Source organism: Arthrobacter sp. ISL-72 (assembly GCF_018613755.1).
Classification (GTDB): Bacteria; Actinomycetota; Actinomycetes; order Actinomycetales; family Micrococcaceae; genus Arthrobacter.
On sequence record NZ_JAGGPP010000006.1, the window covers coordinates 1 to 53,708 of the forward strand.

Consider the following 53,708-nt stretch of genomic DNA (forward strand, 5'->3'; position numbering starts at 1 on the left):
TCCTACTCGGGGGCCCAACCAAATCTTAAGTGCAACGACGTGGAGCCTCTGCTAAAGCAGGTCGGCAAGAAGGTCGTGAAAGTTGACGTTACAAGGTGTCAAGTACCTCAAGTGCAACAAAGGCTAAGCAGTAAGTAGACGCTGAAGGGTCCCGCCAAAAGGTTGGCGGGGCCCTTCTGTCCGTCTGACACTTTCCCGGATTTGTCGCCGACTCTTCAATGTCGAGTGGGGGAACCTTGAAGAGTCCGCCGACAATGTAACGCGGTTGTGCACTACCGGATTTATCCGCCGTGCGCAGCGGCCCGACGTCCGCCCGGTAGCCTATGGGCGTTTGACTTTACAAGGGGGAAAGCATTGTCCAAGAAGCTCAGCCGTAATCCGTTCAAGCGCCGTCCGGTGTCGAAGATGCTGCCGGCTATCGGACTTTCCGTTCTGGCTGTTGCTACCGCAGCCGTCGTTGCGGTTGCTGTCATGCCCAGCCCAGGCGAACGTGGGGCGGCGGCCTATGTGACCCCGAGCAGTCAGTCCGCATCCAAGGCTGCCACGCCCACCACTACGCCCACCCCGGCCCCGTTGAAGATCAAGCTGCCCGCTAACCCGAGTGTGCTGATCGTGGGTGACTCATACACCGAAGGTGTAGGCGCTGACAGCACCGATCAAGGCTGGGCTCATGTCGCGGGCACAGAGCTGAACCTGAACCCCGTCATTGATGGAGTCAGGGGGACCGGTTTCGCTTGGGGCGGCGGGGCTGACAACAGTGAAGGCCGTCAGTACTCCGTGCGCCTTCGTGAGATTGCCGACGCGCAGACCATCACGCCTGACGTGCTGGTCCTCCAGGGCGGGCAAAACGACACCCTGTTGAAGAACAATCCCGAAGTGACCAAGGCCGTGACTTCCACAGTCAGCGAGGCCAAGAAACTGTGGCCCAACGTGCAGATCGTCATCATGGGACCGTCCGCGCCGGAGCCTTTGGCTGCCACGATCTCTGGAGCCAGTGACACCGTCCGCGACGGTGCGAACACCGCTCAGGTGCCCTACATCGACGCGGCCGGCGAGCACTGGTTCACCGGGCAGAACAGCCAGAGCTTCTACGCGGACGGTTCCCACGTGAACAACGAGGGTCACCATCTTATTGCTGACAAGTTCGCCGCGCACTGGCGGGAACTCACGAAGCCTTAGCGCGGGCTGATCGCGGAGACGATCGAGTCGGCCATGAGTGAGTGGCCCTTGTTGCTCGGGTGACCGTCACCGACTGCCTGCCCGTAGGTGTTGAGCTTCGCGGACTCGATCCGGGTGTGCAGGTCAATGACCGCCGCCCCGTTGTCCAGTGCTGCCTGCCGGGTGATGTCCACGAACGTCTGCCACGTATCGGTGTATGTGCCGATGTCCTCATAGTCGAGGATCAGCGCGCGATGGACGGGGCTATGGTCGCGGAGTTCTTCACGTACCAGATCACATCCCGGAGCCGGGCGTCGAACGTCGCAGGGGCCACGTTGGTCGTCCACTCGTTGATGCCCAGCTCGATCGTGACAAGGTCGGGTGCGATGTTCCACAGTGCCCCGCATGTCCCCGCCGCCGGCCGCCACCGTCAGGTTGTCCTTGAAGTCCGAGGCTTTCCAGCCGTGGTGTGCGGCGTCAAAGACCTGGATGCCTGCCGCCTCGTCGCCGTTGTAGACGATAATTCCAGTCACGTAGGAGGCGGCACCAGCGGTGGAGCAAGCACTACATCCTGCCCTCGTTCAGGAACAAAACCTTGGACAGTATCCACCGCACGGATGTGCAGGAGGCTGTGGGGGAGTGGTCCGAGTCTTTGGCGCCGTCCACGGTGAAGGTCACCTATGGGTACTTGGCGTCGATGTTCAAAGCTGCTGTCCTTGACGGGGTTGTGGCCGCGAGTCCGTGCGTCGGGATCAGGCTGCCCACGGTCGAGGACGTGGCTGTCGTTCCGCTGCGGACTGAGAAGGTCCAGGAGTTGGCGGACAGGATCTGGCGCCCGTACCGGCCCATGGTGGTCTTCTGCGCAGCTACCGGCCTCCGCTCCTCTGAGTTGCGGGGTCTGACGTGGGACCGCGTCGACTTCGACACGTCCATGATCAGCATTGACCGGCAGCTCATCGGGTACAACTCGTCGGATCCGGAGTGGGGGCCGCTCAAGACGAAGGCGAGCCGGCGCCGGATCCACATTGGGGACCAGTCGATGCAGCTCCTCAAGGACTTGCGGGAGGGTCCGGTGGGTGCGGGTGACGTGATCTTCCATTCGTCGGGCAGGGCTGTCACCAGGGGGGCGGCCGGGGAGGCGTGGAGGGACGTCCGGAAGAAGGTGAAACGTCTGGGGGATGGGTGGCACGAGCTGCGCCACTACCACGCCTCGCAGCTGATTTCCGGGGGCATGTCCGTGGTGGCGGTTGCCCACCGGCTCGGGCACAAGGACGCGACCGAGACGCTCATAACCTACGCCCACCTGTGGCCCTCGGACGACACCCGGGCGGCTGCCCTGACGGATGGGCTGGTAACCCTCGTTGCCCATGAGTTGCCCATGACCGGGCCCGGATCCCAGTAGTAGCAAGGGATTAGTCAGAACCCGGCGTATTGGTCAACCCATCCACCATCTCCTTGCCTTTCCTCCCGGGAAGCGTCATGTGAGTGACTTCACGCTCTTGGAGGCGGTGGAGGCCCCGCCGCCGCCCTAGAATGGATATTGAACGTAGAAGTTCTGCCGCCGGGTCTGCGTTCGCAGCCGGCGGTTTTCTTTGCGCTTCTCCAAGGTGTCCGGGGTGGACCGAATCCCCGCCGATGCCTGTGCCCCGGAATACCCCCGGTGGCCGACATCCGCATACGAGGACGTATGTGGTTGACCCAAGGAAGGTAGTTCTGTGAGCCAGACGTCAGATTCTTGTCTTGATACGTGGATGGGCCGTGAGGCACTCGCCGAGGCCATGATCCCGGTGATCGGCCGGCTGTACCGCGAAAACAACGTGGTGACCTCCATCCACGGCCGCAGCCTGATCAACAAATCCACCATGAACATCCTGAAAGCGCACCGGTTCGCGCGCAGGATGAGCAAAGACGAGCTGCTCCTGGAAGAGACGGCGCCGCTGCTGGATGCCCTGGCCGGGCTGGACCTGGGTGCCGCGGCCATCGATATCGCCCGCCTGAACCAGAAGTTCAAGACCGAGGCCAACGGCGCGAGCCTGGATGAATTCCTGCGTGCCGAGCTCGCGGAAATCGTCGGGAAGCGGGGCGGCGATGACCGCACCAGCACCGACGTCGTGCTTTACGGCTTCGGCCGCATCGGCCGCCTGCTGGCGCGCCTCCTGATCGAAAAGGCCGGTGGCGGCCACGGCCTCCGGCTCCGCGCCATCGTGGTTCGGCGCGGCTCGGACAACGACCTTCTGAAGCGGGCCAGCCTCCTGCGCCGGGACTCCGTCCACGGCTCCTTCGAGGGCACCATCAAGGTGGACACCGGGAACAACACCATCACGGCCAACGGCGTGCAGGTCCAGGTGATCTACTCGGACAACCCTTCCACCGTGGACTACACCGCCTACGGCATCAAGAATGCACTCGTGGTGGACAACACGGGACGCTGGCGCGACGCCGAGGGCCTGTCCCAGCACCTCCTGAGCAAGGGCGTTTCGCGCGTACTGCTCACCGCACCGGGCAAGGGCGAGCTGAAGAACATCGTCCACGGCATCAACCACGGCACCATCCTGGATTCGGACAAGATCGTCACCGCGGCGTCGTGCACCACCAACGCCATTACGCCGGTCCTGAAGGCCATCAACGACAAGTTCGGCGTGGTCCACGGACACGTCGAGACGGTGCACTCCTTCACCAATGACCAGAACCTGATCGACAATTTCCACAAGGGCGACCGCCGCGGTCGTTCCGCTGCGCTGAACATGGTGATCACCGAGACGGGTGCCGCCAAGGCTGTGGCCAAGGCTCTGCCCGAACTGCTGGGCAAGCTCACCGGAAGCTCCATCCGCGTCCCCACCCCGGACGTATCCCTGGCCATCCTCAACCTGAGCCTGGAACGCGGCGCTACCAAGGACGAGGTCAACGACTACCTGCGGCAGATGTCCCTGCACTCGGACCTGCGCAAGCAGATCGACTACATCGATTCCCCCGAAGTGGTTTCCACCGACTTCGTCGGCTCGCGCCGCGCTGGCATTGTTGACGGACTGGCCACCATCTCCAACGACAAGAACCTGGTCCTCTACGTCTGGTACGACAACGAGTTCGGCTACAGCTGCCAGGTGGTCCGCGTGATGGAGGAAATGGCCGGCGTCAACCCGCCGTCGTTCCCCGTCAAGGAGCCGGCTGCAGCGCTGGCAGCGACCGCCGCGGTCTAACAGCCGGATCTGAGGTTTCCCGGCCGGTGCTCTGGCATCGGCCGGGAAACGGACCCAGAATGGACTCATGGAACAGGAATCGACTCTCGAACATGAAACCACACTGGAACGCGCCTTGGATCTGGCGCGGAAGAACCATAAGGAAGCCACCCGGCTCCTTGAACAGGCCAAGGTGGCGCATGCCGCGGGAGAGATTCCGGAGAGCAGGGTCAAACAGCTCGAAGACCTGCTGGATCTCGCCGCCGTTGACCTCAAGCGTGTGATAAAGGAACAGTAACCGCTCCTCCACACTGTGGATATCGGCCACATTGTCCGTGGCCTGGCCTAGGCTCGTCGGGTGCAGAGGAAACACCGCCCGGCCGGGCAGCCATGACCGTCAGCTGGACGGCGTACCGCCGTGCCCGGCGCCGTTCCCGCCAGGCCTGGACGGTACTGGTTGTGCTGGCCGTGGGTCTCGTGTCAGCCGTTTGCTGGTTTTTCACTGCAGGCCAGTTTGCCGTTGCGGAGCCGGCCGTCACCGGTCCCAGCGAAGCTCCCGTGCTTGACCCGGCGTGGATGAAGGCAGTGCCCGCGGTCCGGCCCGTGCCGGCGGGCCGCGCGGCCGATGCGCTCGAAACCCTCGAAGTGAAGGGCCGGGCGGCCAGCGACACCTACGAGCGGACGGCCTTCGGCCAGGCCTGGCTCGATGTGGACCGCAACGGCTGCGATACGCGCAACGACATCCTGCGGCGCGACCTGCACGGAGCACAGTTCACGGAGGGATCCCGCTGCCGCGTGGCGGCCGGTGAATTCCACGAGCCCTACACCGGGGCAGTGGTGACGTTCACTAGGGGTGCGGAGAGCAGCAAAGCGGTGCAGGTGGACCACGTCGTCGCACTCGGCGATGCCTGGCAGAAGGGCGCCCAGCAGCTGACGCCGCAACAGCGCCAAAGCTTCGCCAATGATCCCGTTAACCTCATAGCCGCAGACGGTCCGGCAAACCAGGAGAAAAGCGCTTCAGACGCCGCGGGCTGGCTGCCGAAGAACAAGGCGTTCAGGTGTCATTACGTGGCCCGGCAAATTTCGGTGAAGGCGGCCTACGAACTGTGGGTGACGCAGGCGGAAAAGGATGCCATGAAAGGCGTCCTGGCATCCTGCCCGGAGCAGCAGACCGTCATTCCGCGGCAGGACACAGGGTAGGACGCGGGGAACGGGCAGCATTCCGGCTGCGCTAGTGGCCGAACGGATCCGGGTCGACGCCGGGCATCCACGTCAGTCCGGGAACTCCCCAACCGCTTCGCTTGGCCTGCTTCATCGCCTTCCTTGCGTAGCGGTCCATCAGCCGGTTCACATAGAGTTTGCCATCCAAGTGGTCGTACTCATGCTGGATGATCCGGGCGAACCAGTCCGTGGCCTCGAAGTCCACCGGGTTCCCGTCGCCGTCGAAACCCTGCACCCGGGCCCACTCGGCACGCTTGAGCGGATACTGGCCGCCGGGGAAGGAAAGGCAGCCCTCCACTTCCTCATCAGGATCCGGAACGGCGCCGGACACCTTGGACAAGGTAAGGACGGGATTCACCAGGACGCCAGCGGGGGGTGCGCCGTCGTCATTGGCATATTTATAGACAAAGATCCGCTTGCCCACTCCCACCTGGGGAGCGGCAAGGCCCACTCCGTTGGCGGCGTCGTTCGTCTCGAACATGTCAGCGATGAGCGCGCGGAGTCCGTCGTCGAAGACTTCCACTTCGGCGGCCCGGCGGTGGAGAACCGGCTCGCCCCAGATAGTGATCGGCAGAACGGTCATGTCAGGTGGTTCCTTTTGGTGCTGTGCGATGAAACACGTAAAGGCCGCACCGGATAACCGGTGCGGCCTTTACGTCAGGGCGGAAAATCCTGCCCCGCATGAGGGTGAGCGACGGGGGTTGAACCCGCGACCTCCTGGACCACAACCAGGCGCTCTGCCAACTGAGCTACGCCCACCATGCGCCTCACTCGACTGTCCGGTTATCCGGCTGTCTTGGAAGGCAACGTCATATAGCTTACCTGCTCCGCGGAGGTGTTTTGGCCACTTTTGCCTGTTTTGGAGAAATTTCCCCCAAACGTGGTGCAGATTACTTTTCGACGGAGCCGGCGGGGGTGCCGGCGGAGCCCATCACGGCTTTCGAAATCCGCTGCGCAGTGGCGCTGTCCGGTCCCGGCGCGGGGACAAAGATGGCCTCGCGGTAATACCGCAGCTCATCAATGGAATCCTTGATGTCGCCAAGGGCGCGGTGGCCGCCGTGCTTTGCCGGAGCCTGGAAGTAGGCCCGCGCGAACCAGCGCCGAGACAGTTCCTTGATGGTGCTGACGTCGATGACCCGGTAGTGCAGGTGCTCCACCACTGCGGGCATGTCCCGGGCAAGGAAGACCCGGTCCGTGCCCACGGAGTTGCCGCCCAGCGGCGCCTTGCGCGGATCCGGAACCCACTTCTCGATGTACTCCATGATCACGGACTCGGCCTCGGCCATGGTTTTGCCGTGCGGAAGTTCTTCCAGCAGTCCGGAGCGGGTGTGCATGTCCCGGACGAAGTCGTTCATCTGGGCAAGAGCGGCATCAGCGGGGCGGATGACGACGTCGACGCCGTCCCCGAGGATGTTGAGTTCAGAGTCCGTCACCAGGGCGGCAACCTCTATGAGGGCGTCGTTCTTGGGGTCCAGGCCGGTCATCTCGCAGTCAATCCAGACAATGCGTTCGCTAGTTATAGGCACGTGCCCAGCCTACCGTTTCACTGCTGCAGAGCTGTCCGATGCTAGGATTTCGGGTACGTGGCGGTGCCCCTTTCTATGCTGCCGCCGCCCCCGCTTCCGCCGGCCTGACCGGTTACCGCCGGGTGAAAATATGCCCCACAACGGATTGGACCACCCTGAGATGACGGCGCGTGTACCTGCGGCGGGAAATGTGGCTGCCGGTACGTTACCGGAGCCGGCTGCGGCCGAAGTGGACAACGCCCTCTCGCCCCTTCTCGCCGGGTTCGCCGGCTCGATGTTCATGGCCATCGGTTCACTGGGCGTCGGGTGGCTGGCACCCGTTTCCGAACTTCGCCGCCTGCCGCTGTTCATCTGGATGCGCACCGAAGCCGTCGGGGTGGCACTGTCCATCGTGCTGTTGGCTGTCGGCGGCATGCTCCTGGTCCGGGCCTGGCTTCGCCTCGGCCAGCGCGTCCGGGTGTGGGGTGCGGGTGCCCGCAAGGCAACCCTGCAGGCGGTGGTGCTGTGGGGGCTGCCCATGATGTTCTCCGTGCCGCTCTTCAGCCGGGACGTCTATGCCTACATCGGGCAGGGCCGGTTGATGGTTGAGGGCTTCAACCCGTACGAAAACGGTATCTCGGCGCTGTCCAACTATTTCCAGCTCGGTGCCGACAAAATGTGGACCGAAGCGCCGGTTCCCTACGGCCAGCTGTTCCTTTGGATCGAGCAACTGGTGGTCTGGTCCACAAACGTGCAGCCGGAGGCGAGCGTCATGCTGTTCCGCGTCGCCGCACTTGTGGGCGTGGTCCTGTGCATGGTGTACGTGCCCAAACTCGCGGAGCTGCACGGTGTTAATCCGCACCGCGCACTGTGGCTGACCGCGGCAAACCCGCTGTTCCTCACCAACTTCATCGCCAGTGTCCACAACGATGCGCTCATGATCGGGCTTGCGCTGGCGGGGCTTTACTACTGCGCCACGAGGCGCGTGGTGTTCGGCCTGGTCCTGGTGACGCTGTCCATCTCCGTCAAGCCGATCACCATCGTGTTCCTGCCTTTCATCGGACTCCTGTGGGCCGGGAAGAACGCCGGCTGGCCCCGCAAGTTCGTTTTCTGGGGACTCACCGCAGGGATCAGCCTGGCCCTGCTGTACGCCATGAGCCTGGTGAACGGCTTCGGCTTCGGCTGGGTGAACGGGCTGTCCGCTCCCGGCAGCATCTGGATCTGGTACGCACCGGTTGGCCTGCTGGGGCTCGTGGTCGCCTCCATCTCCAACGCCTTCGGGCTGGACGGCTGGGGACTCGCCAAATGGGTTTACGACGCCGGGAAGCTGCTCGCCGTCGGAATCATCGGCTGGCAGATCTTCCGCGGCGATCACGACCGCCTGATGCGCCGGCTCACCCTGGGGTTCGCGGCGGTGGTCCTGCTCGCCCCGATGATCCAGTCCTGGTACGTGGTGTGGCTGATCCCGCTGTTTGCCGTCACCGGCATCCGGGACGACTGGCAGGTGAAGGCCCTGTACTTCATCGTGTCCTTCTTTATGGTCTACGCCATCTCCGACCAGCTGGAAGTTTTCCCCTACCTGCAGACGGAGGACCTGGGCCTTCCGCTGGCCCTGGCGCGCAACGCGGCGGCGATCATCGCGCTCATGTTCGCGCTGTACCTGATCTTCCTGGATCCCAAAACCAAGCAGCTCTTCAGCAAGCCGGATGAGCCGGTGACCACCCGCCCGGTCATCTGACCATCACCCTGCGGTCTCCGCTTCGGCGGGCCGGAGGGCCTGGTCCTGCTGCGGAAGGTTCCGGAGGGCCTCCCGGCGCGAAAGCGGGCTGAGGGCCGCTTCGTGCCGCTCCACAAGCTGCGTGACCCACACCGGATCGGTCTTCGAGTATTCGCGCAGCGCCCAGCCGATGGCCTTGCGGATAAAAAACTCCCGGTCTGCAAGATTGGGCTCAATGACGGCGGCGAGCAGTTCCGGATCGGTGGCGGTCTTTGCCCCTAGCTGCGCAATGATGGCCGATCTGCGGATCCACAGGTCGGGGTCTTCGCTCCAGCTGCGGAGAATGCGTTCGAGCTCAGGACGGTGCGTCCGGAGCAGGTCGCAGATCCGGTGCGCCACTCCGTCAACGAGATCCCACCAGGAGCCGCTCCGGATGATTTCCTCGTACACCGGAAGCATCTCAAGCCGTCCCTTGGCCAGCCGAGACCCCGTCAGGTCGATGGCGGCATAGCGCTCCTCGCGGAATGATGCCGAACGCCAGAGACTTAGAACCGTGGCGCGAAGCTCCTCAACGGAGCCGCAGGGCCACCTTTCGGCGGAGGCCTTGGTGATTTTCCGGACCTCCGGCACCCTGACTCCCAGTGCCGGCATGTCCGACTTCAGGTAGGCCTGGGCGCCGGCGGCCCGTGCCGGGTCGGCGGCGCCCTGCAGCTGCCGGCGGATTCCAGCAATCAGCTCCTCGTTCACCATGCTGGCAACACTACTCACCACAGAAACAGTTGTCATGCACTAGAATAGTGAGCGCTAACACGGCCGCCTTTTCGCTCTCAGGATGCATATGACTGCCACCGAACACCACCTCAGTTTCGGCCCCTACACGGCCATCGCCACCTCCCGCGGAGGGGCGTTGCGCGAGCTGCGGCACGACGGCCGCGATCTGGTGATCAGCTTCGGCGCAGACGGTGCCATCCCTGACTACCGGGGCGTGATCTGCGCCCCGTGGCCCAACCGGCTCGCTGACGGCCGCTACAGCTTCGACGGCCGGGACTTCCAGGCCGAGGTCAACGAGGTGGAGCGGGGGACTGCCCTGCACGGCCTGGTGTTCGGAGCGGTGTGGGAACTGCAGGAGCGGACCGCTTCGTCCGTCCGCCTTGGAACCCGCATTGAGCCAGGCGAGGGGTATCCGGGCCGGCTTGATGTTTCGGTGGAATACGAGTTGCGGGCCGACGGACTGCGCAGCACCGTCCGCGCCAGGAACATTGGCGCGGACGCGGCGCCCTACGGAGTCTGCCCCCACCCGTACCTGCTGGCCGGGGCTGCCCCGCTGGACGAGTGGGCGGTACAGATCCCGGCTGCCGAATTCATGGAGGTCTCCGCCGACCGGCTGCTGCCCAAGGGCATGGCCGGCGTCGAAGGCCACCCCTTTGACTTCCGCACGGAAAAGGTCCTCGGTGCCATTGAAATCGACCACGCCTTCACCGGCCTGATTCCCGACGAGGACGGACTCGCTGCGGTCCGGGTATACGACCCCTCCGGATCCGGAGTGGAACTGGAGTGGGACATGCGGTGGCCGTGGCTGCAGATCCATACCGCAGACAAGCCGGCGGGTCCGTCCCGGCTCGGCTTCGCCGTGGAGCCGATGACCTGCCCGCCTGATGCCTTCAACGGCAGCGACCACGTGATCCGGCTCGCTCCGGGCGGGTTCCACGAAGCCAGCTGGACGATCCGCGCTCTCAGCCGTTGAGGGCGCCTACTCGTTGAGGTAAGTCCTGGCATACCGCCGGTACTGTTCCAGCACCCCGGGCGCGCCGCCGTCGGGTGCTGTCACTTCCTTGCGGACTGACTTCCATCCCGGCCACTTGCCGGTGAGGACGGCAGCCGCCTGCCGCGCGGCGCCGTCGGCCACGTATTCGCCGGGTTCAGGCACCACCACGGGAAGGCCGAAAACGGAGGCCGCAATCTGCTGCACGGCGGCGGACTGCGCCCCGCCCCCCACGAGGATGATCCGGACCGCCGTGACCCCCTGCGCCTGCAGGGCGGCCAGCCCGTCAGCAAGGGAACAGACCACGCCTTCGATGGCAGCCCGGGCAAGGTTGGCGCGCGTGTAACTGGCAAGGGTGGCGCCGTGGAGGGACCCTGTCGCATTGGGAAGGTTGGGCGTGCGCTCGCCTTCGAAATACGGCACAAGCGTGAGGCCGCCGGAACCCGCGGGGGCGGCAAGGGCCAGATTCGTCAGGCCGGCCAGGGTGACACCGAGCAGTTCTGCGGTTGCGTCGAAGATCCGCGTGGCATTGAGCGTGCAGGCCAGCGGCAGGAAATTACCGGTGGCGTCGGCGAAGCCTGCCACCAGGCCGGTCGGATCGGCGGCCGGGGTTTCAGAGACGGCAAAAACAGTCCCCGACGTTCCCAGCGAGACCACCACGTCGCCGGGCCGTGCGCCGACGCCGAGCGCTGCCGCCGCGTTATCGCCCGCGCCGGGGCCGATGAGTGCCCCGGCAGGGGTCTCGCCTGCCGCTTCCAATGAACCGACGACGGCGGGAAGCACCGGGACGTGCCCCAGCACCTTTTCGAGCACTCCGGGCAGGTAGTTTCCTGATGCGGTGGAGAAGTACCCCGTGCCGGAGGCGTCGGACCGGTCCGTGCGGAGCAACTGCAGGGAGGAGGGACCCGTACCCGGGCCGTGGCCGGCAAGGCGCCAGCCCAGCCAGTCGTGCGGGAGGCAGACGGCGGCAACGCGACGCGCATTTTCAGGTTCGTGACAGGCCAGCCAGCGGAGCTTCGTGATGGTTAGGGACGCCACCGGAACCGTTCCTGTTGACTCGGCCCAGAAGGCGGCGCCGGCCTCCGCGTTGCCCTCCCCTGCCTCGGCGATAAGCTGCTTCGCGTCGTCGGCCGAGCGCGTGTCGTTCCACAGCAGCGCCGGGCGGACCACTCCGCCAGCGGAGTCCAGGCACACCATGCCGTGCTGCTGGCCGCCCACCGAAACGGCCGCGACGTCGCCAAGGCCGCCGGCCTCCTGCGCGGCTTCCTGCAGGGCGGTCCACCAGTGTTCCGGGTCGACCTCACTGCCGTCGGGGTGGGCGGCGCGGCCCTGCCGGACCAGGGCGCCGGTCTCCGCATCCCGGATCACCACTTTGCATGACTGCGTGGAACTGTCGATTCCTGCTACCAGGGGCATGGGGTTCTTTCTGCAAGGATGCCGCCGGACCCGGCAGTCCGGATCCGGCGGCATAAGTGGGCTGGTTGTGGGAAGCGGGCCTAGCGGGCGCCGAGCAGGTGCTCGATGGCCAGCTGGTTGAGGCGGACGAACGCGAAGGACCGCCGGGCGGCGGCGTCGGCGTCGAACTCCGCGAAGGCGGAGGCATCCGCCAGCAGTTCGGCGGCGCTCTCACCGGCGGCGAGCGTGGGTTCGCCGAGTTCGAAGACGCCGGAGGCCGCCAATGCTTCCTGGACCTGCGGATCGGCGCGGAATGCCACGGCGCGTTCTTTCAGGAGGAGATACATGGCCATGTTGGCCTTGGCGGATTCCCAGACGCCGTCGTAGCCGTCGGTGCGGGAGGGCTTGTAGTCGAAGTGCCGCGGGCCGTCATACGTGGGGCCGCCGTTGGGGAAGCCGTTCTCGAGCAGGTCCACGGTAAAGAAGGCGCTGGTGAGGTCACCGTGGCCGAAGACGAGGTCCTGGTCGTACTTGATGCCGCGCTGGCCGTTGAGGTCGATGTGGAAAAGCTTGCCTGCCCACAGGGCCTGGGCGATGCCGTGTGTGAAGTTCAGTCCGGCCATCTGCTCGTGGCCGGTCTCCGGGTTCAGGCCCACGATGTCGCCGTGTTCGAGCTGGGCGATGAAGGCCAGGCCGTGTCCGACGGTGGGGAGGAAGATGTCGCCCCGGGGCTCGTTGGGTTTGGGTTCGAGGGCGATCCGCAGGCCGTAGCCCTTTTCCTTGATGTAGGCCGCGGCCGTGTCCACGCCTTCCTTCATGCGGTCCAGGGCGGCGGACAGGTCCTTCGATCCGTCGTATTCGCTGCCTTCGCGTCCGCCCCACATCACGAAGGTCTCGGCGCCCAGCTCGGCTGCCAGGTCGATGTTCTGCAGGACCTTGCTCAGGGCAAAGCGGCGGACGGAACGGTCGTTGGAGGTGAAGCCCCCGTCTTTGAAGACCGGGTGGCTGAACAGGTTGGTGGTCACCATGGGGGTCTTCAGGCCGGTCTCAGCCAGGGCCGCCGTGAAGTTCTTCAGGATCAGCTCACGCTCGGAGGCCGTTGCGTCGAAGGGGACCAGGTCGTTGTCGTGGAAGGTGATGCCGTAGGCACCCAATTCGCTGAGCTTGTGCACGGCCTCGACCGGGTCCAGGGCCGGGCGGGTGGCGACGCCGAAGGGGTCGGCCCCGGTCCAGCCGACGGTCCAAAGGCCAAAGGTGAAGCGGTCTGCAGGGGTGGGCTGAAGAGTCATGAAGCGTCCTTGGTTCGGAGTGTGAGGGCTGAGGCTTGCGCCTTAGCCGCTAATTAGTTTTCAATCTGAACTATATGCACCATGATTGACTTAGGTCAATGATTAAGGCGGCGGACATGTCACTGGAAAAAAGCGCCGAGGGCGGTACGGGACGGCCCGCGCCCGGCCGCGTCGAGGATGTGCGGCGTGGAAACCTGATACGGATCCTGGCGTCCATGGCGGAGGCGCGCACTGATCCTGACACCCGCCCTACGCGGGCTGACCTCGCGACCCGGACCGGCCTGACCAAGGCCTCCGTCTCCAGCCTTGTCGCGGAGCTGTTGGACGCGGGGCTGCTGGCGGAATCCGGCACCACCCGGGACGGGGAACGAGGCCGCCCGGGAGTGGGCCTGGAGCTGAGCACCAGCCGCGGCGTGGTGGGCATGGAAATCAACGTGGACTATATCGCGGCCGGGCTCCTGGACCTCGGTGGGACGCTTCGGATCCACAGGACCTTGGAAAGTAGTAACCGCGGCCAGTCGCCCCCATCCGTCATGGCCCTGCTGGGCGGCCTTGTGCGCGATATTGCAGCCGAGGCATCCGCAGCCGGAATCGAGATTCTGGGTGGCGGGCTTGCCGTTCCGGGGCTGGTGGATTCTGCGTCGGGCACTGTCGCCAGTGCCCCCAACCTGCAGTGGCGCGGCGTTGGCTTGCAGCTTGAGCAACTGCTTCCGTCCGCGCCGTTCGGCTTGGCGCTGTACAACGAAGCCAACTGCGCTGCGTTGGCAGAGCTTTGGTACGGGCATGGACTGGATTTCCGCGACTACCTCTTTATCTCGGGCGAGGTGGGCGTAGGCGGTGGGCTGGTGATCGGCTCCGAGCTGTTTGCAGGTCCCCGCGGGCAGGCCGGGGAGGTGGGCCATGTGGTGGTTGAACCGTCCGGCCCCGACTGCTCGTGCGGCGGCCACGGCTGCCTGGAAGCGTTTGCCGGACAGGAGGCCGTTTTCTCCGAAGCCGGCATTGCGCCGGGCGCCGCGTCCGTACGGCTGGCCCGGCTCGGCGAACAGCTCGCCGCCGGAGACGCGGCCGCCGTGGCGGCAGTTTCCAGGGCAGGCCACTACCTCGGCATCGCGGCAGCCTCCACGGCGCGGTTGATGAACCTGTCCGCCGTGGTGCTGGGCGGCCACTTCACCCCGATGGGGCGCTGGATCCGACCGGCCCTGCAACGAAGCCTCGCGGAATACGCGCCGGGGCTCATCAGCGATGCCCGGGTGGAAATCTCGGAACTCGGGCAATCCGCCGCGCTCCTGGGGGCAGCCGGAAGCTCCCTCCGGGCCGTCCTTGCTGCGCCGTTCACCCTGACGCCGGCGGGCCGGTAGCCGGCTGGAACCCCGGTTGTCAGGCCCGCACCGCGAGCCGGACCACTGCCCGGCCCGGCACCGCATCGCTGACCAGTTCGAAGCCGGCGGCCAGGAACAGCTTCAGCGTTCCCTGGTAGAGGTCGACCGGGCCGGCCTTCGGCCGCAACTCCGGAACCACCGGGTAGCCCTCCACGATGCCGGCTCCGTGAGTAGCGGCGTGGCCGACGGCGGCGCGAAGGAGCGCTGCCGCCACACCGCTGCGGCGGTGGCCCGGCGCGACGACAAAGCAGCTCACCGACCAAACGGGCTCCCCAAACCCGTCCCCGGGAGGGCCAAGGACAGCAGGACCTGCCGCCTTCACGACCTGTGAACGCAGGATGCGCGGGTAGCAGTCCCGGGGTTCGACTGCGCACCAGCCCACCGGCTGTCCGCCCCGGAAGGCGAGGACTCCGGGTGCCGGCGCGCCGTCGTCGAACTTTTCCCGCAGTTGGTTTTTGCGGTCCCCGGGAGTGGAGTCCTTCCACTCCGCGCCGGTGAGGGCAAAGAACCTGCACCAGCAGCGCGAGGGTTCCCCGCGGATTCCGAAGAGGCGTTCGACGTCGGGCCAGTCGGCCGGCGCCGTGGTCAGGGGGCCCGGGACGCCGGATTGCTCGGCATTCATGGAAACAGGCTAAACCTTGTGGGAGCCTTCCGGGCGGGCCGGGTCGGGACGGCGCTGAGGCCGGCCGGCCTTCCGGGACGGCCGGTCAGGGGGTCCACTCGGTGCTTCGGCGCAGTGTTACCTGGCCTGTGACGACAGGACCGCCGTCGTGGTGTCCGTCCTCTCCGCCGGATCCGGAACCCAAGGTGCTCAAGGTGGCCAGGCGGCCGATTTCCTCGAGCGGCAGGCGGACGGTGGAGAGGCCGGGGCGGAAGTCCCGGAGGGTTTCGATGTCGTCGAACCCCGCGATCAGGGCGTCGCGGGGAACCTTGAATCCCTGCGAGCGCAGCGCGGCGGCCGCGCCGATGGCCATGACATCGTTCGCGGCAAAGATGCACAGGTTTGGCTTTGCGCCTCCGCGCGCCGCTTCGCCTGTCCGGGCGTTCCGGATCCGTTGAGCCAGTTGGAGCCCCGCCTCGTAGCCGCCGGCGCGGTTGAAAGATGCGCGGAGGACTTCGGCAGCGGGCCTCCCGGCGGCTGCCAGGCCGGACTGGAAACCGCGGATGCGGTCGTCGGAAGTGATCAGGCCCTCCGGTCCGCCGATGATGACGAAGTCACCCGAATGGCTCGCTGCCAGCTTGCCGGCAAGGGCCGCTGCCAACTGCTCGTTCGGCACCTCCACCAGGTGATAGCCTTCCAGCGCGCCGGCTCCCACGACGGGCTGCCCAACCACGCCGACATGTCCGCCGTTGCGGCAGTAGCGGTCCAGTTCGGCGGCAAGTTCAGCATTGCCGTTGGCATCCTCCGGCCGGCTTGAGCGTGAGCCGGCAATGACAATGGCGTCGGCACGCCTGGCCGCGAATGCAGCTACTGCTTCCTTCTCATCGGCCGGGGTTCCGCCCGTGGTGGCCAGCAGCACCATCTTGTGCTGTTCGCGTGCCACTTCCTGAACCCCCCGGGCGATGGCCGAGAAGTAGGGGTCCGCGATGTCGTGCACAATCAGGCCCACAAGGCCGGAGCTGGACTTGGCAAGGGCCTGCGCCTGGGCATTGGGAATGTAGCCCAGGGTCGCGGCGGCCTGCCGGACCCGCTCGGAAACGCCGGGACCCGGTTTTCGGGCAGACCCGTTGAGGACGCGTGATGCAGTAGCCGGCGAAACACCGGCCAGTCGTGCCACCTCGGTGAGGGTACTTGCAGCCACGGGTATCTCCTGTTCAACCAACATGCTCGTAGTGCTCATTATGGCAGTTGCGGCGACTTTCGGGAAAGCGCTTGCCATCCCCGGCGCGAGGATGCATGATGAATGCAGTGGGAATGCGCTTTCCCAACGAGCACTACGAGCTTACGATCAATGGAGGACACATGGGCTTCGAAACAAAGACGATCCGTATCGCCATGAACGGCATTACCGGCCGGATGGGCTACCGCCAGCACCTGCTGCGCTCCATCCTCCCGATCCGCGATGCCGGGGGTTTTACGCTGGAGGACGGCACCAAAGTGCAGGTGGAGCCCATCCTGGTGGGACGCAATGAAGCGAAGATCCGGGAGCTGGCCGAGCTGCACAAGGTTTCGGAGTGGAGCACCGACCTGGACGCCGTGATCAAGGACCCCACGGTCGATGTCGTCTTCGATGCGTCGATGACCAGCCTCCGCGCCGCCACGCTGAAGAAGGCCATGTCCGCCGGAAAGCACATCTTCACCGAGAAGCCCACCGCGGAGACCCTGGAAGAGGCCATCGAACTGGCCCGCATCGGCAAGGAAGCCGGAGTCACGGCGGGCGTGGTCCACGACAAGCTGTACCTGCCCGGCCTGGTCAAGCTGCGCCGCCTCGTGGACGAAGGTTTCTTCGGCCGCATCCTGTCCATCCGCGGCGAATTTGGATATTGGGTGTTTGAAGGCGACGTCCAGGCAGCCCAGCGCCCGTCCTGGAACTACCGCAAGGAAGACGGCGGCGGCATGACCACGGACATGTTCTGCCACTGGAACTACGTCCTGGAAGGCATCATCGGCAAGGTCAAGAGCGTCAACGCCAAGACCGCAACGCACATCCCGGCCCGCTGGGACGAAGCCGGCATGGAATACAAGGCCACGGCAGATGACGCCTCCTACGGCATCTTCGAGCTCGAAACCCCGGGCGGCGACCAGGTCATCGGCCAGATCAACTCCTCCTGGGCCGTGCGCGTCTACCGCGACGAACTGGTGGAGTTCCAGATCGACGGAACCCACGGTTCCGCCGTCGCCGGCCTGAACAAGTGCGTCGCCCAGCAGCGCGCGCACACGCCCAAGCCGGTCTGGAACCCGGACCTGCCCGTCACCGAGTCCTTCCGCAGCCAGTGGCAGGAAGTGCCGGCCAACGCCGACCTGGACAACGGCTTCAAGCTGCAGTGGGAAGAATTCCTGCGTGACGTCGTCGCCGGCCGCGAACACCGCTTCGGCCTGCTCTCCGCCGCCCGCGGCGTCCAGCTGGCCGAGCTGGGCCTGCAGTCCAACGACGAGCGCCGCACCATCGACATCCCGGAGATCACGCTCTGATGACCTCGCTGATCCTTCCCACGCACGACGGCGGAACCCGCGAGTACCGGCTTCAGCAGGCCACCGCCTGGTCCCGGCCCTCGGCGCCCATCACGTCACGGCATGCTTACGCCGCCGCCCACGTCATCCCGGAAGTCACCGCCGATAACACTCCCGGCGCTCCGGCCCGGCTCGACTGGGACGCCACCCTGGCCTACCGGCACGAGCTGTGGTCCTACGGCCTGGGCGTGGCGGATGCCATGGACACCGCCCAGCGCGGCATGGGGCTCGACTGGGCCGCCACCGGGCAGCTGATCAAGCGCACCGGCGCCGAGGCGGCTTCGGTTGTCGCGGCCGGTGGCGGCGCCACTGCCGGTAAGTCCGTCCGCGACCTCGTCTCCTGCGGCGCCGGGACTGACCAGCTGGATCCCGCTGCCCTGCCATCAGGGGCCGCCGGCATCAAGGCCGTGCTGGACGCGTACCGCGAGCAGGTCGCCGTCGTGTCCGAGGCCGGGCCGAAGGTCATCATCATGGCCTCGCGGGCCCTGGCCCAGGTGGCCAGCGGTCCCGAGGATTACCTGAAGGTGTACTCCACCCTGCTGCAGGAGGCGGAGAAGCCGGTGATCCTGCACTGGCTCGGAACCATGTTCGATCCGGCCCTGGCCGGATACTGGGGTTCTGACGACGTCGCCACGGCCACTGAAACGTTCCTGTCCCTGATCCGCGAGCATGCGGACAAGGTCGACGGCGTCAAGGTCTCGCTCCTGGACGCTGCACACGAAGTTGCGCTGCGTGGGGCGCTTCCCGAAGGCGTCCGGCTCTACACCGGCGACGACTTCAACTACCCCGAACTGATCGACGGCGACGGCACGCACCACTCGGACGCCCTCCTGGGCATCTTCGCCGCCATCTACCCGGCAGCCTCGGCGGCGCTGCAGAGCTATGACGCCGGCGACGCCGGAAAGGCCCGCGCCATCCTGGACTCCACCCGGGAACTGGGCAAGCACATCTTCAGCGCCCCCACGTTCTACTACAAGACAGGCATTGCGTTTATGTCTTGGCTCAACGGCAAACAGCCGGGCTTCCAGATGGTGGGCGGGCTGCACTCGGGCCGCTCGGTGGTCCACCTCGCGAAGACCTTCGAACTGGCCGACCAGGCAGGGCTGCTGAAGGACCCGGCCCTGGCCGCGTTCCGGATGTCGGACTACCTGCGCATCAACGGAGTAGGAGTATGACATTGAATTCAGGACCGTCCCCTTTTTCCAGGCTTTCCCTGAACAGCGCCACCACCAAGAAGTGGACACTGGCCGAGGCTGTGGACGGCTGTGCCCGTGCTGGGATCCCCGCCATCGGCCCCTGGCGCGACCGGGTGCACGAAGCCGGCGTGGACAATGCGGCCAAGCTCATCAAGGATGCCGGCCTGCGCGTGTCGTCGCTGTGCCGCGGCGGCTTCCTGACCGCGGCCGACGCCGAGGGGCAGGCCGCCGCGCTGGCGGACAACCGCGCCGCCATCCTTGAGGCGGTGGCACTGGACACCCGGGAGCTGTTCCTGGTGGTCGGCGGGCTCGCGCCGGGGGAGAAGGACGTGGTTGCCGCCCGCCAGCGCGTCGCCGACCGCCTCGCTGACCTGGTGCCGTTCGCCGTGGAGAACGGCGTCCGGCTGGTGCTTGAACCGCTGCACCCGATGTACGCCGCGGACCGTGCGCTGATTTCCACCCTGGGCCAGGCCCTGGACCTTGCGGCGCCGTACGGCGCGACGGCGGTGGGCGTCGCCGTCGACACCTTCCACGTGTGGTGGGACCCGGAGCTGAAGGCACAGATCGAACGGGCCGGGCGGGAGGACCGGATTGCCTCCTACCAGGTTTGCGACTTCAACCTGCCCATCGCCGCCGACGCACTGCTGTCCCGAGGCATGATGGGCGACGGCGTGATCGATTTCGCGACCATCGGCACCTGGGTCCGCGACGCCGGATATACGGGCGACATTGAAGTGGAAATTTTCAACCAGGAAATCTGGGACGCCGACGCGGACGCCGTCCTGGCGACCATGAAGGAGCGCTACGCGGAACTCGTCCTGCCGTACGCCTGAGCGGCCGGCTAACCGGCCGCACCCAGGTCCTGCCGGCCCGGTGCCGCGCATCGCGGTACCGGGCCGTCTCGGCTGTCCCTTAACACGGCGGTCAGTGGCGCGTATCGTCGTGGCAGGAGGAATTCACATGACCGATCAGATCAAGGACGCGGAAGCGTCCGTGCTCGTGGAAGCTCCCCGGAACCGGGTCTGGAAGGCCCTCACCGATCCGGGAATCGTCAAGCAATATTTCCTCGGCACGAATCTCACCACCACCTGGCGGGAAGGCGACCCCGTGACTTTTGCGGGTGAGTGGAAAGGCAGGAGTTACGAGGACAAGGGCGTGGTGCTGGAAAACAGGCACGAAGAACTGCTGCGCATCAGCCACTACAGTCCGCTGACAGGGCTTCCGGATGTACCGGAGAATTATCACACGGTGGAGTACCGGCTGGATGAGAAACCAGCGGGTACGCAGGTGACCATCACGCAGGGAAACAACAAGAGTAATTCCGAGGCCGAGGAGTCCGCCAAGCTCTGGGAAATGGTGCTCGGGAACCTGAAGGAACTGTTGGAGCGCTGACTAATGACAGAGATTCCCGACGAAGACGGCAGCGCCCGAGGGGACGACGGTATGTCCCGGCCGATGGAGGAAGCCGCGCGCGACTCGGTGGCGGGCGACCTCGCCGCAACGATCGAGCCGGAAATCGCCGGGCTGGATGACACCCCGGAAGGACATCCCGGGGGCGCCGACCCCGGCGGCGCCGACCACGGATAATTAGTGTCGGTTCTGCAAGTTCCTACCCGGACCGTTCGGTCAGCACTCTCCTCCGGTGCGCCGCGGCGCGGAGCTGAATAATTCTGGCTGCTCCTGCAAGTGCCACCAGAACGCCGCCGCCCACCGCCGCGATGAAGAGCGCGACGCCAAGCGACACGGCTCCTTCGAGGCCGAAAAATCTCACCTGCACGTAATCCTGGTTCTGCAGGATAAAAACGATGAGCAGGACCATGAGCACCAGGGCTGTGGCTACGGCTGCCCAGACCATGCCCGCACGCGTCACGCGCCGGTCCTCGGCAGCAGGCTCCGTATTGCGGGGGACGGCCGGGGCAGTGGGATCGTATGTCGGTAGGCCGGTACCAACTTCCCGCCCTGGTTCCGTCCCTGGTCCGGATCGTCCGGTTTCGCCCGGGTCGCTGCGGCCTACTCCGGGGCTGGGCGGCGGTGCTGCCGGGGCAACTTCATTCGGATCTTCTTCATACGAGTGCTCAGTCATTCGATCCATCCTCTCCGGTCCATCCTCTCCGAGGCTACCGCCGCGGCGGCAGGTGCGGCGCCGGCGCCACATCGGTTGAGCCGGCGCCACACTGAAATCATAAGCATGCTTAGCGTGAAACGGCGGCAATGTACTCGGAAGACGAAAAGCGGGCCTTCGCCTGCGTTGCCGCAAGACGAAAGCCCGCTTCCATTTTGTGCCCCAGGAGGGAATCGAACCCCCGACCGGCGGATTACAAGGTTGGCGATTCAGATGAAGAAGAATCATCGAATGTCATACCGTTCACCCCACATCGCTGGCAGCCCGCTGGTGACCAGCCGCTAAGGAAGACAGCGTGAACCCGGCAATGGCGCCGGCCGCTGTCGGAACCATCATCCAGTATGCCGAGGACCTAGCCGAGCTTCCCCTCCTGTCCGTCATCATGGCAGACCCGGGAGGGCAAGACCCCCGGGAAGAAGAGCGACGCCTCGTCCTGCAGCGGCGGGCGGACTTCGGTTCAGAGCCTGCCTGGTATGCGGCCAAGGGGGTCGGCGTCTCCGCCGTCGGACCTGACGGCGTCGAGGACCGAACCCACTACGGGCCGTTCCTGGTCATCTGGCTGCCGCCCGCCGTCGAGGTCGCCGCGTGAGCGCCATCCAGTTCGCCCCAATGCCGGCCCCAGAGCCGGACAGCGAACCCCTGACGTCCTTCCGTGAGTGGCGCCGCGCCGTCGATGCCGCCGCCGCCCTCCGGGACGCCATGAAAGGCCGGCGCGTCCGCTTCGTCGGCATGTTCCGCAACGCTTCCCATCAGCCCACCGGCCGGATCAAGGACGTCACGTCCGCCGGCTTCAAGATCCTCTGGGACGGCTCGACCGTCGCTGAGTGGATCGACCCCGACAGCGTGGTGTTCATCTAACCCAGCGCGCATAAAAGCCGGTCCAGGATGTTCGAGCATCCCGACCGGCGTGGCAACCAGCTCCCGGCTACGGAACTCTGATCGCGGCACAAGTCTATCTACTGCCGCGCCCAATTTCCATACCCTCAGCTGTGCTGCCCGAAAACATATCGAGGCGGTACGGCTACCCCGCCTGGCAGCACAGCCACACAACACGCTAAGCCTGATTTCATGGGCTGTTTACTGGGTCAGAGCCAGTTCCTTTTCGAGCGCACGGGCAGGGTCCATAAAGCGAGCCTGAAGGCCGCACATGCGAAGGAGTGCCAAGACCGACCGTGAACCAGATTCACCAGATCCGTGCGCACATGCCGCCACTGCCCAGGAGTAATGCCCTGGGCCTTGCTAGCTGCTCTCCAGCAGCCAACCGACGACAACCGACCGACCGACGCGGTGTCTCACCAGCTTGCCTTGAACGAACATCAGAATCTTTTTTCCCGTTGTTCCGACAAGGCAGGCCCCTGCCCTCCTCGCCCCTCCCTCCCTCTGCGGTGATGGCAACGAAAAAGAAAAGGGCCTGCATAGCAGGCCCTCAAAGGAGGTCAAACCTTCCAGAATATCGACCTCCAAACAAGGTCAATTCGGTGTAAAAACGTAGCGAAAACACACACTAATACGGGGGCAATAAATGAACACGGAAGACACGCTGAAGTACTGGATTGCTTGCATGAAAGCAGCCGACCTGACACCGAAGACGATCCGCGAGCGCGTGATCTTCATCCGCCAGCTGGCTCGGGACGCGGACCTGTACACAGTGACCAGGCGGGAGCTGATCATCTGGACGGCTGCTCAGAACTGGTCCAACTCGACGCGCGTCCATCGCCGTTCCGGCCTCCATACGTTCTTCGCCTGGATGCAGGACGAAGAGCTGCGCTTGGACAACCCGGCCTACCGGCTGCCGAGGGTCGCAACCAGGAAGCGTGAGCCCAACCCCTTCAGCGTCGACGAGATCAACGCCCTGCTCAACGGCGGGATCTACCGGAAGACCCGGGTCATGGTCGCCCTGCACTATTACCTCGGATTGCGGGTCTCCGAGATAGCGGCCGTCAACGGCGATGACATCGACTGGGACGCCCGGACCCTATCCACGGTGGGCAAGGGCCGGAAGGCGGCCACCCTGCCCGTACCGGCGGCTCTCTGGCCCCTTTTCCTCCAGATGCCACGGAATGGCTACTGGTTCCCCAACCGGACAGCGAACAAACTGCACGCCGCCGGGGAGGGCCACATCATGGGCAACTCCGTCTCCGGCCTGATCGGGGACGCGATCAAGCGGGCCGGCCTCAAGCACCGGCCCCATGACTTGCGGGCTTCCCTGGCCACTGAGATGCACGACGCCGGAGTGAGTTCCTTCGTGATCCAGAAGGGCATGAGGCATTCGAACATGGACACCACCACGATCTACCTGCGGCTGAGGCCGGAGCAGCTCCGGCACGGCTTCGACCAGCTGCCCGCCGTCACCATTCCCGAACGCTCCGGCCGTCAGAAGGCCGTACAGCTCGCGGCCTGACATGCCAAAGGGTCCGGACACATCGTGTCCGGACCCTTTTTCGCGCGTGCCCCAGGAGGGAATCGAACCCCCGACCGGAGGATTAGAAAGCCTCTGCTCTATCCCCTGAGCTACTGGGGCCGGGCGGCATTAATCGTAGCAGTTACTATTTGCTTGGGCCGTCGTCGCGCCCTTTCGACATATAGGGGGATTTCTAACATGAATGCCAACACCCAGCAGAAGTTCGATATTGCCGTTCCAGGCACAGTGGATAGCGTCTACGCCACTGTCTTGAAGGTTGTCTCCGAGGGCGCCTACAAGAAGGTGGAGCCCGCGGAATTTACCAAGATGGTCTCATTCCGGACGGGAGCGTCGCTGATGACGTGGGGCCAGCGCTGGATCGTTCAGGTAGCCACCGGGGTGGACGGCCTTCCGCACGTCATCGCCACCATCACCCCGCGCAACGGAGGCCAGCAGTTGGATGCTGCCAGGATTGCCAAGCTTTCAAACGAGTTCTACCAGAAGATTTCCGCCGCCGCCCAGGTCAGCTAGGCAGCGCCCGCCAGGAACGCCGCCACGGTGTGATTCGCGTGCCGGTCCAGGTTGTGCCGGCCGCGGTCATACCTCGCCGTGATCCTCGGGTCAGAGTGCCGGGCGGCGATCTGGACATCGCGGAGCGGGGCGCCGGCATCCAGGCATGCCGTGACGAACGAGTGCCGGAGCCCGTGCGGAGTGATGTGCTTATCGATCCCGGCCTTCCGGCACAGCCGTGCTACAACACCGGCCGCGGCCTTGCGGTTCATTGGCTGGCCGTTGGACTTCCGGAGCAGCAGCGGGCCGGACACCCTTTCACCGGCTGCGGCGTCCAGGGCGCGGATGACTTGGACGGGCAGCGGGACCGTGGCCGGCTTCCCACCCTTGCCGACCAGCTTCAGCACGCGGTGGCCGCGTTCCTCGTGCCGGTAGTCCTCCACCCGGACGGCGCACGCTTCGGAGACGCGGAGCCCAAGCATGCCCATGAGGACGATCAGCGCACCGTCAGTCGGGTGGGATGCCTTCGCCGTCTGAATCAGCGCGCCCAGCTCCATCCGCTCCAGCCCCAGGGTGGAGGATTCGTCCATGTACAGCCGCGGGGTCCGGAGGTGCTCGGCTGGCGACTTCACGATGTAGTCATCGATGGCCGCGAAGCGGTAGAAACCCTTCACGACCGAGGCGTGATGGGCGATCGAGGCCGGCTTGTTGTGGCGATCCTCCTCGAGGTAGCGGAGGAAGATCTCCAGGTGATGGCGTTTGACGTCGGTCAGCAGGTCCAGCCCGTTGCCCTTGCACCAGCGCCACAGGACCCGGAGCGTGTGCTCGTAGGTCTTCCGGGTGGTGCCCGCGTAGCGGGCGAGGTACCCCGCCACGGCCAGATCGGTGCTGGTCAGGTTCCTGTTTGAAGGCAGGCCAATGAGAGTAGTGTTATCCACGTCGTCATCCATTCGTGCTTAGGGGTGCAAATGGTGACGGCATAAAGGCCCGTTCAGTCTGCCAAGGACTGGGCGGGTCGCCGTCGTTTTGGGAAAGATCCCAGAGTACGCCGAAAGGCCCCTCCCGGGCAATAGCCGAGAGGGGCCAATCAGTTATTCGAGCTGGTGCATAACCGGATTTATGTGCCGGGTATCAGAATACCGAAGCGACGGCCTGCCGAGCGGTCAGATACTGGATCTCATCCTTGCTCAGACCAGCTTTCGCGGACAGATCCGTCACCCGCTGGAGTCGTTCGCGGTACATCGCGGACCTCCAGTCCTCACCGTGCATCCGCTCCGCCTGTGCAACCTGCTTGGCATAGAACTTGATCATCCGGGCGAAACCGAACGTCTCCACATGGGCTCCTGGCTGTTAATGTTGGGTCATGACTGTTGGGGGACTGATTCGGCGGGCGTTGAATAGCGCCAAGTACAAGGGCGATCTGTGCCGTGGCGCCCGCCTGCGGCTCTGGATCAGGGCGTGGGGCGGGACCTGCGGCAAGGGCCTTGCGGTCGCCAAGGGCGTTCGCCTGATGCGCCCACCTACCGCCGGCTGGCATATCGGCTCTGACGTGTACCTAGGCCACGGCGTCATCCTGGACGTAGGCGAACACGCGAGTCTTCGCGTTGGCGATGGCGTGAAGGTTTTTCACCACAGCCTGATCGGCGCGTTCGATGAAGTTACCATCCGGGATGAAGTGCAGATAGCAGAGTCCGTGACCATCCGGGATCACAACCACGCTACCCACAACATTGACATGCACCGGACGCTCGTATCTGATCCGGTGACCATCGGCGCCGGGGCGTGGATCGCTCGCGGTGTGGCAGTGCTGGCAGGCGCAACCGTGGGCGAAGGTGCCGTGGTGGCGGCGAACGCGGTCATTACCCGCGGAACGTGCGTGCCGCCCATGTCAGTGGTCGGTGGCGTTCCCGCCAAGCCACTGAGCAAGAGCGGCACGCGCCTATCAGTTGCCGGTTAGTGCCCGGTCCTGCACCCAAGTGCCAGGGCTTCCGGCCGTGACGCAAACCCAGCCCTTCACGACGTACTTAGAGCCCGCCGTTCCCGTTTCTGCCGGCGCCTTGTTGGTGACGTAATCGCCCACGGCCCAGGTTCCCCAGGTCGGGGCTGCTGAGCGGCTGTAGCCGGTGAGCCGGGTTATTGCCGTTTCCCCGTTGACATCCGGGCTCGTGATGCTTCCTGACAGCATGTTCCCGCTGTAGTCCATCAGGGACACGGGGTAGGTGGTGCCGTTGATCTGGAGCGGAGCGCCAATCGTGCCAGCGCCGATCTGCCGGAAGATGTTCTGGCTGACCTTCGCCAGAACCACGGAGAGCTGCGCGATTCCGATTCGGATGGCGGCCGTCTTCGCGGCCCCGTCTGCACTGGTGTTGATGAACTGGTTACGGACGATTTCCACGACCTGCGCTGTTGCCTGGCTGGCGTCGAAGTTGTCTACCCGAGCGCCCCAGTCCTTCACGTCGCGGATGATATTGTCGGCGATGCGCACGGCGCGGACATCGGATGCTGCGCTGAGGGTGACGAACACGCCGCCAAGGTGATCGGCGATCGTGTTTCCGCTGACGTCAACGGAGCCGGTGACGAACTTGTCCACGTTCACGCCGTAGACGGTGGTGTTGAGGACTCCGGCCTTGTCGATGGTGTTGCCGATGATCTTGTAGTCGCCGCCGCCCTTTGAGCCTGCGAGGATGCCGCCACCGACACGGTTGCCACTGATGGTGACGTTAGCATTCTGGTTGGTGTTGGCGCTCTCGATGACCCGGACGCCGAGCCCGGCGATGTTGGTTGCGAGGTTGTTGGCGATGAGGAGGTCTGAGAACGGGAACCCGGTGGACTCGCAGACGCACCTGTAGGCGTCTGCCACGCGGGTGCCGCCGCCTTCCACGACGTTGTCGGCGATGACGGCCTGCTTGACGTTGTGCATGACGATCAGTCCTGTACCGTCTGTGCGCCAGGCGTTGATGCGCTGGACGATGTTGCCGGTGATGACTGCCCGGTATACCTGGGTCACGTCGGACTGGTAGGCCTGCACCTTGATGCCATCCTTGCCAGCATCAACAACATGATTGCCCCGGTAAAGGACGTCGTTGCAGCCCTCAGTCTTGGTGCCAGTATCGGATGTGTTGCTGATCTGATTGTCGAGGATGTGCACGCGGTTGCACTTCTGGACAAGGATGCCGATACCACCGATGAGCGGGTCTGTGCCCTGGTCGCCGCGGCCTGCTACCCGGTTGCGGGCGATGCGGACGAACGTTGTGGGGACGAGGGTGGAGCGGCCAACGTAGATCGGGTGGTGCATCACGTCGTCTACCCAGTTATCCTCGACCGTGACGTAGGTGCCGCCCGTGACGTTGATGCCGGTGCTGGGCGCGTTGTAGATGCGGTTGTTTCGGATGGTCACCGATACCAGGGCGGATATGACGGTGCCCAGTACGGTGATGGTCCCAATGTAGTTCTGCCAGTTCGGGAAGCCTGCTCCGCCGTTGAGAGCCGTAGCGTTGCCGTCTATGGTTAGGCCTTGAATGACAACTGGGCCGGTGGGGTCCAGTACGCGCAGCATGTCCCTGCCGTCTCCCTGCGCGTAGGTAGCGAGGGGCTTGATGACCGCGCCGGGCGCGCCTGTGATGGTAATCTTCCCTCCACTACGCTGGACGGGGTTGTCGATGCGGTAGACGCCCTTGGGGAAGAACACGTTGTCGGAGGCGGCAAGCGCGGCGTTGAGAGCCGCCGTGTCGTTGGTCGTGCCGTCGCCTTTCGCGCCGTAGTCCTTGACGTTGGTGACCAGCTCACCCTTACCAACAGGCCGAACACCTCCGTCAGGGGCGTACAGCGTTGCCGCCTCAGTCTTGTCCAGTTTGGACGTTTCCACGGTCTTAGCTGCGTAGCTTGTGCTGCCAGACGCAGGGGCATATGTGGCAGAAAGCTCCGATGCGGACAGCCGCGGGGGCAGGTCCGATTCCTGCAGCGTCACGAAGCCCGTCCGGCCGCCGAAGCCCAGGACAGCAGCCGTCGGGGCGGTGACCGGGATGGACACCGGGCCGTCCGGGACCAGGTCCAGATCGATCGGTCCCGTCTGCCCCAGCAGGGGCTTCAGGTTCTTGCTCCAGTTGATCGGACGCTCGTTGCCGAACTCCCAGGACGCGCTGATCTGGTACGCGAAGTCCGTCACCGCGTTGCCAGCCGAATCGATGAAACCGGACTGGTCCACGAACGGAACCTGGAACTGACCCAGCAGCCCGGCCTCAGCCGTGAAGGAGTCGGAGAACTCCGGCAGCGGCTGGCCGGTCGCCGCCCAGATCACCCGCGACGTCGGCTTCACCGTGACCTTCGTGACCACGTCCTTGCCCGTCGCAGTCAGCGGGATGCCGAACGCAACCGTCGCCAGCTGCATGCCTGCGGGAAAGCCCATCAAAGGCTCCTACTCTGCCCGGCGTCCGGGCGCTCATTTCGTGCGGGAGGAATTATCAGTCTTGACACGGATGCTAGACCTAGACTGTTACGCCACAATCTTTTTTGTGACTAATCGGCTGTCAGTTGTGGGAGGCACCGCACGCCGGGCAGACCTGCCGGACGGTCTGGACGCCGTCAGCGTCCACGGTGTGGGCCGGCATCCACGGCGCGCCGCAGGCCATGTGATGGGTTTCGGCTGACGGCGTGTGCTCCGTCAGCAGCTCGGGCAGTTCCTCAGACATTGGGCATCCTTCCTGCTGCGTGGTCTCCGGCGGGTTTGGCTGACGTCGCCGCTTCGATTGCCGGGCTGACACCGGTTGGTTTCCACAGGGTCTTGTAGCTGGTGCCGGCGGCGAGGAAGATCAGCAGGGCAAGGCGCAGGATGTCCGGGGTGCTGAACAGCCCAGCCACATAGGCTGTCACCGCGGCCACCACCAGGTAGAAGGCGAACGCCACGAGGGCTTGCCGCCGTGTGCTCCAGCGGGACTGCTGGATAAGGCTGATCACCGGCGGGCTGAAGAAGCCAACGGCGAGCGCCCAGAGGACCGGGTTACTGAGGTTGAGGAAAGGGTCCATCAGCCGTTCACGCCCTTCCCGACCAGCGCCATGACATCGATGCCGATGGAGTTCAGGTCCGGGATGGTCTGGACTTCGCCGTCCTTGTAGAAGGGACCCAGGACTTTGTTGCGGGCGAGCCACTGGGAGGCGTTCATGGTGTCGAGGGTCCAGACGGGGCGGCGGAGAATACCGTCACCGGCCCAGACCTGGGGGCTGGAGCCGTTCGTTGCGAGCACTAGCATTTTGTCCTCCGTGGATATTGGGATGTCGATGACGGGTGTGATGGTGCCCTGCAGGGCGATGGTGCCGACGCGTGGCCGGATGTAGCCGATGAGGCCCTGGCTGGGGAGATGCTGCAGGATGGTCGGCCCGGTCGTCCATTCCGGGTACGGGTTGTTCGGCTGGGAGTCGCTGCTGTTCCCGGACATGCACAGCTTCCAGCCGCCCTTGTCCTGGACGCCCACGGCCACGTGCGTGGCCGGGTAGTACCAGTACGAGTCGCCCCAGACGACGATGTCGCCGGGGAGCATGGGCTGATCCGGGCTGATCAGTTCGTAGGCTGCTGCGATCTCCGGACTCTGCGGGAAGGCGTCCACCATGTTCCCTGCCCAGCCGGGCCAGCGGCCGGCGCCGCCGGTGTTGATCACGGGCAGGCCGAGAAAGCGTGACCAGTGCGCGGCCGTGTCCCAGCACTGGGCGCCGTAACCCTGCGTCGTTGGCTCCCAGTCCTCGTTCAAGTACTGGCCGTTGACCTGCGGGATCCACAGGCCAAGGTTCTGCTGAATGTCGATCATGGGAGAACTCCTGGTGTGGAACCTTCGCAGGTGTAGGTTGCTGATCCCGGCGGGTTCGGTGTGCATGTGTAGGTGGTGCCGGTGCGGTCGGTGAATGTGAAAGATGCAGGCGCCGGACCGGTGGCGCCGGTTTGACCGTCTGCTCCTGCGGGGCCTCTGCAGGCGTCGTTTGCACATACCTGCTGGACGGCGGCGAGGATTGCTTCGGCGGTTGGTGGAGGCCCCTCCTTACCGTCGGCACCGGCCGGCCCTCGGCATGCGTCGTTGGCGCACACAGTTTGGACAGCCGCCAGGACTACCTCGGGAGCGGGCGGCAACGAGACCCCGTCTGTGCCATCCTTGCCGTCTTTCGGCGGTGCGGCATCCTGTCCCGCCGGACCGGTGCAGCGCCCGTCTGAGCAGAACCGCACAAATGCTGCGGCGATGTCGTCAGGGGTCGGCGGCTGCCCGTCCCGTCCCTTGCAGTTCCCTCCTGCGCAGTACGCGCGAAAGGCCTCTACAAGGTCCGCCTGGGATGGTCCGCCGATCGGAACGGGCGGGGCCGATGGCGCGATGGTAGGTTCCCCAGCTGCCTCAGCCCATTTGGCGCAGAGGTCCCGGTCGTAGATCTGCCGGTCGCCTTCACCGCAGAGCGCCTTCCCGGCCTCCTTGGCGATCTCCTTCTTCTCGCCCTGCTGCTGCTGGGCGAACGTCGCGTTCTCTGACGCGAGCCTGGCGTTATTCATGGACAGCCAGAAGGCGACTACCGTGACCACCCCGAGGAGCAAGGACAGCACGGTGAGGAGCATCTTCCAACGCTTATCGGACTTGCGGGACCGTGCCGCCGCTGCGGCTGCTGCCCGGAGTTCCGGGTCGTCGTAGTCACTCATGCGCGTCTTCTTCCTTCGGCCAGTCGGCAGGGTCCGGAGTGATCTTGTTGGCGATCAGCTGCTCCCGCCACGAACCGGCGGCCGCCTTGACCCGCGAGGCGTAGCGGCGGTCCGCTTTCGCTGCGGCCTCGGCGTCCTTCTTCTCGGCCTCGAGTGCGGCTACACGGGATTTCAGGAGTTCTTCCACCTTGATCTCCCTCCGTTCGCGCTTCTTGTCGGCGCGGTCGATGACCTTCCATGCGCCGCCGCCGACGGCAACGAAGGCGGCCGTAATCGCGGTGATGAGCGCTGCATCCACACGTCTGGCCCTCCTACGGTCCTTCGAAGACGGCGGTCACGGTGGTTTCTCCCGACGATGCGGACATGACGGACGCTGAACCGCTGACCACGTCGTAGCCCACGGTGATCACCAGGTTGCCGCCCGCGTGGACGAAGTCCCGCTTGTTGGGCTCGTACGTTGACGGGGTGCCGGTGAGGTCCTGCCGCTTCTTGTAATAGACGGAGGAGCCGGACGGGCCCGTGGCAACGAACACCCGCCCCACAGCCGAAGTCGCCCCGTACAGTCCGGCTTCACCCTCGATGCGGTACTTCCCTGCGGGAGCGTTGGTGATGGTCCCGGAGACAAGGCCCGTGTTCGCGCCGCTGAAGGTGGAGTCGCTGCCGGCGCCGCGGCTGAAGGACCACGTCTGACCGTGGTACCACCAGACAGTGCCGTTCCACGTCTCGATCCGGCCATTCTGGTCTAGCCTCTTCACCTGCTGGCCGACCGCCGGGGTCGTGATCTCTGCCCGCTCGGTGGCATCCCGGACCGGGATAGCAGCGCCGCGGGCGGCTGTGTGCCGCCAGACCTGAGACGTGGTGTTCGACCCCTGCTGGAGAGCGGTGGTCGTGGCGAAGACCCTCGACTCGGCCAGGACCATGGCACCCGACGGAAGCGAGCCAGTGGGCTTTGACGGCGAAGCCGCGGCCGTTCCCTGGATGACGCCGAGGATCGCCTGGTTGTCGGCGTCACCCTTCGCCGTGTCGTTCTGCTTGATGTACAGCAGGTCCCATCGGGAGTCCGTTGCCGGCGCGGCGATGGTTGTGACGTTGGTGGTGCCCGTGAGCGTCGGTGTGTACACACCCTCTGACGCTGTCCGCGAGATGACTGACTCGTGCGGCATGACGTCCCAGGACATGCCATCATCCCGGGGGACCACCAGCACGGTAGTTGCCTGCGCCAGGACGCCCGAGCGTGGGACTCCCGGGGCGTTCTCCGCGTACTGGCCGGCCAGCTGGAGGCGGTGCTCGACAGTGGTTGTTCCGACGCCCGCAACGGGCGCGACGCCCGGTCCACGATTCACCGTCATAGTGTTCCTCCCAATGCAATGACCGCGGCCTCAAGGGCGGCGATCCGTTCGTCTTGTCTCTTCAGGTGCTGGTCCTGGTCCTTGGCCACGTCGAGCAGGGCCAGAGCCAGCAGGTCGTAGCGGATGCCGTCAATCTGGTCGTCGTACCAGACCACGATTTCCGGCACGAGTTCGTAGACTTCCTCAGCGATCAGCCCGTATTCGTTGGTTGCCCCGGCGATCATCTGATCGGGGCCTTCCTGCCCCTCCGGAGTGGGGATCCTGACCGGCTTCCGGTCGAAGATCTTCGGCTCCAGCTGCAGCACCTTGGCAGGGTCCACCGAGTAAGGCCTGACGTTCTGCTTGTACCGCAGCGAAGACGTGTTCTTGCCCAGGTGGTTGCCGCCGTCGTTACCTACCCAGACGGCGTAAAACGTCGTGCCGGCCACGTTGTTGTTGAAGGCGTAGGCCGACCCGTCCGCGAGCGCCACAGCGGATGTGACGTCGCTGCCTGCGTGGGTGTGCGCGGAGGGTGTGAAGGTGGTTGGCTTGCCGGTGATGGATGCCCAGGATGCGGAGGCGCCGGTGACGAGCTTGACCCAGACGCTGTTGATGCTGTCCCAGATTTCGCCGCCGAAGTTGCCGACGTCGGAGAGCAGGGCGCCGAAGCGGGCCATGGGGTTGCCGGCGTTGTCTTTGATGACGAACGTTCCGTCGGATGTCTGGAAGATCCCGACTGTGTTGCCGGCGGCGTCCACGGTGCGGAACCCGGTTTCGTCTACGCGGATGCCTTTGCCTGTTTCGTCGGAGATGGACATGGACCGTTGGGGTGCTCCGCGTTCCTGTTCGAAGATCCGCCGGTCCTGTTCTTTCTGGCGGTCGTTGAGCCTGGCGCGGGCGTCCGGGTCGGGGATGGAGCGGGGGGCGTCGGTGGTCATTACACTCCTGCCGGCATGGGTGCGGGGGTCAGATTGACGGTGTTGCTGTTGTCTCCGTCGATGGCCATCAGCCGGACCCGGCGGGTGCCGGGCTCCAGCATGGGGTTGCCGGTGGGGACGATGAATTGGGCGAAGTCGCCAGGGAGATATCTGCCCAGCAGTGGATTGGTGTTGGCGCGGACGCTGACGTCCCATGTTTCGATGGGGCGGCGGGCGGCGGCCATGGCGGCGTTGGCGTGCCCCTGGAGGATGGTCAGGTTCTCGACGTCTTTGGATGCGGCGTCGGCTTCGGTCCACGGGTAGCCGGCGGTGGTGATGAGGTTGAGGTCCTGGGCGGTGGCGAGTTTCATCTCCAGTTCTGATCCGGCGCCGGGCTGCCAGACACGGTCAGCCATGGCGGTGCCGTCTTCCTTGACGCCGATGTCGGAGACGCCAGACTCGTCGACGGTGCCGTCCCAGGTCCAGTCGTCCCCGCCCTGGTACAGCAGTGGTGAGGCGGCGGTGCCGTGGGTCATGACCCATTCGATGCGGGTCGGGTCGGCGCCGTTGTATCGGGGCTGGAATCGGATGTCAGGGCCGTTCTCTACTTGCGTGAGCTTCCGCAGGGTCTCGCCCAGGAACGCGAGCTCGTAGCCTTTGTAGCTCCGCTCGTTGGTGCCGGCGGTCGTGGCGGCGGGCAGGATGATCGGCAGGCCCGGGTTGAACGGGTTGCCGGCCACGCAGAGCCTGACGAGTTCGCTTGCGATGCTGCCCAGTGACAGGCCGGACAGGCTGAGTACCGAGCGGGTCACCGCTGTGCCGGCGTTGATCTGTGCCCAGTTCAGGACCTTGACCATGTCGAGCAGAGACCAGATCCCGGACGCGCCGAGTTTGAGGGCCCCGGTGGATGCGTTGTAGTCGCGCTTCCAGATCGGTCCCGCCTCGAGGATGCGGTCACCGTAGGCGACGGCGAGGTACTGCTTCTTCACTGCGGTGAAGTTGCGCAGATCCTTGTTCCGCAGTTCCTCGGCGTAGGCCCGGACGGTGGCGTCGATGTCGCCGGCGCCGTTGAGCCGGAGGCCCCAGCTGTGCGATGCCACGGGCAGGTCACAGGTAATTTCACCGGTGACCATGTTCCCGACGAAGACCCGGAATGCGGGATCTACCACCATGCCGGTCTCACCTCCGCCGTCAACGTCGCGCCGGTGGAGCCGACGGCTTCAAAGAGCCAGGTCCCGGAGGTGCGCCTGGCCAACCGTGTCCATTGCCGGACAGTGAGCTTCGCTGACATGTCCGCGTACCCGTCAAGTTCCACCGAGGCGTCCGAGGAATCGAGCCGGACCGACTGCCCGGGCAGGATCGGCGCCGAGTACACCAGCCGCTGACCGGATTGCACGTGCGTGATCGTGAAACCGTTGGGCATCGCACCGGTCACGGTGAACGTCGGGGCCGTGTCCGCGGTGCCGGTGTTCGTCAGGGTCAGCGTCCCCGGGTCCCCGAGCGCGCCGTAGTCCAGAGGGTTATCCAGCGGGTAGGTGAGACCCCCGCCCGGGCTTGCTATCCCGGTGATGGCGTTGACGGCCGCCCCGTACTTCCGGGGCTTGGGGCACCAGAACTGCAGCTGGTAGGTCAGCGTCGTGTCGTTCTTCCAGGACAGCTTGGGGTCAGCGAACAGGTAGGCCCCGGCGGACATATCCACCGTGGCCGTGTCCGTCACATCGAGCACCCCGGCCAGCCCGTCACCGAGGACGGCGGCCAGCTGCTGCGCGGCGAGCGCGGCAGCTTCGATAGTGGGTGCGCCGGCGTCGCCCTCAAGGGTGACCAGGCGGGCGTCCCGCCAGCCGCGTTCGGAGAATTCTCCGTGCGCGCCCATCCGGGAGACCCGGTCACGGCGGACAGCGGGCCCGTCATCCCAGCCCTTCAGGTCATCAAGCCAGAGAGTGAACCCGTCCGGGCTGGTCCATCCCTCGGTGCTGAAGACCAGCCCGTCCACGGTCACGGTGCGGATGCCTGCCATGTCACCCCTTCCATGCCAGTTGTTCAGCGAGCGCCCGGGCCATCGTTTCCTCTGAGCCCGGGACGGTCTCGACCTTGATGGGGCGCTGTTCCCGGATGGCCTGAATCAGGTCATCGATGGTGGATCCGCCGGAGGCGCCGGAGCGGGAGCTGCCGACGGTTCCGGTGCTGCCGAACCCCGTGGCCGTGGCGAACTCCGGCACGGTCACGAGACTGGCCATGCGGTCATCGATCCGGGACTGCGTCCGGCCGACACCGACCAGCACGCCCTCACCGATGTTCTCGCCGAAGCCCGCGAAGACCTTCGACGGGGACGCGATGCCCAGAGCCTGCTTGAACGGTCCGACGATCCATCCAGGAACCATGCTCAGGAAGGCGTTGCCGATGGTCCCGGCGAGGGACTGCACGCCGCTGATCAGGCCCTCTACGATGTTTCGGCCGATGCCGTACAGCCAGTTGCCAGCACCAGACAGGATGCCCATGATTTGGGAGCCCAGTCCGCCGAGGACGCCGAGGACGTTCCCGACCATCCCGGACACGCCGGAGACGATGCCGCCCCAGACGCCACCGAGGAAGCCGGCTACCTGTCCGAAGACCCCGCTGATGAATCCCCAGGCTGCACCGAACCCGGAGGATATGGCTCCCCATACGGCGCCGACAGCGCCGGAGATTACGGCCACGATGGTGTTCCATACCGCGCCGACGAATCCGCCGATGGCGGTGAACACTCCGGAGATGAATCCCCACACGGCGGTGAAGACTGCGGAGACCACACCCCACACGGCTTGCAGCGCGCCGGTGATGATGCCGACGTACCAGTTCCAGATCCCGACGAAGAACCCGCCGATGGCGGTGAACACCGCCACGATGTTGTTCCAGATCGCGGCGATCTGGTCCCCGTGGGTCTGGACGAAAGCGGCGATGATGTTGCCGACCAGGGACGTAATCCAGTTCCAGACGCCGGCGATAAAGTTCCCGATGTTGGTGAACACCGAGGAGACGAAGTTCCACACGGCGGTGAACCCGGCAATGATGGGATCCATTACGGTGTGCACGCCCGTCATCACTACGGCGGCGATAACACTCCAGACCCCGCCGAGGAATCCGACGATGTTGTTCCACACTTCGGTGACCCAGTTCCCGAGGCCGCCCCAGATCTCGTTCCACCAGTTCCCGAAACCGCCGAGTACTTCCATCATCCAGTTCATGAACCCGCCCCAGGCCTCGGTGAGGAACGCGACGACGGCGTCCCAGTTCATGACCAGGGCAACGATGGCGGCGATCAGCGCCACGATCCCGACGATGATCCAGGTGATCGGGGACATGGCCATGACGAAGTTGACGACGGCGATCACGGCGGCGAGCGCCCCGAGCGCGAGTACCCCGGGGCCGATGATCGGGGCGAACTGCTGGAGCCCTTCAAGGATCGGTGTGAGGATGGGGAGCATCTGCGCGCCGAGCTGGCCGAGGGTTGTCTCGGCGGTGCGCTGCAGGTCCTTGAATGCTTCGCCCGGACCGGAGTGCAGCTTGTCGCTCAGTGACCCTGCGGACCCTTCCACGGTGCCGAGGGCTTCCTGGGAGTTGAGCAGGGAGTCGATGAACTTGGGAATCTCGGCGGTACCGAGATCTTCAATAGGTGTGCCGAAGAGGGCGAGCGCGGCCTGTGACTGCTGGGCCGGGTCCTTGATGTCGCCCAGCCCCATGATGATCTGGTCGAAGGCTGCCCGGGCGGTGTCGCCGCCGGCCAGCAGCTTGTTCGTCATGTCGGTCTGGTCCATGCCCAGGGACTCGTAGGCGCCGGCCGTGGCTTCGGACATGTCCGTTGCCCGGATGGTGAATTCCTTCAGGGCGTCGCCGGTCTTGTCGATACCGAACGCGCCTTTGGCGGATGCGTCCGCGAGCATGGTCATGGCCTCGCCGCCGGACATGCCGAGGTTGGCGAACATCGGACCGTACTCGTCGATGGCGTCCAGCACGTCTTCGCGGACGTTGACCGGGACCTTGGACAGTGTTGCGGCCAGCAGGTCGGCAGCTCCCGCGCCGTCCTTCGCCAGGCCGGTGGTTATCATCTGCCCGGCAATCTGCGCGGTCCGGCCGACGTCCAGCTCGAAGGCGCTGGAGAGGTCCATGACCTTTGACGTGACGGACTGGATGTCTTCTGCGGACTGGCCGGAGAGTCCTTTGATGGAGGACAGGGTTGCACCGACCGCGGCCGAGACGCCCTCGAAGGAATCGCCGTAGCCGTCCGCGTACATCTTGCCTGCGGTCTCGCCGGCCTTTGCCGCTTCCGGGCCTGCGAGGTTCAGCCCTGCTGTCATGGTCGACGTGATTGAGTCCATGTCAATGGCTGTGTGCAGGCCGGACATCAGCGCAGCGCCTGCGACACCTCCGGCCGCCGCTGCCGTCATGGGGCTGAACAGCTTGGAGGTTGCCTTCGCGCCGGCCGCACCGAGCTTGCCGGCCATTGAGTCCGCGGAATCAGCGACGTCCTGGAAGGTCTTATCGACGCCCTTGGATGTTGCGAGGATGTCGAACAGCAGTTGCTGTGTTGCCATCAGGGACCGCCTTCCTTATCGTTGCCGGGCTTTGTCCTGCTGTTCTTCCCAGGCTTTGGCGTTTGCGACGAACTTGAGCCACATCATGTAGGGCAGGTCCCAGACGTTCAGCGGGGTGATGCCTGGCCAGACATGCGAGATCGTGGTGATCCACCGGTAAATGGATGCCTCGATGTCGTCAGCGTCGTCTAGCTGTTGGCTGCGGCTGGCTCTACGCCCGGAACGGAATCCGTCCGGGCTACCGTAGGGTCCTCCGCTGCGGTTTCCTCCGGCTCCGTTTCGAAGCCGATCTTGGAGAGCGGGAAGTCGTTGGCTTCGCTGACTGTCACCGACTCGCCTGCGTGGCGCTTGCACAGCCAGACCATGGCCTGGAGCGCGAGCAGGTTCTCTTCGTCCTCAAGGAAGTCCAGCGGGTCCGCGGCGGTCCCGTCCTTGGGTGCCTGGTCCTGCATGCGCTTGAAGGCGTCCCGGAGCGACTTGATGCCAATGCCGGTCTGGACTTTCAGGACGTACAGGTTCCGGAGCGTCGCTCCCTGGATGGCTTCCTGCAGCGGGTACTTCTTGTCTCCCACAATGAGCTTCACGCTTTTACCCTTTTCCGTTGAGTGCGTCGTCGATGGCGGCGAGCGCCTTGTCTTTCGCGTCGATGCGTCCGGCCTTGATCGGCTCCCACCAGTACGGCTGGCCGAACTGCGAGACGAACGATTCCTTGTTCCCGAACACGGGATGCCGGATGACCTTCTTGTTCCAGCCCTTGACCATCACTCCGCCGACACCCTTGTCCGCCCGGATGCTGATGCCGGAACGGGTGGCGCCTGCGACGACGCGGGTCTTCAGTGAGGCCTTCACGCGGTTGCGCATGCCGGTGCTGCGGCTGCGGCCGGCGGCCTCTGCCTTGTAGACGTTGACCGCCCGGAGGTAGGTCCTGCCTTTGGAGTCCTTGATCCGGCGGACTGTCTTGCCGCTGCGCTTGGCGTTGCCGGGCTTGGCGCCGGAGAGGATGGCGCGCTGTTCCTTGATGATGTCGTCGCCCACGCCGCGTAGGCTGCGGCGCAGGTTGCGCTGTACAGCGGGCCCGATCTCTTTGGCTTTGGCCAGCGCCTCCCGGATGTTCGGGGAGGTGATGGTGATTTCCGGAAGATCAGACCCGCCGCCGCGCTGGTGCGCGGAGCGTGCCATCAGATGGTGGCGTCGGTGGTGACCAGTGCGACGTAGATCGGGGACCCGGCGGCGAGGCCGTCCAGGACGGTGAAGTCGATGGACTGCTTTACCGGGGAACCGGCGGCGGACTTCGGCAGTTCACCCTCGAGGCGGATGTCCGGGAAGTGGAACTGCAGCGCGTACTTCGCCGAGGTCCCGATCGTCGTGGTCGAGAGGAACGTCAGCGTCATGCCCAGCGCGGTCTGGTTCAGGTAGGCGTCCCGCAGCACCGTGTCCGCGTACTCCGCCGTGACCTTGCCCTTGACGTCGGCCAGGCCAACGACTGGCTTGCGGTTCCGCTTGCCTGCGCCGCCGAAGGTGAAGCCGCCGTCGTCAATCTTGTTGTCGAAGGAGACGGAGAATTCCTCGATGGTGGCCGCGGTGGTTCCACCGGTGGCGAGTGCCGTCGCCGTGGGCGGGGTCTGCGATCCGCCGATGGTGATCGCGCCCTCCGCGAAGTGGAACAGCTCGCCGCCGACGACATACGACGGGGCGGCGTACGCGACGTCGGTCTTGACTTCCTTGGCGTCCCAGCTGGTCTTCAGCTTCACGATGTCAGCGTTGGACGCGGAGAACTCACCGGAGGTGCAGACCGCGCCGAGGAACGTCATGGCCGTAGCCGCGCCGCCGCCCAGGGTGGGGATGCCCTTCTGAATCGTGTAGCTGTTCAGCGGGTCCGTAGTCGTCGGGGTGTACAGCTGCTGGAAGACACCGGTCTGGCCCGGGACAGTGGTCGAGACCGCCGTGCCGAACAGGGCTTCGAGGAAGATCCCGAGTCCCTTGCTCACCAGTTCGATGTTGATGTCGCCGCCGGCGGACTGCTTGGCCAGGACTCTGCGGCCGGAGCGGGCCACGCGTGACCCGACGCGCATACCGGCGCCCTGGACGAACGTGGGGTTCCACGCCAGGGACTCGTCGATGAACTCGGGGAACCGGTCCACGGTCACGCCGGTGCCGTACGTGGTCTCCTTCTTCAGGCCCACGGAGCAATCAAGCTGGGTCGTCACTGGTCTTCACCCTCTCCTTCGCCGCTGGCTTGGTCGCCTGCGTCCTCGTTGTCGCCGTCGTGGCTCTCTGCCCCGTCGTCGTCCTGCTGGGCCGTCAGATCGGCGGCCAGCGTCTTGGCGGCCTTGTCTGTGGGCTGGTAGTTGTCGGGCTGGAGGAGCAGGACGCGGGCCTGATCTTCGGTGACGTCGACAATCTCGTCGGCTTCGATGACTCTGCGCAGCAGTGGGACGTCGAGCGCGCCGAGCGGGGAAATGTTCTTGAGTCTTGGCATGGGTTTCTCCTAAGCCGATATGCGGGCGTTTGCGGTGAAGGTCGCGACGACTTCCGTCACGCGGCCCTGGTCAATCAGGTCCTCCGGCGTTGCGCCCTCTGACTCGTGGGAAGTGAGGAAGCATTGCCGTACCGTGCCGCCGACCGTGGTGTCTGTCATCCGGACGTAGTGCTCAATGCGGCGCAGCAGGTCGTAGGCCCGCTCGGCTGTCTGGATCTCGGCTTCTTCATCGCCGCCTAGGAAGCACGAGACCGTTACTTCGACCGTGAGGGTTTCCTCACGGCTGCGGTTAGTGGAGAGCGTCGCCGCCTGCTGACCGACGGACACCCTGCCGAAGGACACGATGTCGTCAGGCTGGTAGGTGGCCGGCTGGCCGAAGACCACATAGACGTGTTCGGTGTCATAGCCGCCGGCCATCAGTTCCTTGACCGCCGCGTAGAAGGCCTTCTTGAACGCAAGGCCGAGGGTTGCCTGCGTGAGGTCCGGCGCCGTCATGCGAAGCCGCCCATCTGCTGGTGCGGTGCGCAGAGCTCGATGACCCTGCGGGGGACCGCGTAGCCGGACGGGGTGAAGGCGTCGGTGTCCTGCTGGACGCCGCGGATTGTGCCGCCTCCGGAACCCTGCATGCCTCCCTGCCACCAGAAGCGGACCAGCTCCCGAGCCGCCAGCCGGATGTTTGGCGGGATCTCTGCGCTACCGATCCGGTAGGTGACAACAAGCTCGCCACCAGGGAAGACCGTGACAGCGCTGCGGGTTCCTGCATACACAAGACCCGATGCGAGATCCGGAACATAGGCTGTCACAGCCGCGCCATCGGCAGTGATGCCAAGGATCTCTGTGGGCAGGTCCGGCAGCACGACGGCGCTGTCACCGCCCCACGTGGTGTAGGTCTTGGTTGCGGCCAGCATCGGACCCGTAATGTCCTCGATGACCGGTGTCGCGGCCGCGAGGTACAGGCGCAGGTCCTGGGCTTTGGCGGGGTCCGCGTTGGACGGCAGCCGCAGACCCGTCAGCACCTCATCCAGTGGAATGAGGAACTGCGGATCTGCGGGCCATACATCCAGCACGTCGGTGTAGGCGCCGGCACCGCCCGCCGTCCAGCTCAGCAGATACCTGCCGGCCATCGGCGGAACGAACTCAGCCTGCGCTGACTCCCGGTACCCGGTCACTTCCGGGGCCGGGTCCAGCGTGGTGCCGTCCGGCTTCTTGACCGCGAGCGCGTATGGTCCGGTGTCCGGCGCGGTGGGCCATTTCACCGTGGCTTTCGCGCCGAGGTCAAGGGACGCCATTACTTCTTAGCCGCGGCTTTCGCTTCGGCGTCTGCGTCAGCCTTGGTCTGCTTGGCCTGCTCCTCGAGGAGCTTGGCGGCAGCAGCCTGGGCGTCGGCTTCGGCCTGGGCCTTCGCCGCAGCCTGGGCATCCGCGGCCGCTTTGGCGTCGGCAGCAGACACGCGCAGCGGCTGGTTGCCGCGGGCGGTTGCGGTCTCGACTCCGGAGGTCGTGGCCGTTGCGGTCTCGACATCGGGGTTGACGGCGAGGCCGCTGGCGAGCAGCTGGCTGGCTTCGTCTTCGGGCAGGTCTATGGTCTGGCCGGGTGCCGGCCAGTCTTCGCCGTCGCGGGTCCCGGAGATCTTGCCGACCAGCCGGACTGTCTTGTTCTTTGCAGTCATTACTAACTCCTTTGGAAGGTGTTCTGCTGTGCGTTGAGGGCGGCATGCGGGCCCGGGGTTTCAGGGTCCGCACGCCACGTGGTTACCGTTGGCTAGGAAGCGCCGCCGGCGAAGTGCTTGACCGCTCCGGTCTGATCGACCAGGACGCCGTCGCCGCGGATGATGGCGCGGTAGGTGATCAGGTCCTTGTCGAACGCGAAGTCGTCGGACCGCTCGAAGCGGACGCCGTTGACGATGCGGGCGAAGTAGGCGGACATGTCACCGAACGCGACGGACTTGTTGCCGAGTCCCACGCCGGGCATGTTCGGGTCGGTGAAGACGGGCTTGCCTTCGATCATGTCCGGCTGGCCGGCGATGATGGACGGCTCCCAGAGGTAACGCCCGCTGGAGTCCTTGAGCTTGCGCAGCGTGGCAGCGGTGCCGTCCTTGATCAGCCAGCCCGCGTTCGGGCTGTTCCGGTACGGACCGATGACCGAGTAGAACAGGTCAATCAGATCGTCCCAGGTTGGTGCGCCGCCGACGGCGGTCGCGCCAGTCTTGCCCAGCGTGGTGCTGGTGATCAGGCCGGAGGGCTCGTTGGTCCCGGTACCGGCGACGAGCTTGGCGCCGAAAGCATTGCCGATGGCGCGGCCGGCCTGGCGGGCAATGAAACCCTCGAGGTCGAACGCGGAATCGTCAGCCAGTTCGCGGCTGAGCTGGGAGAGGTCGCCGTACTTGTAGGCGTACAGGGACCGCTTGGCCAGAACAGGCTCGGACGTGGGGATGGTCTGGCCTTCACCGACCTGCGCACCGGTCGGCGCGGAGATGGTTACGGGGACGCTGATCTCTTCACCGCTGGAGGTGTAGAGGATCGTCGCACCCGCCGAGAGGATCGCCGAGGTTTCGATGGCGTGCTCCATGAGCTGGCCGTAGAAGGTCGTCGGCACGGTGTAGCCGCCGGCGGACGGGGTGCCCTTGACGAGCGCCCGTACTTCCTGGCGTTCCTCGTGGGTGGGCGTGTACTCCCATGCGCCGTTGCGGCCCTGCAGCATCTTGCGCAGCAGCACCTCCGCGGCGTCCTCGTTGCGGTCCTCGCCGCGGCCCGGGACCTTGCCCAGGGAAGCGGCGATGTCGCGCTGCTCGTTCTCGAACGCGACGAGACGGTCAGCCTGCGAGCGCAGGGAATCCATCTCGGCCGTGATGGCGTCGAAGGACTGGGACTCTTCGGCGGTGAGGGCGCGGCCCTCAGCATCCGCAGCGTCGATGATGGCCTTGCCCTTTTCGTGGGCTGCTGCACGCTTTTCGAGCAGCTTCTTTGCGAGCGTTTCGCTCATGGCATTCCCTCCTGGAAATGTCGAAGTGGATTTAGTGCGGTGAGGTGCGGGTGGATTTCGTCCTGCCCACGGGCATTACTAGGCGCGGTGGAGGAGATCCAGCCGGCGCCGGTAGAGATCCAAGCTCCGGTGGGTTTCGCCCTGCCGTTGCTCTTCCTCTGCCCGCTCCTCATCGGTGCGGGAATCTGGGGGAGTGAGGAGCAGCTTGCGCAACTCCTCCGGTGCGGTCTCGCGGACCTTGGCCACGTCCATGTGGAGGCGGTCAGCCAGCGAGCGCAGGCCTGTGGTGGTGTCCCGGTAGGCGGGGTTGTTCACGGGGGCGACGTCGACCAGCTGGACGGCCAGCAGGGTCCGCAGGGGGAAGCCCTCCGGGGTGAAGTCCCAGTCGTCGGCCACGGTGCGGAACGCGAAGCTGGAGTAGCGGACGTCCTGGCGCTTGGCCAGCTCGCGGACATCCCTGCCGCTGGTGGTGTCCGGAATGTCGACGTCGTACCGCAGCCCTGTGCCATCCACCTCGAGCCGCAGGGTGCCAGCCTCGGTGGTTCCCAGTAGGTGGTTGTCGTCGTGGTTGTACCGGGCGAGGACGGCCACCTGGTCGGCCAGCGACTTGTTGAAGGCCGCGGGGTCCACGCGCTCCACAAAGCCGCCCAGGTTCTGGGAGAGGCGGTTGAATACCGAGGCGTACCCGCTGAGCGTGCCGAGTCCGTTGGACGTCTCGCGGAATTCCACGGGAAGGCTGATATGGCGAAGCTCCAGATCACGCACCGGAACCACCTCCGTTCTGTAGTTTCTTCACATTGCCGAACCAGAGTTGCCACTGGTCGATCTCGGTTGGGGTGAGCATCTCGAAGTCCTCGAAGTCGCGGACCTGCTCCAGGCTGTAGGCGCCGATCCTGAGACCGACCTCGTAAGCCTCCATGCGGGACTTGAGATCCCCGCGGACGTTGGCGTTGAGGTTGAACTTCACGTACAGGCCCGGGTTCAGGAGCCTGTTCAGATGGTGCTCCAGCCGGACCGCCGTCGGCTGCAGAGCCCGCCGGCTGAACTTGAGTTGGTTCAGTTCCTCGGTCGTGTACTTCAGGCTGCTGCCGGAGTCCCCGCCGATCTCCTCTGGCGGAACCTTGTAGATGGCGGCGATCTGATTGGCCGTGGCCTTGATCGATTCCAGGAACTGGACATCGGCCATGGTCAGCCCGAGCTTGCTGTAGTCCCAGTCATTGCCCGAGACGAACACATCTCCATTGGCCACCGAGGACTTGAAGCGGCTCTTCACGACGGAGGACTCCAGGGCCGACAGCTTCTGCACCGTGTTCTTCAGGTGCCCGGAGGGGACACCCGAGCGGCGGTAGACGTTGGTCCCGAACTGCTGCGCACTCTGCGCCATGTCCAGCTGCACCTGGAACTGCTCAATGGGGGACAGCCCGACGATGGACCCGGGGAGGACGTACTCCGCGATGTGGACCACCGAGGCGTACTCCAGAGCCTTGCCGTTGTGAATGTACTGGGGGACAGCCTTGGACTCATCCACGCGGATGCTGTCCGGGTGCAGCCACTGAACCTTGGATGCCCCGAACCGGTCGTAATCGATGATGGTTCCGAAGGCGTTACCCCGGAGCTTGAGGGACGTAACGCACTGGTGGAGCCAATCAACGCGGGTGCCCAGCAGGTTCGGGTTCGGGTTGGTGACCAGCCCGGGCTGGACTGGGAGCCCCGAGCGCGTTCCGGACTGGGCCATCTCGAAGGCCGAGACCGGCGTGACGGCCAGTGAGTCAGCGATAAGGCTGGTTGCTGCGTACACCGGGACCACCCGAAGGGCCGATTTCATGCCCCTGGAACCGAGGCCTGACCCGCTCGCGAAGCTGCCGCCGAGGACACCGTCAATCCCTGACCCGCCCGAGCGCTCCTCATTGCGGAAGAAAAGACTCATTGGCTGGCCCTCCAGGAGATAGCAAGGCAGGCGAGACCGGCCACAGCGAGCGCCGCCGGCACGTAGACCAGGGCAACAGCGGTCACTATCAGTGCTGCGCCGAGCACATCCAGAGCAGTCGTTAGCCAGGCGCGCATGTCTCAACTCCTTCTAGAGCACTGAATCCAGTGCGTTGTACGTCGCGCCGGCCTTCTCTTTGAAGAGCCAGCGGGCGAACACCACGGCGTAAAAGCCCGAGATGTCAGCCAGTGTTCGGTTGCGGGCGAAGATCCAGGCGCGGCCGCCGACCGATTGCTTAACCGCGTTGGTCATTGACGTGTTCAGCAGCGGGTCATTTTCGAACCGCAGTGCACCGACCAGGGCGTCGTCGTAGAACCCGCCGCAGGCATCCACCCGGTTGGGTCCGGACACCAGGATGACTTCGAATCCCTCGGCTTCCAGATCCTTGCGCAGGGACTTCGCAGCGCCGTTGCCGTCCAGCGCCACGATGTTCCCGCCGAACTGCGAGCGCAGTTTCACCAGCGCAGGGACGACGCCGGCGGTCCCGAGCAGCTGGTCGTACAGCTCGAGGAAGCAGGTCTTGCCCGGAACTGTGGACTCGGCGGCCATGGCGATGGACGTTGTCTCGCGGTCAGGTGATGTGTCGATGGTCCAGAACGGGGTCCCGGTCCAGGCCTCTTCATCGCCTTGGGTGTAGTTCGATTCCCACGCCGACGTCGGGATCACGCGCGGCGGGACCTTGGGTTTCGGCCACCAGCCGAGCCAGGCACGTTCCCATTCGCTCAAATTCTTGGATGCATCCCGGAGCGACATCACACGGTCAAGGCTGATGGTGTGCCCGACGCCGGGGTGGGTGTTCGCTACCGACTCGGGGTCTTCCGGGTCCCAGTCATCCGGGGCCGAGTACTCGATGTAGCAGGTCCGGGTCTCGCGCTTGGATTCCACTAGGGCCCGACCGACCTCGACCTTGTCCTGGAGGTAGCCGGAGTTCGCGTTGCCGGCGGCCGACAGGATCCACAACTGGGAGCCGATCACGGTCATCAGGGTGGGCTGCAGACCGCCTTCGAGGGTGTTGTCCGCGTGGGCATATGCCTCATCGATGTGCCCTTCATGGTTCATGTCGCCGTGGCCGGCATTCTCGGACACCGTATCGATGGCCAGTTCGGCGCCGGTCTTCCACCGGACGGCTTCCTCACCGCCACGCCAGCGCGGCTTCTCCAGCGTCTCCTTCAGAGGGGACCGGTACAGCGGGAGGTAGAAGTCATCCCGGAGCCGCTTGAGCGCCTTCAGGCGATTCTGTGCGGTGTAAATCATCCGCCCGTCAACGGTCGTCAGCGCCCGGTGGGTGAGCTTGGCCCGGCTGATGGTGGTCTTCCCGGCACGGCGCAGGACGACAAGGATGATCGTGTCGTACCAGAAGGACCCCGTTGCCGGGTCAATCTCGCAGGCCACGGCCAGCGCGTCCCGCTGCCAGGGCATCGGAGCGCGGCCCGATGCCTCCATGACTTTGCAGACTGCGCCGCCCAGGGTCTTCCGTTGGTAGTTGCGTTGGGTCGCGAAGCGCGGCGGTGGGTTCCTGGCGTCAGTCATCCGTCGTCAGAAGCGCGGACATGTCCCAGCTGCTGCCCGAACCTGCCGCTGTTTCGACCCGCCGCAGCCGGTCGAAGACGTTGAACAGGCGGGACTGCATGCCGCTGATCAGGTCCGGGCGCTCCAGCTGGGGGATCTGATCGAGTACCCGGGCGTTGTACTTCGCCAGAACCAGCAGTGTTTTCTTGAACGGCGGCTCACCGATCAGAGCGTCCAGCTCCGAAATAAGGGTGGTCTCGATCGGGCCGGCGGGCGCGTTCCAGGCAACGGCCATGGAAGACGGCTCGATCTCCGGAGGCGCCGGGAAGAAATGCTGTGCGGCTTCCACGTCGGTTGCATCCTGCAGCTTCTTCTTCGCCCGGTAGGCGGCGTTGTCGTCGCTCTTCGCCTGCCCGCAGGTGTCGCACCGGCAGCCCTTACGGTATCCGGTGAGTCCCGGCTTGTCGCCGTGCTTGATTACTTTCGATCGCTGCTTCGTCAAGGCTGCCTCCATCAAAAGTCCGGGCCGGGTTTGCCCTTTCAAAAAGGGAAGATCAGGTGATTCCCAAGGGAGAGAAAAAATGGAAGACGCGCGGGTCGCCCACACGCCGAATTCCTAAAAAATCCGCGTGATTCCGGCGTTTTCAGCGTGGTCGGAGCTTCGTGCGGGGTCGTTCGAGGCGCTGGGCACCGGCCTTCAATTGCCGGCGACGATGGTTTTCTTTCTTCACGTTGCACCCGAGATGCATGGGCTGAAGGTTCCACGGTGCGGTCGGGTGGCCGCCGTCGATCAGGGCGACGATGTGATCCAGTGACGGGCCGAGCGGATGCCGAGGCCGGAGACCGAACACGATCTCTTCATGACACCATGCGCAGATCGAACCAGGTGGACAGAACATCTTGACCAGCCGCTGCCATGGCCGGCCTGACCTCCCGCGCTTCGGGTCCCACTCATCAAGCGTCGGCACTTATCACCAACCTTGCACATGCGAAGAGCCCCGGCCGGGTATCCGGTCGAGGCTCTTTGGGGACAACTATCCCGTCGGATTTAGGGTACTACATTTAGCGTCCATATCTTCTTCTCCCGCGCATGTCTTCGAATACTGCGAGGACATCGCCGGGGAAGTAGAGGCGGCGCCCCGTGCCGATAGTGGACACGTGGTCGAGGACATAGCGCAAGCGGCCGAGCTGGACCCAGTTCTCGAAGTCCTTCTTCAGAATCGATACCCTGGCCTTCTGCTGCAAGTACTCGCGGACTTCCCTCGGGCTCATGGGCTTTCCCCTTGCACGTTCCCGCAGGCGTGCCAGGATGTCCCGGACTTCGTGGACAGTGCCGCAGCTCTTGCACTTCACGGTTAGGTCATCCGGGTGGGCAGTCAACTGGCCGTCGCACTGCGTTCCGCTAGGGTCAAGTTCCTCCCCGCATTCCCCGTAGACCCGATGATCTTCCGGACCCCAAACGAGATCCCGCGCCTGCTTGACCCAGATGCGCGCCATGTACAGCGTCTCGCCCGCTTTGGGATTGTCCATCGCTTCGGCATGGGCCCGGGCCGGGAGCTGACACAGCCATGCCTTCAACAGCATCGCGTCCAAGTTGATTGCCGGCTTTGATCCTGGGTGACCACCACCGCCGCCACTCGATGCCGCATTGCGGGTCACGCTTGTCCTGGCAATGGGTCCATCGATCAGCCGCACAAGGGCCCCGACATCTTCGAGCAGGCTGTCCAGCTCAACGATGCAGCTCGTGCAGAGGTAGAGCGTGGTCAGCCGGTGGCAATCCTCCGTGGTGCAGCTCGTCATGCTTCGCCCCTGAGCTCTCGCGTGATCCGCCCGGACTGCAGGTGAGATGGACGCCACACCGCAGCATCGAGGCCGGCCAGGGTCATGCCGGTGATCCATTCGAACTGGGCCGGGGCCACCAGGCCTGTCTCGGTCTTCAGCTCCCGGAACAACGCCCGGCCGCGCTGCTCGTTGATCATGACGAGATCCGGGAAACCCGGGGCCGAGCGCCGGCTGTTGTGGGTGTGGTAGATCAGGCGGTACCCGTGGAGCTTGGCCAGGTCGATGACCTGCTGCTGGAACTGGGATTCAGTCAGGGGCTTGTGCGATGAAAGTTCTTTGGTGGGCATGCTCAGTTCCGTCCTCTGGAGCGGGGGCGTCTGCGTCTGGTTTTGTTCTGAGGCTGAGGTCTGGTGGGCGGATGGGCTTCCTGCCCACTGCCTCCCTTACCTGCCTGACCCGTCCCGTCCCTACCCGTCCCGACATATCTGGATCCGGGATACCTGTGTCCTGGGTCAGGATTCGATTCGGGGGTCGATCCGTACTCGGTCGCGGCCGGTGGTTCCGTTGCCGCTGGTGCGGCCGGGTGAACCGTCGCCGCTGGAGTCGTTGGGGTGCGCGTGTAGCTTGGCTGCACCGGGGTGCCGTGCTTCTCAATGAAGGCAACCGTCGCGGGCCCGTAAAGGGGCTCCGCCGGAACCGGCAGGGTCTTCCATGTACTCTCTGGGTCGTCGCCCCTCTTGCCGTTGCACTCGCGGCAGCAGACGACGAGAGTGTCCACCGTGCCGCCTTGGCCGGGATTGATGTGGTCGTAGGTGGCGCCTCGACCGGACTTGTTATCTCCCCAGGCAACGGACTTGCCGCAGTAGCGGCAAGCGTCGCCGTCGCGCATTCGGACCCTGACCGTCAGTTCAGGGTTGCGGGTGTCGCGTTTGCGCTGGTTGTTCCACTCGCGCTCGGCCTTCAGGATCATGTGGAATAGGTCGTTGTCTTCTACCAGTTTGAAGGCCTTGCGCTGCTCTCCGTCGATCTCTACCTGCACTTCAGTGAGGTAGCCGCAGTACTTCGCCGCTGCAATGAGAGCGTTGTACCGGGCGAGAGATCCGGCCATGTGGCGGGCGGTGCCCACCGTGATGATGTAGTCCTGCTCGTAGGCCGCCGCCTGCGTGGCGCAGCGGCCCACGAATCCAAAGCATTCGTTCAGAATCCGGTCGTCAGCGTCCTCCATCTCCACTGCTGCCAGGACGATCGGGTGATTCGCCGCCGCGTCGCCCTGCTTCAGCCATGGCACAGGATGGACCTACTTTCGATACTTGACCGTTCTTCCGGTCGTGGATTGCCTTGACCAACGCGATGCCCTCTGGATCGGCGAGCGCCGGGGGATCAGGTTCGTTGATGATGATCGGGCGGCTCGACGTCGGGATGGTGTACCTCATTGGACTTCGGCGTGGGCGGTGATCTTCGCCCGTTTGGTGTAGAGGTTCACGTGGATCATTTCGCCGCCTGAGGTGATGCTCATCCACCAGTGGTTGTCGTCCATGGCTTCAAGGTGCACCGAGGCATTGCGGGCTACCACCTCGTCCAGGACTTCTTTCTCCGTGTCGGTGTCCACGTAGCGGACCTCCGGTGGCTCAGCTGAGGTCACGCCGGTGCCTTCGCGGAGTGCGTCGATCACAGCCCGGGCCATCTGGCGGTAATGGTTCTGCCCGTCTTCGAACTGGACGTTCCACGCATAGGACGGCGAGACATCCGGGAACTCGGCCGCGCACAGTGATTTCGCCGCCCGTTCCACGGCTGCCTCAGTGAACATCACCGCGTCCGGCCGGCCCCTCTGGCTTTCGGTAGCCGGCGGCGAGGATCGCGTTGGCCGCTTCGGTAGTCGTCGTCATCACGCTCTGCGGCGTTGCCTGCGAGTTCCGCAAGCTCGCCGCGCATGGGGGCCAGTTCGTCGCGTTCACTCATGCTGCCACCGTCGCCGGAACCTCTTCGCGGGTGCGGACGCTCGGTGCACTGCCACCGAACAGCCAGCCCGTGAACGTCTCATGCGTCACGGAGTCGCAGTCAAGCAGCATCAGTTCCGGATCATGATCAGGGGTGGCGACATGCCAGTGCCAGTGGTTGCCCTTGTGGACTTGGGCGTCGAGTGCAAGGTGCACGCTCGATCCGAAGGTTTCATCATCGTCCCCATGGCACTGCCGCAGGTATTCGATGACAGCCAGTCGCGCACTGGACTCATCGCCGCCGAAATAGGTGGCAGATCGCTGCACGATCCACATGTCGCCGTCTTCGCCAAGCTCGGTCACTTCGTATGTATCGTTGATTCGATCGGTCACAGGTGGGGCTCCACAATCTCTGATACTCGGTTGAATACTGCTTCGGTGATGTCGTGCACGTTGCCGCCCTTGCCGGAGGTCACGGTCACGGACCCGTGGAATCCGGTGGCGTTGCGGAGGAAGTCCGCGCCTGGGCTTGGTTCGTCGGGTCTCTTGCCGCCGCCGGCATGCGTGATCTCGGGGAGGCGGTTCATCCATCCGTCGCGCCACTCTTCGAGCTCGCGGGCGACGGTGGAGCCATCTTCCGACCGGATGGGCATGAGCAGCCCGAGGAAGGACTCTCCGCAGCTGATCAGGATGCGGCGTGCGTCTTCGGTCGGTTCGATGACCAGTGGCTCGCCGTAAGCCGCCGAGGCGGCAGCGAACATTCGCACGAGTCGGCCGGCGGCCACGAGACGTTCGGGCATCACGCGATCGGACAGCGCCGCCTGGATCAGGAGCCGTCCGAAGGCAATGGGGTAGTCGTGGTCATCCTCGTGCGGGATCTTGAACTCTTTGCCGGGGAAGAGGCCTGAGACGTCCAGGAAGGTGATGGTCTCCGACTTGACCGTGATGCGGAGCGTATCGCCGATCTCATCCTCCGGCTGCTTGCCCTTGGCTTTGAAGATCTGGAGCAGCTCCTTCGCGACGTCGATCGGCAGGTTGAAGGCGTCGTCGTTGACATCGCCGGTAAGGCCTTCCGAATCCCAGATGGACGCTACGGCGTGGCCCAGTGTGACCGTGTTACTGGCCGTCACGTGCAGGATCCCGTCCGTGGCTGTGAAGTGCACGACGGCGAGCGCGGCGGACAGCTTGGCTTCGGCTGCGTGGGGGATGACGGACATGAGCGCTTGGCGCAGGTCCAGCGTGTTGACCGTGAGGATCATGCGAAAACGCCCGATACGAGGATGGCGGCGGTGAGGGCGAGGTAGTTCCAGAAGTTCATGTAGCGCTCATTTCTCCGTGGGTCGGACAGTCGGGGTTGGTTGGTCGGGGAGTGAAAGGGCTGTAGCGCCATGGCTGGCAGCTGCACCCGGGGTTCCGGTTGGGCGGCCGGGTCCAGCTCTCGGCGTCGCGATCGTGGTCCATAGCACTGCCTCCTTTGGCGGTGGTTTTTGTTTCGTGGGCCCTCCCGGATTCGAACCGGGGTCTTCCCTATGGGGGAATCGGGATGCTCTGCCTGACTGAGCTACGGGCCCTGGTGGCGCCGCCGTGGTGGCCGGCGCCAGGTGCTGCTATTCCGGCACGTCTACCGCGCCGCGGGAACGGCGGGCTTCCATGAACTTCTGCAGTCCCATGTCGTTGGAAGGACGGACTTCACCGGGCTTTGCCCGACGTACTGCCGGCGGTGGCGGTTTGAGAGCTGTGCCCGTCTGGACTGCCTGCCGCGCCTTGGCCTGTTCGGCGGCCGCTGCTTTCACTTCCGCGCTGCTCGGCTTGGGGAATGGGAAGCGGGCGTACAGGTGGCGGGCTTCCTCGCCGTTCTCCAGCTTGACCTTGCGGACCGTCGTTTCGCAGCCGTTCTGCCGGAGGACGTTCGGCGGCGTCTTCGCTTTCCAGTCGGTCTTGAGGAGCGCCCAACGCCCTGGGTGGATCTTCAGCTGGGCAATGACTTCGTCGTACTGTCCGGGCCTAGTCCGCTCCGTGGGCGGGTCCTGCCAAGCCATCTCGGTCATGATCAACGTTTTCCTTCCTGTTAGCAGCGGCACTGGCCGTTGTGGGGGTCCAAGACTTTCTTGCAGCTGTCGCAACGGTCGGCCGTTGCCGGCACTGACGTGAGCGGAGGCGGCTTCTCGCTCACGCGGCTTCGATTCCGTTCAGATTGGTTCCGGAGTCCCGGCAGGCACCGATGGTCAGATAGCCGTAGTCGAAGGCCGTTTTCCGGTCGTTGAACTCGGGCTCGGGCAGCGGGTGGAACACGGTTGCGCTGTCCCAGCAGGTCAGCAGCCACGTGCCGGCGGCCGTCTGCCGGACACCGGCCCGCGGATACTTCATCTCGACCCCCTTGGACCCAACGAAAGGTGCATCCGGGCGAGTCGTTTCCGGGGCAAGACCGTTGCGGACGTCGGTGATGTGGTTGAGGACGTCGGCCTTGGCTTTCCACATGAGTCCGATGGGCTGGTCTGGGGTGATGACGGGGGAGATGTAGCCGCAGGTGCAGACGGGGAAGTTGTCCTGGTTGCGGGTGAGCTTGTGGTCAGTCATCTTCGTGTTCCTCTTCCTGGTCTTCGTTGGCGTTCTCTGCTTCGCGGAGGGCTTGGTGGTGGTCGAGGGCGGCTTGTTCGGCTTCGGTCCACTGGTATCCGTAGATGTTCTGGAGTCGTTCCCGCCATGTATCGGTTGAGGCCCATCGGCTGGCGCTGTCGCTCCATGCTGCTAGGTCGGTCATGTACATTTCGCGTTCGAAGGCGTCTACGTGCATGAGGGCGACTAGCTGCGGAATGTTGAGTCTCGCGATGGCATCGACGACTTCCTGCTCATCGATGCTTTCGTGGTCGATGTCCAGCCAGGGCGCGAGGTCTCCGAGGCTCAGCCGGTCCGTGATGAAGTCCAAGAGCAGTGTCTTCGTCTGGTCGGCGGCCGGGGTCTCGATGGCGTTCTTGAGGAATGCGGACCGGACTTCCGCGGCGGTTGCAAGACCGCGGGTAAGTTCCTGGGCGCGGATGTCGGCGGCGATCTGCTCAGGGGTCCGCTGGGGCGCGGTGTAGGTGGTGCCCTTTTCGCGTTTCTTCAACCAGGTGATTTCGTCTTTGGTTTCGTCGCAGATGGCGGACCAGCTGCCGGCTACTGCTTCCGCCACGGTCATCTCCGAGTAGGAGACGCGCCAGTCGGTCCATTCCCATGTCTGCCCGGCCGGGCGTTCGATAATGTCTACGCCCGCGCCCTGAAGCTCGGCGGTCAGGCGGGGCAGGTTCTCCAGCCAGGCCTTGGTCTTGGCTTCCTTGGCCAGTTGGAACGCCCACTCGTTGGGCTTGTCAGCGACGCGGAGCAGGCGCTTCGTGGCGGCTTCGTCGTCGGTGTAGTCGACCAGCTCGAGTGCCTGGTCAATGTTCAGGGTGCGGTCCTCGATCTTGTCCTTCGCGTCCTCGGAGAGTTTGGTGAGGGCGATGCGGGACCGGACCAGGCTCTGCGAGCGCCCGGTCGCTTTGGCCACGGACTTGACTGTGTATCCAT

General features: G+C 65.0%; 64 protein-coding genes and 3 tRNA genes (1 of these 67 running past the window's edge). 19 read left to right on the top strand and 48 right to left on the bottom strand.

Translation table 11 applies throughout. The features are described 5' to 3' along the window. The first annotated feature begins 354 nt into the window (after positions 1–354). Positions 355–1,179, top strand: a complete 825-nt coding sequence (locus J7I92_RS05220) for an SGNH/GDSL hydrolase family protein (protein WP_251039503.1) — start codon at positions 355–357, stop codon at positions 1,177–1,179. Here the strand turns inward: J7I92_RS05220 and J7I92_RS05225 are convergent. Further along, positions 1,176–1,691: a hypothetical protein gene (locus J7I92_RS05225; protein ID WP_214838260.1), complete on the bottom strand. Its 516-nt coding sequence runs from the start codon at positions 1,689–1,691 to the stop codon at positions 1,176–1,178. The genes J7I92_RS05220 and J7I92_RS05225 overlap by 4 nt on opposite strands. Before the next feature lie 62 nt (positions 1,692–1,753). Here J7I92_RS05225 and J7I92_RS05230 point away from each other — a divergent pair, with 62 nt between their 5' ends. From J7I92_RS05230 to J7I92_RS05245, 4 genes are all read left to right on the top strand, one after another. After that, positions 1,754–2,560, top strand: a complete 807-nt coding sequence (locus J7I92_RS05230) for a site-specific integrase (protein ID WP_214838263.1) — start codon at positions 1,754–1,756, stop codon at positions 2,558–2,560. Positions 2,561–2,873: 313 nt separating this feature from the next. Further along, the gene (locus J7I92_RS05235; RefSeq protein WP_214838266.1) at positions 2,874–4,355 is read left to right on the top strand and encodes a glyceraldehyde-3-phosphate dehydrogenase; all 1,482 of its coding nucleotides are present in this window, start codon (positions 2,874–2,876) and stop codon (positions 4,353–4,355) included. Between the two features lie 67 nt (positions 4,356–4,422). Further along, the gene (locus J7I92_RS05240) at positions 4,423–4,632 is read left to right on the top strand and encodes a hypothetical protein (protein WP_214838269.1); all 210 of its coding nucleotides are present in this window, start codon (positions 4,423–4,425) and stop codon (positions 4,630–4,632) included. Positions 4,633–4,724: 92 nt separating this feature from the next. Then, positions 4,725–5,534 carry an HNH endonuclease family protein gene (locus J7I92_RS05245; protein ID WP_214838272.1) on the top strand — a complete coding sequence of 270 codons (810 nt, stop codon included), beginning with the start codon at positions 4,725–4,727 and terminating at the stop codon, positions 5,532–5,534. A 31-nt stretch (positions 5,535–5,565) separates the two neighbouring features. Here the strand turns inward: J7I92_RS05245 and def are convergent, their stop codons facing one another. From def to orn, 3 genes are all read right to left on the bottom strand, one after another. Then, positions 5,566–6,138 (bottom strand): peptide deformylase, encoded by a 573-nt coding sequence (gene def, locus J7I92_RS05250; protein ID WP_214838275.1) that lies wholly within the window; start codon positions 6,136–6,138, stop codon positions 5,566–5,568. Between the two features lie 103 nt (positions 6,139–6,241). Next, positions 6,242–6,314 (bottom strand) — tRNA-His (locus J7I92_RS05255). A 131-nt stretch (positions 6,315–6,445) separates the two neighbouring features. Then, on the bottom strand, positions 6,446–7,081 hold the full coding sequence (gene orn, locus J7I92_RS05260) for an oligoribonuclease (RefSeq protein ID WP_214838278.1): 636 nt from the start codon (positions 7,079–7,081) through the stop codon (positions 6,446–6,448). A gap of 160 nt (positions 7,082–7,241) precedes the next feature. Between orn and mptB the strand changes: the two genes are divergently transcribed. Next, positions 7,242–8,798, top strand: coding sequence for a polyprenol phosphomannose-dependent alpha 1,6 mannosyltransferase MptB (gene mptB, locus J7I92_RS05265; protein ID WP_214839015.1), 1,557 nt, complete (start codon positions 7,242–7,244; stop codon positions 8,796–8,798). Between the two features lie 3 nt (positions 8,799–8,801). Here the strand turns inward: mptB and J7I92_RS05270 are convergent, their stop codons facing one another. After that, complete coding sequence (locus J7I92_RS05270; RefSeq protein WP_214839017.1) at positions 8,802–9,527, bottom strand: DNA alkylation repair protein; 726 nt, start codon at positions 9,525–9,527, stop codon at positions 8,802–8,804. An 88-nt stretch (positions 9,528–9,615) separates the two neighbouring features. Between J7I92_RS05270 and J7I92_RS05275 the strand changes: the two genes are divergently transcribed. Beyond that, positions 9,616–10,521: an aldose 1-epimerase family protein gene (locus J7I92_RS05275; RefSeq protein ID WP_214838281.1), complete on the top strand. Its 906-nt coding sequence runs from the start codon at positions 9,616–9,618 to the stop codon at positions 10,519–10,521. A 6-nt stretch (positions 10,522–10,527) separates the two neighbouring features. Here J7I92_RS05275 and xylB read toward each other — a convergent pair whose 3' ends face one another. Both xylB and xylA read right to left on the bottom strand, forming a co-directional pair. Continuing rightward, the gene (xylB, locus tag J7I92_RS05280) at positions 10,528–11,955 is read right to left on the bottom strand and encodes a xylulokinase (RefSeq protein WP_214838284.1); all 1,428 of its coding nucleotides are present in this window, start codon (positions 11,953–11,955) and stop codon (positions 10,528–10,530) included. Between the two features lie 80 nt (positions 11,956–12,035). Then, entirely contained in the window at positions 12,036–13,223 is a 1,188-nt protein-coding gene (gene xylA / locus J7I92_RS05285) for a xylose isomerase (protein ID WP_214838288.1), read from the bottom strand. A 116-nt stretch (positions 13,224–13,339) separates the two neighbouring features. Between xylA and J7I92_RS05290 the strand changes: the two genes are divergently transcribed. Further along, positions 13,340–14,581: an ROK family transcriptional regulator gene (locus J7I92_RS05290; protein ID WP_214838291.1), complete on the top strand. Its 1,242-nt coding sequence runs from the start codon at positions 13,340–13,342 to the stop codon at positions 14,579–14,581. 19 nt (positions 14,582–14,600) lie between these two features. On the opposite strand, the gene J7I92_RS05295 is transcribed toward J7I92_RS05290, so the two are convergent. Continuing rightward, positions 14,601–15,224: a GNAT family N-acetyltransferase gene (locus tag J7I92_RS05295; protein WP_214838294.1), complete on the bottom strand. Its 624-nt coding sequence runs from the start codon at positions 15,222–15,224 to the stop codon at positions 14,601–14,603. Between the two features lie 85 nt (positions 15,225–15,309). Further along, positions 15,310–16,404, bottom strand: a complete 1,095-nt coding sequence (locus tag J7I92_RS05300; protein ID WP_214838297.1) for a LacI family DNA-binding transcriptional regulator — start codon at positions 16,402–16,404, stop codon at positions 15,310–15,312. Positions 16,405–16,565: 161 nt separating this feature from the next. Between J7I92_RS05300 and J7I92_RS05305 the strand changes: the two genes are divergently transcribed. The 5 genes from J7I92_RS05305 to J7I92_RS05325 all read left to right on the top strand — a co-directional run bounded on the left by J7I92_RS05305 (position 16,566) and on the right by J7I92_RS05325 (position 20,557). Then, positions 16,566–17,735: a Gfo/Idh/MocA family protein gene (locus J7I92_RS05305; RefSeq protein ID WP_214838300.1), complete on the top strand. Its 1,170-nt coding sequence runs from the start codon at positions 16,566–16,568 to the stop codon at positions 17,733–17,735. Then, positions 17,735–18,949, top strand: a complete 1,215-nt coding sequence (locus J7I92_RS05310; protein WP_214838305.1) for a dihydrodipicolinate synthase family protein — start codon at positions 17,735–17,737, stop codon at positions 18,947–18,949. Before J7I92_RS05305 ends, J7I92_RS05310 begins: the two co-directional genes overlap by 1 nt. Next, on the top strand, positions 18,946–19,803 hold the full coding sequence (locus J7I92_RS05315; RefSeq protein ID WP_214838308.1) for a sugar phosphate isomerase/epimerase: 858 nt from the start codon (positions 18,946–18,948) through the stop codon (positions 19,801–19,803). The genes J7I92_RS05310 and J7I92_RS05315 overlap by 4 nt, the downstream gene beginning before the upstream one ends. A 127-nt stretch (positions 19,804–19,930) precedes the next feature. After that, positions 19,931–20,362 carry an SRPBCC domain-containing protein gene (locus J7I92_RS05320; RefSeq protein WP_214838311.1) on the top strand — a complete coding sequence of 144 codons (432 nt, stop codon included), beginning with the start codon at positions 19,931–19,933 and terminating at the stop codon, positions 20,360–20,362. A gap of 3 nt (positions 20,363–20,365) precedes the next feature. Next, a complete protein-coding gene (locus J7I92_RS05325) occupies positions 20,366–20,557 on the top strand; it encodes a hypothetical protein (protein WP_214838314.1) in 192 nt (63 codons plus the stop codon). 22 nt (positions 20,558–20,579) lie between these two features. On the opposite strand, the gene J7I92_RS23720 is transcribed toward J7I92_RS05325, so the two are convergent. Continuing rightward, positions 20,580–21,053, bottom strand: a complete 474-nt coding sequence (locus J7I92_RS23720) for a lipopolysaccharide assembly LapA domain-containing protein (RefSeq protein WP_251039505.1) — start codon at positions 21,051–21,053, stop codon at positions 20,580–20,582. A gap of 334 nt (positions 21,054–21,387) precedes the next feature. Between J7I92_RS23720 and J7I92_RS05335 the strand changes: the two genes are divergently transcribed. From J7I92_RS05335 to J7I92_RS05345, 3 genes are all read left to right on the top strand, one after another. Then, entirely contained in the window at positions 21,388–21,681 is a 294-nt protein-coding gene (locus J7I92_RS05335) for a hypothetical protein (RefSeq protein WP_214838317.1), read from the top strand. After that, the gene (locus tag J7I92_RS05340) at positions 21,678–21,950 is read left to right on the top strand and encodes a hypothetical protein (protein WP_214838320.1); all 273 of its coding nucleotides are present in this window, start codon (positions 21,678–21,680) and stop codon (positions 21,948–21,950) included. Before J7I92_RS05335 ends, J7I92_RS05340 begins: the two co-directional genes overlap by 4 nt. A gap of 703 nt (positions 21,951–22,653) precedes the next feature. Next, positions 22,654–23,493 (top strand): tyrosine-type recombinase/integrase, encoded by an 840-nt coding sequence (locus J7I92_RS05345; RefSeq protein ID WP_214838323.1) that lies wholly within the window; start codon positions 22,654–22,656, stop codon positions 23,491–23,493. 47 nt (positions 23,494–23,540) lie between these two features. On the opposite strand, the gene J7I92_RS05350 is transcribed toward J7I92_RS05345, so the two are convergent. Beyond that, a tRNA-Arg gene (locus J7I92_RS05350) sits at positions 23,541–23,613 on the bottom strand. 78 nt (positions 23,614–23,691) lie between these two features. Between J7I92_RS05350 and J7I92_RS05355 the strand changes: the two genes are divergently transcribed. Then, entirely contained in the window at positions 23,692–24,024 is a 333-nt protein-coding gene (locus tag J7I92_RS05355; protein ID WP_214838326.1) for a hypothetical protein, read from the top strand. Here the strand turns inward: J7I92_RS05355 and J7I92_RS05360 are convergent. Together J7I92_RS05360 and J7I92_RS05365 are read right to left on the bottom strand one after the other, a co-directional pair. Continuing rightward, entirely contained in the window at positions 24,021–24,941 is a 921-nt protein-coding gene (locus J7I92_RS05360) for a tyrosine-type recombinase/integrase (RefSeq protein WP_214838329.1), read from the bottom strand. The two genes, J7I92_RS05355 and J7I92_RS05360, sit on opposite strands and share 4 nt — an antisense overlap. A gap of 193 nt (positions 24,942–25,134) precedes the next feature. Next, entirely contained in the window at positions 25,135–25,338 is a 204-nt protein-coding gene (locus J7I92_RS05365; protein WP_214838331.1) for a hypothetical protein, read from the bottom strand. A gap of 28 nt (positions 25,339–25,366) precedes the next feature. Between J7I92_RS05365 and J7I92_RS05370 the strand changes: the two genes are divergently transcribed. Beyond that, entirely contained in the window at positions 25,367–25,960 is a 594-nt protein-coding gene (locus J7I92_RS05370) for an acyltransferase (protein ID WP_251039507.1), read from the top strand. Here J7I92_RS05370 and J7I92_RS05375 read toward each other — a convergent pair. The 24 genes from J7I92_RS05375 to J7I92_RS05490 all read right to left on the bottom strand — a co-directional run bounded on the left by J7I92_RS05375 (position 25,946) and on the right by J7I92_RS05490 (position 46,945). Continuing rightward, positions 25,946–28,408 carry a right-handed parallel beta-helix repeat-containing protein gene (locus J7I92_RS05375; RefSeq protein WP_214838334.1) on the bottom strand — a complete coding sequence of 821 codons (2,463 nt, stop codon included), beginning with the start codon at positions 28,406–28,408 and terminating at the stop codon, positions 25,946–25,948. The genes J7I92_RS05370 and J7I92_RS05375 overlap by 15 nt on opposite strands. Positions 28,409–28,529: 121 nt before the next feature. Further along, positions 28,530–28,691 carry a hypothetical protein gene (locus tag J7I92_RS05380; protein WP_214838337.1) on the bottom strand — a complete coding sequence of 54 codons (162 nt, stop codon included), beginning with the start codon at positions 28,689–28,691 and terminating at the stop codon, positions 28,530–28,532. After that, positions 28,684–29,025, bottom strand: coding sequence for a hypothetical protein (locus tag J7I92_RS05385; protein ID WP_214838341.1), 342 nt, complete (start codon positions 29,023–29,025; stop codon positions 28,684–28,686). Before J7I92_RS05385 ends, J7I92_RS05380 begins: the two co-directional genes overlap by 8 nt. Continuing rightward, a complete protein-coding gene (locus J7I92_RS05390; protein WP_214838344.1) occupies positions 29,025–29,801 on the bottom strand; it encodes a hypothetical protein in 777 nt (258 codons plus the stop codon). The genes J7I92_RS05385 and J7I92_RS05390 overlap by 1 nt, the downstream gene beginning before the upstream one ends. Continuing rightward, positions 29,798–30,670, bottom strand: a complete 873-nt coding sequence (locus tag J7I92_RS05395; RefSeq protein WP_214838347.1) for a hypothetical protein — start codon at positions 30,668–30,670, stop codon at positions 29,798–29,800. The genes J7I92_RS05390 and J7I92_RS05395 overlap by 4 nt, the downstream gene beginning before the upstream one ends. After that, positions 30,663–30,968 (bottom strand): hypothetical protein, encoded by a 306-nt coding sequence (locus J7I92_RS05400; protein ID WP_214838349.1) that lies wholly within the window; start codon positions 30,966–30,968, stop codon positions 30,663–30,665. Before J7I92_RS05400 ends, J7I92_RS05395 begins: the two co-directional genes overlap by 8 nt. Positions 30,969–30,981: 13 nt before the next feature. Next, complete coding sequence (locus tag J7I92_RS05405; protein WP_214838352.1) at positions 30,982–32,019, bottom strand: hypothetical protein; 1,038 nt, start codon at positions 32,017–32,019, stop codon at positions 30,982–30,984. Next, positions 32,016–32,936 (bottom strand): tail fiber domain-containing protein, encoded by a 921-nt coding sequence (locus J7I92_RS05410; protein ID WP_214838355.1) that lies wholly within the window; start codon positions 32,934–32,936, stop codon positions 32,016–32,018. The genes J7I92_RS05405 and J7I92_RS05410 overlap by 4 nt, the downstream gene beginning before the upstream one ends. Next, on the bottom strand, positions 32,936–34,087 hold the full coding sequence (locus J7I92_RS05415; protein WP_214838358.1) for a hypothetical protein: 1,152 nt from the start codon (positions 34,085–34,087) through the stop codon (positions 32,936–32,938). The genes J7I92_RS05410 and J7I92_RS05415 overlap by 1 nt, the downstream gene beginning before the upstream one ends. Then, positions 34,078–34,932 (bottom strand): phage distal tail protein, encoded by an 855-nt coding sequence (locus J7I92_RS05420; RefSeq protein ID WP_214838361.1) that lies wholly within the window; start codon positions 34,930–34,932, stop codon positions 34,078–34,080. The genes J7I92_RS05415 and J7I92_RS05420 overlap by 10 nt, the downstream gene beginning before the upstream one ends. 1 nt (position 34,933) lies before the next feature. After that, the gene (locus J7I92_RS05425) at positions 34,934–37,486 is read right to left on the bottom strand and encodes a phage tail tape measure protein (protein WP_214838363.1); all 2,553 of its coding nucleotides are present in this window, start codon (positions 37,484–37,486) and stop codon (positions 34,934–34,936) included. Positions 37,487–37,674: 188 nt separating this feature from the next. Further along, positions 37,675–38,070: a hypothetical protein gene (locus J7I92_RS05430; RefSeq protein ID WP_214838365.1), complete on the bottom strand. Its 396-nt coding sequence runs from the start codon at positions 38,068–38,070 to the stop codon at positions 37,675–37,677. A 4-nt stretch (positions 38,071–38,074) separates the two neighbouring features. After that, positions 38,075–38,665, bottom strand: coding sequence for a hypothetical protein (locus tag J7I92_RS05435; RefSeq protein WP_214838368.1), 591 nt, complete (start codon positions 38,663–38,665; stop codon positions 38,075–38,077). Next, complete coding sequence (locus J7I92_RS05440; protein WP_214838370.1) at positions 38,665–39,693, bottom strand: phage tail tube protein; 1,029 nt, start codon at positions 39,691–39,693, stop codon at positions 38,665–38,667. Before J7I92_RS05440 ends, J7I92_RS05435 begins: the two co-directional genes overlap by 1 nt. Continuing rightward, positions 39,690–39,965: a hypothetical protein gene (locus J7I92_RS05445; RefSeq protein WP_214838372.1), complete on the bottom strand. Its 276-nt coding sequence runs from the start codon at positions 39,963–39,965 to the stop codon at positions 39,690–39,692. The genes J7I92_RS05440 and J7I92_RS05445 overlap by 4 nt, the downstream gene beginning before the upstream one ends. A gap of 9 nt (positions 39,966–39,974) precedes the next feature. Next, positions 39,975–40,460, bottom strand: coding sequence for a hypothetical protein (locus J7I92_RS05450; protein WP_214838373.1), 486 nt, complete (start codon positions 40,458–40,460; stop codon positions 39,975–39,977). After that, positions 40,457–41,254 carry a hypothetical protein gene (locus tag J7I92_RS05455; protein ID WP_214838375.1) on the bottom strand — a complete coding sequence of 266 codons (798 nt, stop codon included), beginning with the start codon at positions 41,252–41,254 and terminating at the stop codon, positions 40,457–40,459. The genes J7I92_RS05450 and J7I92_RS05455 overlap by 4 nt, the downstream gene beginning before the upstream one ends. Continuing rightward, complete coding sequence (locus tag J7I92_RS05460) at positions 41,254–41,634, bottom strand: hypothetical protein (protein ID WP_214838377.1); 381 nt, start codon at positions 41,632–41,634, stop codon at positions 41,254–41,256. The genes J7I92_RS05455 and J7I92_RS05460 overlap by 1 nt, the downstream gene beginning before the upstream one ends. 92 nt (positions 41,635–41,726) lie before the next feature. Further along, positions 41,727–42,947 carry a phage major capsid protein gene (locus tag J7I92_RS05465; protein ID WP_214838379.1) on the bottom strand — a complete coding sequence of 407 codons (1,221 nt, stop codon included), beginning with the start codon at positions 42,945–42,947 and terminating at the stop codon, positions 41,727–41,729. Between the two features lie 78 nt (positions 42,948–43,025). Further along, positions 43,026–43,712 carry an HK97 family phage prohead protease gene (locus tag J7I92_RS05470; protein ID WP_214838381.1) on the bottom strand — a complete coding sequence of 229 codons (687 nt, stop codon included), beginning with the start codon at positions 43,710–43,712 and terminating at the stop codon, positions 43,026–43,028. After that, positions 43,705–44,874 carry a phage portal protein gene (locus J7I92_RS05475; RefSeq protein WP_214838382.1) on the bottom strand — a complete coding sequence of 390 codons (1,170 nt, stop codon included), beginning with the start codon at positions 44,872–44,874 and terminating at the stop codon, positions 43,705–43,707. Before J7I92_RS05475 ends, J7I92_RS05470 begins: the two co-directional genes overlap by 8 nt. Continuing rightward, a complete protein-coding gene (locus J7I92_RS05480) occupies positions 44,871–45,011 on the bottom strand; it encodes a hypothetical protein (protein ID WP_214838384.1) in 141 nt (46 codons plus the stop codon). Before J7I92_RS05480 ends, J7I92_RS05475 begins: the two co-directional genes overlap by 4 nt. Positions 45,012–45,024: 13 nt before the next feature. Further along, the gene (locus J7I92_RS05485; protein WP_214838386.1) at positions 45,025–46,464 is read right to left on the bottom strand and encodes a hypothetical protein; all 1,440 of its coding nucleotides are present in this window, start codon (positions 46,462–46,464) and stop codon (positions 45,025–45,027) included. Then, positions 46,457–46,945 (bottom strand): hypothetical protein, encoded by a 489-nt coding sequence (locus J7I92_RS05490; RefSeq protein WP_214838388.1) that lies wholly within the window; start codon positions 46,943–46,945, stop codon positions 46,457–46,459. The genes J7I92_RS05485 and J7I92_RS05490 overlap by 8 nt, the downstream gene beginning before the upstream one ends. A gap of 127 nt (positions 46,946–47,072) precedes the next feature. Here J7I92_RS05490 and J7I92_RS05495 point away from each other — a divergent pair, with 127 nt between their 5' ends. Further along, positions 47,073–47,258, top strand: coding sequence for a hypothetical protein (locus tag J7I92_RS05495; RefSeq protein WP_214838390.1), 186 nt, complete (start codon positions 47,073–47,075; stop codon positions 47,256–47,258). Positions 47,259–47,505: 247 nt separating this feature from the next. Here J7I92_RS05495 and J7I92_RS05500 read toward each other — a convergent pair whose 3' ends face one another. The 11 genes from J7I92_RS05500 to J7I92_RS05550 form a co-directional block, all read right to left on the bottom strand. Then, entirely contained in the window at positions 47,506–48,243 is a 738-nt protein-coding gene (locus tag J7I92_RS05500; protein WP_214838392.1) for a hypothetical protein, read from the bottom strand. Then, the gene (locus tag J7I92_RS05505; RefSeq protein WP_251039508.1) at positions 48,240–48,572 is read right to left on the bottom strand and encodes a VRR-NUC domain-containing protein; all 333 of its coding nucleotides are present in this window, start codon (positions 48,570–48,572) and stop codon (positions 48,240–48,242) included. The genes J7I92_RS05500 and J7I92_RS05505 overlap by 4 nt, the downstream gene beginning before the upstream one ends. A gap of 2 nt (positions 48,573–48,574) precedes the next feature. Then, positions 48,575–49,513 carry an HNH endonuclease gene (locus tag J7I92_RS05510; protein WP_214838394.1) on the bottom strand — a complete coding sequence of 313 codons (939 nt, stop codon included), beginning with the start codon at positions 49,511–49,513 and terminating at the stop codon, positions 48,575–48,577. Positions 49,514–49,654: 141 nt separating this feature from the next. After that, positions 49,655–50,032, bottom strand: a complete 378-nt coding sequence (locus J7I92_RS05515; protein ID WP_214838395.1) for a hypothetical protein — start codon at positions 50,030–50,032, stop codon at positions 49,655–49,657. After that, positions 50,032–50,184 carry a hypothetical protein gene (locus J7I92_RS05520; protein ID WP_214838396.1) on the bottom strand — a complete coding sequence of 51 codons (153 nt, stop codon included), beginning with the start codon at positions 50,182–50,184 and terminating at the stop codon, positions 50,032–50,034. Before J7I92_RS05520 ends, J7I92_RS05515 begins: the two co-directional genes overlap by 1 nt. Continuing rightward, positions 50,181–50,555 (bottom strand): hypothetical protein, encoded by a 375-nt coding sequence (locus J7I92_RS05525; RefSeq protein WP_214838397.1) that lies wholly within the window; start codon positions 50,553–50,555, stop codon positions 50,181–50,183. The genes J7I92_RS05520 and J7I92_RS05525 overlap by 4 nt, the downstream gene beginning before the upstream one ends. Then, positions 50,552–51,421, bottom strand: coding sequence for a hypothetical protein (locus J7I92_RS05530; protein ID WP_214838398.1), 870 nt, complete (start codon positions 51,419–51,421; stop codon positions 50,552–50,554). Before J7I92_RS05530 ends, J7I92_RS05525 begins: the two co-directional genes overlap by 4 nt. 236 nt (positions 51,422–51,657) lie before the next feature. Further along, positions 51,658–51,733 (bottom strand) — tRNA-OTHER (locus J7I92_RS05535). Between the two features lie 36 nt (positions 51,734–51,769). Then, complete coding sequence (locus J7I92_RS05540) at positions 51,770–52,210, bottom strand: hypothetical protein (protein ID WP_214838399.1); 441 nt, start codon at positions 52,208–52,210, stop codon at positions 51,770–51,772. Positions 52,211–52,331: 121 nt separating this feature from the next. After that, on the bottom strand, positions 52,332–52,739 hold the full coding sequence (locus tag J7I92_RS05545) for a hypothetical protein (protein ID WP_214838400.1): 408 nt from the start codon (positions 52,737–52,739) through the stop codon (positions 52,332–52,334). Continuing rightward, on the bottom strand, positions 52,732–53,708 hold the 3' portion of the coding sequence (locus tag J7I92_RS05550) for a ParB/RepB/Spo0J family partition protein (RefSeq protein ID WP_214838402.1). The gene runs 382 nt beyond the window's last position; only the last 977 of its 1,359 coding nucleotides appear in the window; its start codon lies beyond the right edge, outside the window; it ends in the stop codon at positions 52,732–52,734. The genes J7I92_RS05545 and J7I92_RS05550 overlap by 8 nt, the downstream gene beginning before the upstream one ends.

Bases quoted from the DNA above. Each gene is read 5' to 3' on its own strand.
- J7I92_RS05240 (WP_214838269.1), top strand. From the start codon at position 4,423: ATGGAACAGGAATCGACTCTCGAACATGAAACCACACTGGAACGCGCC.
- J7I92_RS05245 (WP_214838272.1), top strand. From the start codon at position 4,725: ATGACCGTCAGCTGGACGGCGTACCGCCGTGCCCGGCGCCGTTCCCGC.
- def (WP_214838275.1), bottom strand. From the start codon at position 6,138: ATGACCGTTCTGCCGATCACTATCTGGGGCGAGCCGGTTCTCCACCGC.
- mptB (WP_214839015.1), top strand. From the start codon at position 7,242: ATGACGGCGCGTGTACCTGCGGCGGGAAATGTGGCTGCCGGTACGTTA.
- J7I92_RS05270 (WP_214839017.1), bottom strand. From the start codon at position 9,527: ATGGTGAACGAGGAGCTGATTGCTGGAATCCGCCGGCAGCTGCAGGGC.
- J7I92_RS05275 (WP_214838281.1), top strand. From the start codon at position 9,616: ATGACTGCCACCGAACACCACCTCAGTTTCGGCCCCTACACGGCCATC.
- xylB (WP_214838284.1), bottom strand. From the start codon at position 11,955: ATGCCCCTGGTAGCAGGAATCGACAGTTCCACGCAGTCATGCAAAGTG.
- xylA (WP_214838288.1), bottom strand. From the start codon at position 13,223: ATGACTCTTCAGCCCACCCCTGCAGACCGCTTCACCTTTGGCCTTTGG.
- J7I92_RS05290 (WP_214838291.1), top strand. From the start codon at position 13,340: ATGTCACTGGAAAAAAGCGCCGAGGGCGGTACGGGACGGCCCGCGCCC.
- J7I92_RS05295 (WP_214838294.1), bottom strand. From the start codon at position 15,224: ATGAATGCCGAGCAATCCGGCGTCCCGGGCCCCCTGACCACGGCGCCG.
- J7I92_RS05305 (WP_214838300.1), top strand. From the start codon at position 16,566: ATGGGCTTCGAAACAAAGACGATCCGTATCGCCATGAACGGCATTACC.
- J7I92_RS05310 (WP_214838305.1), top strand. From the start codon at position 17,735: ATGACCTCGCTGATCCTTCCCACGCACGACGGCGGAACCCGCGAGTAC.
- J7I92_RS05315 (WP_214838308.1), top strand. From the start codon at position 18,946: ATGACATTGAATTCAGGACCGTCCCCTTTTTCCAGGCTTTCCCTGAAC.
- J7I92_RS05320 (WP_214838311.1), top strand. From the start codon at position 19,931: ATGACCGATCAGATCAAGGACGCGGAAGCGTCCGTGCTCGTGGAAGCT.
- J7I92_RS05325 (WP_214838314.1), top strand. From the start codon at position 20,366: ATGACAGAGATTCCCGACGAAGACGGCAGCGCCCGAGGGGACGACGGT.
- J7I92_RS23720 (WP_251039505.1), bottom strand. From the start codon at position 21,053: ATGACTGAGCACTCGTATGAAGAAGATCCGAATGAAGTTGCCCCGGCA.
- J7I92_RS05345 (WP_214838323.1), top strand. From the start codon at position 22,654: ATGAAAGCAGCCGACCTGACACCGAAGACGATCCGCGAGCGCGTGATC.
- J7I92_RS05355 (WP_214838326.1), top strand. From the start codon at position 23,692: ATGAATGCCAACACCCAGCAGAAGTTCGATATTGCCGTTCCAGGCACA.
- J7I92_RS05370 (WP_251039507.1), top strand. From the start codon at position 25,367: ATGACTGTTGGGGGACTGATTCGGCGGGCGTTGAATAGCGCCAAGTAC.
- J7I92_RS05375 (WP_214838334.1), bottom strand. From the start codon at position 28,408: ATGGGCTTTCCCGCAGGCATGCAGCTGGCGACGGTTGCGTTCGGCATC.
- J7I92_RS05380 (WP_214838337.1), bottom strand. From the start codon at position 28,691: ATGTCTGAGGAACTGCCCGAGCTGCTGACGGAGCACACGCCGTCAGCC.
- J7I92_RS05385 (WP_214838341.1), bottom strand. From the start codon at position 29,025: ATGGACCCTTTCCTCAACCTCAGTAACCCGGTCCTCTGGGCGCTCGCC.
- J7I92_RS05390 (WP_214838344.1), bottom strand. From the start codon at position 29,801: ATGATCGACATTCAGCAGAACCTTGGCCTGTGGATCCCGCAGGTCAAC.
- J7I92_RS05395 (WP_214838347.1), bottom strand. From the start codon at position 30,670: ATGAGTGACTACGACGACCCGGAACTCCGGGCAGCAGCCGCAGCGGCG.
- J7I92_RS05405 (WP_214838352.1), bottom strand. From the start codon at position 32,019: ATGACGGTGAATCGTGGACCGGGCGTCGCGCCCGTTGCGGGCGTCGGA.
- J7I92_RS05410 (WP_214838355.1), bottom strand. From the start codon at position 32,936: ATGACCACCGACGCCCCCCGCTCCATCCCCGACCCGGACGCCCGCGCC.
- J7I92_RS05415 (WP_214838358.1), bottom strand. From the start codon at position 34,087: ATGGTGGTAGATCCCGCATTCCGGGTCTTCGTCGGGAACATGGTCACC.
- J7I92_RS05420 (WP_214838361.1), bottom strand. From the start codon at position 34,932: ATGGCAGGCATCCGCACCGTGACCGTGGACGGGCTGGTCTTCAGCACC.
- J7I92_RS05425 (WP_214838363.1), bottom strand. From the start codon at position 37,486: ATGGCAACACAGCAACTGCTGTTCGACATCCTCGCAACATCCAAGGGC.
- J7I92_RS05435 (WP_214838368.1), bottom strand. From the start codon at position 38,665: ATGGCACGCTCCGCGCACCAGCGCGGCGGCGGGTCTGATCTTCCGGAA.
- J7I92_RS05445 (WP_214838372.1), bottom strand. From the start codon at position 39,965: ATGCCAAGACTCAAGAACATTTCCCCGCTCGGCGCGCTCGACGTCCCA.
- J7I92_RS05450 (WP_214838373.1), bottom strand. From the start codon at position 40,460: ATGACGGCGCCGGACCTCACGCAGGCAACCCTCGGCCTTGCGTTCAAG.
- J7I92_RS05455 (WP_214838375.1), bottom strand. From the start codon at position 41,254: ATGGCGTCCCTTGACCTCGGCGCGAAAGCCACGGTGAAATGGCCCACC.
- J7I92_RS05460 (WP_214838377.1), bottom strand. From the start codon at position 41,634: ATGACTGCAAAGAACAAGACAGTCCGGCTGGTCGGCAAGATCTCCGGG.
- J7I92_RS05465 (WP_214838379.1), bottom strand. From the start codon at position 42,947: ATGAGCGAAACGCTCGCAAAGAAGCTGCTCGAAAAGCGTGCAGCAGCC.
- J7I92_RS05475 (WP_214838382.1), bottom strand. From the start codon at position 44,874: ATGAGTCTTTTCTTCCGCAATGAGGAGCGCTCGGGCGGGTCAGGGATT.
- J7I92_RS05480 (WP_214838384.1), bottom strand. From the start codon at position 45,011: ATGCGCGCCTGGCTAACGACTGCTCTGGATGTGCTCGGCGCAGCACTG.
- J7I92_RS05485 (WP_214838386.1), bottom strand. From the start codon at position 46,464: ATGACTGACGCCAGGAACCCACCGCCGCGCTTCGCGACCCAACGCAAC.
- J7I92_RS05500 (WP_214838392.1), bottom strand. From the start codon at position 48,243: ATGACGAGCTGCACCACGGAGGATTGCCACCGGCTGACCACGCTCTAC.
- J7I92_RS05505 (WP_251039508.1), bottom strand. From the start codon at position 48,572: ATGCCCACCAAAGAACTTTCATCGCACAAGCCCCTGACTGAATCCCAG.
- J7I92_RS05515 (WP_214838395.1), bottom strand. From the start codon at position 50,032: ATGTTCACTGAGGCAGCCGTGGAACGGGCGGCGAAATCACTGTGCGCG.
- J7I92_RS05520 (WP_214838396.1), bottom strand. From the start codon at position 50,184: ATGAGTGAACGCGACGAACTGGCCCCCATGCGCGGCGAGCTTGCGGAA.
- J7I92_RS05530 (WP_214838398.1), bottom strand. From the start codon at position 51,421: ATGATCCTCACGGTCAACACGCTGGACCTGCGCCAAGCGCTCATGTCC.
- J7I92_RS05540 (WP_214838399.1), bottom strand. From the start codon at position 52,210: ATGACCGAGATGGCTTGGCAGGACCCGCCCACGGAGCGGACTAGGCCC.
- J7I92_RS05545 (WP_214838400.1), bottom strand. From the start codon at position 52,739: ATGACTGACCACAAGCTCACCCGCAACCAGGACAACTTCCCCGTCTGC.